This window comes from Deinococcus piscis (assembly GCF_014653275.1).
Lineage (GTDB): Bacteria > Deinococcota > Deinococci > Deinococcales > Deinococcaceae > Deinococcus > Deinococcus piscis.
Window position 1 is genome coordinate 1 of the sequence record NZ_BNAL01000027.1, and the last position, 40,668, is coordinate 40,668.

Consider the following 40,668-nt stretch of genomic DNA (forward strand, 5'->3'; position numbering starts at 1 on the left):
CGGTGGTTGTGGAGCCACTATGCTGTTCTGGACAGAGAAAAAGTAAAGTTGTCGGGTACTGAGCAACGTGAGGCTCTGGAAGTTAATACCTTCATAAATGTTCCCAAGAATTGTTGATGACACCGAAATACAGTCAAAGGTTTCTTACAGTAAAACGATATAAATTAACATTAGATAAAACTAATAAACATTTATCCTTTCGAGTATTTCTCGCTCCCTATAGGAGTTCCAGGCGATCCTTTCGGGACGCTCTCTGAACTCCGAATACCCATATCTAACACATAAATTATTCAAAAAACTTACCCATTCTTGATCAGGATAGTCAGCCCCGACCCAGTTATCTCTCGCCTGTACTTGATCAAACCAAGGGGAAAGGGGATATTTCTCGAATCCTTCGGAAGTATCCCCCCAATCAGGATTGGAGTCAGAATAGGGTACTATTTTTGAGGACCTATAGTAAGTAGATGTCAAAGGAATTGCTATTACAAAATCCTTTTTGCTCCAAATAATTCGCTCTTTGCCTCTGATCTTTATAGGTATGCCTACATCAAATTCATAATAATACCCGTTCTCAGCGACAATATCTAATATTATTACTTCAGTATCATCTGGAGTCAATGAGAAGAATTCAAATTCTCGCCTTTTCGCATTAGGTAGACTAGGGACTTGCCCCTCATCTAAATATAGCGTGAATTCGCTATCAATATAGCTAGCGCACACAATCTGCTGGGATTTTCCAGAAAGACTCCCGTAAAAGTATCTAGGCAGCCCGCCCCCACCTATGCCATCTTTTGGCGATACATAAGATATAGTGTTATCAGGAAGCTTAAAGCGAGATTTCAGTCTTATAAATGCAAATGGGGCTATCTTTATAGAGCCTTTGTCGGCCATATTCTCAAAGCTAATATGTATTGATTTATTACTTTTTAGTATCCTACCATTGTCCTGATAATCTTCGAGTGTTCTCTCTGGAGAAAAGTCCAGCAATACACCATCTCCAAATCCGTAGGAGTCAAAGTCAACCTTTATAAATTTATGCAAAAGCATTCCTGATAGTAAATTCCCAATTATAGGGATAGAGAATAAGCTAAGCAGAATAGAAGCTAACTCCATATTGTCACCCCTCCAACGCCAGCTTATCCACGTCATTCAGCAACGGCACGCCCGCCGGGTACTCGCCCGTAAAGCACGCCCCGCACAGGCCCTGGCCCCCGATGGCTTCACGCAGCCCACCTTCGCTGATAAAGGCGAGGGTGTCGGCCCCGATCAGGTCGCGGATTTCGTCCACGCTGTGCGTACTGGCAACCAGTTCTTTGCGGGCGGCGGTGTCGATGCCGTAAAAGCACGGGTGGGTAATGGGCGGGCTGCTGACGCGGAAGTGAACTTCGGTGGCCCCGGCCTCGCGCAGCAGGTTCACGATCTGGCGGCTGGTGGTGCCGCGCACGATGGAGTCGTCCACCAGCACCACGCGCTTACCGCGAATGGCCGAGGTGGGCGACAGCTTCATCTTGACCTTCAGTTCGCGGGCTTCCTGGGTGGGCGCGATAAAGGTGCGGCCCGCGTAGGGGTTCTTGTACAGGCCGTAGTCGAAGGGAATGCCGCTCTCGCGGGCGTAGCCGATGGCGGCCCCGATGCCGGAGTCGGGCACCGGCACGACCACGTCGGCGTCCACCGGCTTTTCGCGGGCCAGCTGCTCGCCCATGCGCAGGCGGCTTTCGTGGACATCCACCCCGTCCAGCTGGCTGTCCGAGCGGGCAAAGTAAATCCACTCGAACGAGCAGGGCGTGGGCTGAGCAGGCTCCACCATCAGCGAATGCAGGCCCTGGTCGTCAATGCTGACCAGCTCGCCAGGCTGCACGTCGCGCAGCAACCGGGCACCCACCGCGTACAGGGCGCATGGCTCAGAGGCCAGCACATAGGCCCCGTCCTCGCGCTGCCCCAGCACCAGCGGACGCACACCGTTGGGGTCGCGGAAACCGATCAGCTGGCTGCGGCTCATCAGCACGCAGGCGTAGCCGCCCTGAAGGCGCTGCATGGCGTGGGCCGCCGCTTCCACCAGGTCCTTGCTGCTCTCGCGGGCAATCAGGTTCAGCATCACTTCGGAGTCGTTGGTGGTCTGAAAGAGTGCGCCTTCTTCCAGCATCTCGGCGCGGACTTCCAGCGCGTTCACAAAGTTGCCGTTGTGCGCAAAGCCCAGAATGCCCTTGTTGGTGCGGGTGTTCAGCGGCTGAGCGTTGAAGCGCAGGTTGGAGCCGGTGGTGGAGTAGCGCACGTGCCCGATGCCCACGCGGGCGTCCGGCAAGCTGAACGACGCCATCCGCTCCGGGGTGAACACCTGCGTGACCAGACCCAGGTCCTTTTCTATGTGCAGCTTTTCGCCGTTGCTCACGCAGATTCCGGCGGCTTCCTGGCCCCGGTGTTGTAGGGCGAACAGGCCCAGGTAGGTGATCCAGGCCAGGTCCTGCGGCTGGGGCGAATAGATGCCGAATACGCCGCACTCGTCTTGAGGTTTGTCGGTGGTGGAATCAAAAATCATGCTGAAGCTCCTGCTGGGGGCGCGGGGGACCGCTGGGGCGCGGAGTGGAGAACCTGAAAGGGAGAGCGTGGGGCGGGCAGGCACTCAGGCCAGAATGTCGCGCAGGGGCTGGCTGTGCGCCTGCTTGAGGGCCGCCGTGCTGACGCTGAAGTTTAGGCTGTGCTGCGGCAGGGCAAAGGTGAGGCGCTCGCCGCTCTCCTCGCTGACCGTGCCCAGCAAACGGCAAGGCACGCCCAGTTCGCTCAGGCGGGCTTCGGCGGCAGTTTCCCGGCCCAGCGGCACGGCCACCAGCACGCTGGAATGGGTTTCCCCGAACAGCAGCGCGTCCGCGCGGGTCTCGGCGGGTGCGTCGAGGGTGATGCCCGCGCCCTGGGTGCCGCCCAGCAGCATCTCGGCCACGGCCACGCCCAGCCCACCTTCGGCGGTGTCGTGGGCGGCGGCGGCGAGACCCTCGCGAATCAGGGCCAGGGTGCCGTCAATGACTTTGCGGTGCAGCTCCAGGTCCAGCGCGGGCACCTGACCCGCTTCCAAGCCATGCACCGTTCCCAGGTACTGGCTGGCCCCGATGCCCTGGCCCAGTTCGCCCAGCAGGTAGAGGCTATGCGGGCCAGCGGGGATGTGCTGGCCCACATGCCGGGTCACGTCCGGCAGCACGCCCACCATGCCAATGGTCGGGGTGGGGTGAATCGCCACTTTCTGGTCACCTTCTACGTACTGGTTGTACAGGCTCACGTTGCCGCCGGTCACGGGAGTATTCAGGGCGCGGCAGGCGTCGGCAATGCCCTGCACCGACTGCTGAAGCTGGTAGTACACGCCCAGGTCGTGCGGGTTGCCGAAGTTGAGGTTGTCGGTGATCGCCAGTGGAGTCGCGCCCACGCAGGCCAGGTTGCGGGCCGCTTCGGCCACGGCGGCAGCGGCCCCGGTGTAGGGGTCCAGATACACGAAGCGGGGATTGCAGTCGCTGGTGGCTGCCACGCCGATTTGCGTGCCACGCACGCGCATCACGGCGGCGTCGGCGGCTCCGGGCACCACCACGGTGTTGGTCATGACTTGGTGGTCGTAGCGCTCGAAGATGGGTTTCTTGCTGGCAATGGTGGGGTGAGAGAGCAGCGTGGTCAGCACTGCGCCCAGGTCGGCGGGCATCTCTACACCGCTGAGGTCCATTTCGCGCTTGGCGATGATGTCAGGGTTCTCCACGCCTTCGCGGGTGTACTTGGGGGCTTCGTTCAGCAGGTCTACGGGGAGGTCACACACCACTTCGCCGTCCCAGACCAGGCGGTAGTTCTGATGGTCTTCCACCTGCCCGATGTTCACCACGTCCAACTCCCACTTGGCAAGCAGGTCATACAGCTCCTGCTCCTTGCCGGGCACGGGCACCAGAATCATGCGCTCCTGCGACTCGCTCAGGCACAGCTCCATTGGCACCATGCCGGTTTCGCGGGTAGGCACGTCGTTCAGGTTCATGCTGATGCCCAGGCCCGCGCGGTAGGCCATCTCACAGGTACTGGACACCAGACCCGCCGCGCCCATGTCCTGCACGCCCGCCACCAGCCCGGCCTGAATCGCTTCCAGGGTGGCTTCCAGCAGCAGTTTTTCCATGAAGGGGTCGCCTACCTGCACGGCGGGGCGGTCCGCCTGAGACGCGGCGCTCAGGTCGGCGCTGGAGAACACGGCCCCGCCCAGCCCGTCGCGGCCCGTCTTGGAACCGACGTAGATAATCTGGTTGCCCACTTCGCCCATCGTGCCAGTGGCAAGGTCTTCGTGCCGCAGCAGGCCCAGCGCCATCACGTTGACCAGAGGGTTTTCCTGATAGCTGGGGTGGAAAATGGTTTCGCCGCCCACTGTGGGCACGCCAATCGCATTGCCGTAGTGCGAGATGCCGTCCACCACGCCGTTCAGCAGAAAGCGGGTGCGGGGGCTTTCGGGGTCGCCAAAGCGCAGGCTGTCCAGCACCGCAAAGGGCCGCGCCCCCATCGCAAAGATGTCGCGCAGAATACCGCCTACGCCCGTCGCCGCGCCCTGCACAGGTTCCACGGCGGAGGGGTGGTTGTGTGATTCCATCTTGAAGGCCACGCCGTAGCCCCCCCCAATATCAATCACACCCGCGTTTTCGCCGGGGCCTTGCAGCACCTGGGGACCTTCGGTGGGAAACGCCTTGAAGAGGGGACGGCTGTTCTTGTAGCCGCAGTGCTCAGACCACATCGCGCCCACGATGGCGGCTTCCAGCGCGTTGGGCTCGCGTCCGATACGCTCTACGAGGATGTCGAATTCTTCGGTGGAAAGGCCGAAGGTGGCGGCTTGGTCACGTAAGTGTTGGGTGGGTTGGGTCATGGGGTTTGCTCCTAAACGGGATGAACAGGATGAGGAAACTGTGCCGAGATTCGACTGCGAGTAAAGGCCATTAGGTCAATAAGCTCCACAATTCCAGATGCTGCGCTTTCGTCTGATTTGCGGGTAAGCTGGGCATTGTCGTAGGGAAGTGACAAACGGATGTCAGAAGTCATCAAAATCTTGGCTTTCAGTCCTTCAAAAGCCAGTTCCATAAAATCTAGAATTGCCTTTTTAGGATCGTTGGGCAAACAGGAATTCCACTCAAGAGAATTGAATTTTTCCTGGATTTCCTTTCCCTTCTTGCCTTTAAGGTCCAATCCAATATTCACAAAGTAGTTAGCAACGCCCTCAAAATAGACGGCATACCACGCGGGGGATTTGCCCCAAACATCTGCTACGCGAAATTTTTCTTCCGGAATAAGACTGAGGAGTCTGTAAAGTTCCGCAAATTCAAGCCAAATCTGCTCAATCAACATCTTCTTTATGGGAAGAGGACGGCTATTTGGCCTGTCAAGGCTAGAGCTCACGCTGCCGCCTCCAGTATCAGCTTGACCGCCGTTTCCACCAGCTTTGCGTCAAAGGTGACGAAGCGTAAGCTAATGCTTTGGCGTAGGGCGAGGGTATCAACGTAAGAAGGCTGCATCTTCATCCCCTCTCCCCTTCGCTTACTTCGCCTTGAGCGACTCGAACACACCCCGTCCGTCCTCACTGCCCAGCAGCAGTTCCACGGCCCGCTCGGGGTGGGGCATCATGCCCAGCACGTTGCCACCTTCGTTCACGATGCCCGCAATGTCGTTGAGGCTGCCGTTGGGGTTGTCCTTGTAGCGGAATACCACGCGGCCCTCGGTTTCCAGGCGACCAATGGTTTCGGCGTCGGCGTAGTAGTTGCCCTCACCGTGCGCGATGGGAATCTCAATCACTTGACCCTTGTCGTAGGCGCGGCTGAAGGCGGTGTCGGCATTTTCCACCACCAGATGCACGGGAGCGCAGTGGAAGTGCAGGTCACGGTTGCGGCTGAGCGCTCCTGGCAGCAGGCCCGCTTCGGTCAGCACCTGAAAACCATTGCACACGCCCAGCACGTAGCCGCCCGCTTCAGCGTGGGCGCCCACCGCCTTCATGATGGGGCTACGAGCGGCAATTGCACCGCTGCGCAGGTGGTCGCCGTAGGAAAAGCCGCCGGGAATGAACACCAGCTCGGTGCCTTCCGGCAGCTCGGTTTCGGTGTGCCAGACGAACTGCGCGTCCCCGTCCAGCAGCAACTTGGCGGCTTCCAGCGCGTCGGTGTCGCAGTTGGAGCCGGGAAATTGGATAACGGCGGTTTTCATGCCTCGGTGAGCTCCCAGCGGGCGTCTTCCATGATGGGGTTGCTCAGCACGTTTTCCACGATGTCCTTGAGTTGCGCTTCGACTTCGGCCTTCTCGCCGCTGAGGTTCAGTTCGATGTACTTACCGATGCGCACGCTGCCCACGTTCTCGTGGTTCAGGTGGCTCAGGGCGCGTTCGACGGTGCGGCCCTGTGGGTCGAGGATGGAAGGCTTGAGGGTCACGTACACTTTGGCGTTGTATTGAGGCATTGAGGACTCCTTCGGAAGTTGTCTGAGGGTCAAAAGGTCTAAGGGTCTAAGCTGCTGGGGCGGTCATTTGGTCTGGTCTTGAAATGAGCCAAGGGTCTAAACATTCGGTTTGCCCGACTTAGACCCTTTGACTCCTAGACCCTTAGACCTGCGCAGTCACGCGCCGCAGCATCTCGGCATACGCCTCGGCCTCGCCGCCCAGGTCGCGGCGGAAGCGGTCTTTGTCCAGCCGCTCGCCGGTCTGGGCGTCCCAGAAGCGGCAAGTGTCGGGGCTGATTTCGTCGGCTAGGACGATCTCGCCACTCGGCAGCTTGCCGAATTCCAGCTTAAAATCAATCAGGCGCACGCCGCGCTGCTCGAAATAGGGCGTCAGAAAGTCGCGCACCTTCAGGGCCAGTTCGCGGATGCGGGCCAGGTCTTCTTCACTGGCCCAGCCCAGGGCCACGGCGGTGTCAGTGTTGATCAGCGGATCGCCCAGGGCGTCAGACTTGTAGCAGTACTCCACCACCGGGCGGGCTAGAGGCTCCCCTTCTTCCAGGCCCAGGCGCTTGCAAAAGCTGCCAGCGGCGACATTGCGCACAATCACTTCCACCGGCACGATGGTCACGGCCTTGACACGCTGCTCGGTATCCGACAGCTGCTCGATAAAGTGGGTGGGCACGCCGGCCTGCTCCAGCAGGGGAAAGAGGTGTGCGGTCATCGCATTGTTGACAGCACCCTTGCCCGCCCAGCTGCCGCGCTTCTGGGCATTAAACGCAGTGGCGTCGTCCTTGTACTGCACGCGGTATTCGGCAGGGTTCGCAGTGGCAAAGACCTTTTTGGCCTTGCCTTCGTACAAGGGCGCACTGGTGTTCGGGGACGCGGTATTCATAGGGCCTCCATCGCCGTCTCTCGGACGGGCTTACCGCCGCAGGCTCCTGGTGGGGTGCCGGGCGGGGCATCTCGCAGGATGCGGACAGAATTCGGGGTCTGGCTGCTTCCCTCTTTGGGGGTTGCACATCAGATTAACGCAAACCGGGAGCGCAAAGAGGGCGCGGCGTCCCTTGCCCGCAGGCCACCGTGCGCCGCACCCCTGCACTTCTGCCATGCTGAGCGGCATGATTGACACCCACTGTCACCTGGACTATTTGGACGACCCGGCGGGCGCACGCGGCGAGCTGGGCCTGAGCGGCATGGTCTGCATCGGTGCGGGCGTCCAACATGCCCACAATGCCGTCGCCCTGGCCGAGCAGTTCCCGGACGTCTGGGCCACCGTGGGCATTCATCCCACCGGCACCGAAGACGACACCCCAGAGAACCGCGCCGAGCTGGAGCGGCTGGCCCGCCACGAGCGGGTGGTGGGCATCGGGGAAAGCGGGCTGGATGACTACTGGGACGCCGGACAGCGACCGCAGCAGCTGGCCGCGCTGGAGTGGCAACTGGACCTGGCCGCCCGGCTAGGCAAGCCGCTGGTGATCCACGTGCGCGACAAAAAGGGCGAGGGCAGCGCGGCGCGGGGCCTGCTGGACGTGCTTCCGAGCTGGCCGCAGGTGCAGCTGATTCTGCACTGCTTTTCGGGACACCGGGACCTGCTGGCGTACGGCATAGAGCGGGGCTGTTACTTCGGGTTTGCGGGCAACGTGACCTACAAGAACGCCCCAGAGATCCAGGCGGCGACCCGCGAGGTGCCGCTGGACCGGCTGCTGCTCGAAACCGACGCCCCTTTTCTGGCCCCGGTGCCCAAGCGCGGCAAACCCAACCGGCCCGGCTATGTCCGGCACACGCTGGATGTCGTCGCCGGCCTGCGCGGGCTGGATGCCGCCGAGCTGGAGAAGCAGACCGACCAGAACGCGCAGCGGGTCTATAGGCTGACTCCGCCTTCCAACTGACCTTGCGCCTCACCTGGCCCTGTCCCTCAATCGCTCAGGGGCTGCCACAGCCGAGGTCAAAGGCGGTCAACTCAAGTTTGGAAAAGATTGGAATGGACCGCCATCTATGTACCTCACACTACAAAAATCCAGCATAATTATGAGTATTCTTCAAGCAGCATTAAGTAATTCAGGTGCTACGCGCAAGCGGGCCAACCCAGGGGGGGTGATGTTGTGGAAAGGTTCCACAGCTGGGCCAAAGACCAAACATTCTTAAATTCGACTTTGAGGTTGTATATGACCCTAGCTGGTACTTTCCACAATCAGGATTTCTCACAGGCACTCAGTAGCGTCAAAGCCCAGACCGGCATCCTGGCGCTCAAAAATTTGGCGAGTGAAGCCCGCATGTGTCTGCACCTCAGCAATGCGCGGGTGCAGGCCGTCTTCGTCAATGGCCGGCCCCTGCGCTGTAGCGACGAGGCCCGGCGTTTGTTGCTGCGCCAGTTCAGTGAGCCCGCCAGCAGCATTCAGTTTGAGCAGGCGCTGCCCGAAGACCTCCGCAAGGGCCTGGACATTTCTCTAGAAGGCCTGCTGGCCGACGCCCCTGAGCCCTGCACCGGTGCATCTACAGGACTCCTGCAGAGAATGCGTCAGCGATTTGCTCGCGTGACCAGCCCAAGCTGAGCATTACCAGCAGCAGGATGCGCGCCTTGTGGGCGTTGAGGAAGCTGGCGGGAATGGCCCCGGCGTCCTGCAAGGTGGCCCCACCGCCAGCGTAGCCATACGCCGGAATCACGGCCCCGGCGTCGGTGCGGGTAGCCAGGACCACCGGCTTGCCGCTTTCCTGCACCCCGGCCACCAGCGGGAGCAGTTCGGCAGGCAGGTTGCCCGCACCCAGCGCGGCAATGACCAGCCCATCGGCGCGGGCCAGGGCTTCGGCAAAGCCTTCGCCTTCCCAGCCCGCATAGGCATACAGGATTTCCACGCGGGCATTCAGGGCTGCTGGCCGGTACACTGGGCGCTCCTCAGGCCGGGCGAAATAACGCACATGGTTGCGGCCTTCAAGCCGGTCTATCCGTCCGATGGGGCCAGGGTAGCCGCCAAATGCGTCAATGGCCGTGGAGTGAACTTTGGTCACGGTGCGGGCGTCAAAAATGTCACCGCCGAACACCACCAGCGGACCCCGCCCCCGCGTCTCGGGGTCCAGGGCCACGCCCGCCGCGTCCAGCAGGTTGCCGGGGCCGTCCCAGGACGCTTCGGCCTGGTGACGCATGGAGCCGGTCAGCACCACCGGCACCGGGGTGTCCACCAGCAGGTGCAGCGCGTAGGCGGTTTCTTCGAGCGTATCGGTGCCGTGCGTGACCACGATGCCGTCCGATTCGGGGGCCACCTCTTCTATCAGCCGCGCCAGCTCCAGCATGTGCCGGGGTTTGATGTGAGGACTGGGCAGGGTAAACGGCATCCGGTCCTGTATCTCGACCCCGGCCAGTTCCGGCAGGCCCGGTGCGCCCTGCGGCGTCACCCCGTGCCCTCCTCCCGCCTGCGGGCGACTGGCGATGGTCCCGCCTGTATGAATCACCGTCAGGCGTGGCTTTTGGGCCGAGTGGGCAGCATGCGAACTGGAAAGCAGCGACATGGCCAAAGTGTAACGGGGCAGGCGACTGCTCTGGCCTGCCCCGTCCCCGCTCTCACCACGCGACTTTATTCTTCTCGGGCGTTCTCAATCAGTTGCAGGGCCCCCTGGCTCAGCATGTCTTCGGCCAGCTCAGCGCCCAGGTCAGCGCACTCACTGGCGTCGCCGCTGGTGGTGGCCTTGATCACCTCGGAACCGTCCACGGCCCCCACCCAGCCTTCCAGGGTCAGCAGGTCGCCCTTGACCGTGGCAAACGCACCCACCGGGGCCAGGCAGCCAGCGCCCAGGCCCGCCAGGAACTCGCGCTCGGCGGTGATGCGGTCATCGGTCACGGCGTCGTTGATGGCGTAGGCCACCTCCGCGATCAGGTCGTCATCGGCGCGGACTTCCAGCGCCAGGGCACCCTGACCGGGGGCCGGCAACAAGATGTCGGTGGGCACGAACTCGTCGGCGCGGTGGCGCTGGTCGGTGCGAATCAGCCCGGCTCCGGCCAAAATCACGGCGTCGTAGTCGTCCGTTGCCACAGCCGCCATCCGGGTCTCGATATTGCCGCGCACCGGAATCACTTGCAGGTCTGGCCGGAACGCCTTGAGGAAGGCCCGCCGCCGCACCGAGCTGGTGCCGATGCGGGCTCCTTCGGGCAGTGCGGCCAGCGACTTGAAGCCTTCGGCGCCGACCAGCACGTCACGGGCGTCGGCCCGCTTGGGAATAGAGGCAATCTCTAGGCCCTCGGTTTGCTCGGTGGGCAAGTCCTTGAGCGAATGGACGGCAATGTCAATGCTTTTGGCCAGCAGGGCGTCCTGAATCTCCTTGATCCAGAAGCCTTTGTCGCCAGCCTTTGCCATGCTCTGCAAACTGGCGCGGTTCTTGTCACCTTTGGTGGTGATGGTCTGGATTCTGAATTCGGTCTCGGGCCACTGCTCCTTGAGTCTTTCGACCACCCAGCGGGTCTGGGAAAGGGCGAGCGTGCTGCCACGGGTGCCGACGGTTACGGTACGCACAGGCCGCAGTATAGAGGGCACCCGCAGCCGGTGCGAACCTACACCACATCCACCTATTCCCGCCAGATGGCCCACATGGGCGAATCGAGCTGGTCCATCTGTTCCGCGCTGCGCCCACCTTGCCGCAGCAAGCTCATGATCTGGCCCCGGTGGTGGCTGTCATGAACGATGATGTGCTGCAGAAAGTGGGCAGGGTGGGCCTGATAGGTGCCTTCGCCGTGCGGGTCGGGAAAGGTGCGGCCTTCCGCCACCGCCAACTGCACCGCCCGCAGCGCGGCTTCGTCGCCCAGGCGAAAAGCCTCAGCCAACGTAGGCAGGTCAGCCGACAGCTCAAAGTGCTGCCAGTCGCCGCTGACGACTTCGGGGAGCCCCTCCGCGTCGGCGGGCGAAATCACCGACAGCCAACCGGGGCGAAAGTAGGCGAGGTGGCCCAGGTGCTGCCCCACGGTCCAGCCGCCGCGCCCGTCCGAGAGGCCGAGGTCATCCGGGGTCAGGGCGGCGAGCAGCGCCGCATTGACGCGGCCATTGCGGCGGAAGGACTCCAGTGTCAGGTCGGGAATGGTCATGTTCGTTCTCCTGGTCGTTGATATGGAATAGGGCCGATTTGGAAAGGGCGGAGCTTTACTGCCGCAGGAGGGTCCAGAGTTCTTCCAACTCGGTCATCCGCTCCTTGCTGCGGCCATTCATTCGCAGCAGCGCCATGATCTGCCCCCAGTGGTGACTGTCGTGGATGACAATGTAGGACAGAAACTGGGCTGGGTTGGATGGAAAGGCAGTTGCGGCGTAGGGGTCGGCGAACGGCTTGCCCGCCTGAACGTGGGCCTGTACGGCCTTCAGCACGGCCCGGTCACCCGCCGTGAGCATGGCCCGCACCTCTGCCGGGCCCCTGGCTTGCCACTCCCACAGGTTCACACCGCCCGCCAAGTTTTGAAGCTCAGAGGCATGTTCAGGCGATAGACCTATGTCCAGCAGCCAACCTCCACGCGCCGAAGCCATGTGGCTCAGCAGTTGCAGGGCAGTGTCACCGCCCCGCCCATCCGAAAGCGTCAGGTCGGCGTCAGTCAGGTGATCCAGCAGGAAGTCGTTCACGCGCGCGTTGCGGGCAAAGGTTTCGAGGAGTTGGTCAGGAATGAGATTGGTCATCGTCAGCCTCCTTTGAATCCAAGGCTAGAGCCGATTTATGACAGAACGCGTCGCAATTTGTGCGGAGTCGTGCGGCTAGGCTCTGCGTTTGCTGGCCCCGACAAAGCTGGCCGCCGCCTGAGCCAGCGCTGGAAAATGCTCGGCGTGGATGCCCGGCACCGTGACCCACTCGCGCAGCACGCGCCGCCCGGATGGGTTGGCCTGCCTCGTGCCCGGCAGCCCCATGGCCTGGGCGTGGGCTTCTGGCGACAGTTTGAAGGTCACATCGTCAGTGTGAACAATCAAAAAGACCTTGCCGCGTACCTTCAGGCACGCAGAGCCAAAGATGCGGCCCGGCTGCACATCGGGGTCGGCAGCAAAGGGAGCGGCAATGCGGTCAAGAAGCGTGTCAGTCATGGTTTTTCCTGCCGCCCATTCACAAAAGCCGCTGAGCTGCGCCCCGAGTCCACGGCGTTCAGGTAAAACAGCAAATCCAGTTGCGGGGGCCTGATGCCCTGCACCCGCAGCAGTGCGGCAATCTGCGCGGTGTGCCTGACTTCGAGGAGCAGCACATGCCACAGCAGCCCGCCCTGCCGGAAGTGCTGGTGGCCCGGCGGCCAGTCCTCGACGGTCACCACGCGCTCTGGGTCGGCAGCCAGCGCGGGCAGGTGCCTCAGCGTGTCTCCCTCCACCGCCTGCCAGTAGGCCAGCAGCTTTGCCAGCGGCACATCGGCGTAAAAGTCGCGGCCCCGCAAGTCAGTAGAGCCGTCCTGCACGGGCGGCACGCGCAACAGGTCGCCGTGAATCCAGCCGTCCTCGACTTCAGCGATGTGAAACACGAGGTCTTTGATGCAGCGGAAGCGTTCGCCGTCCAGCAGGTTGTTGCTCAGCGCGTCGTCTGGCGCGGCTTCCAGTGTGGCCCAGAGGTCGCGGCGAGTCTCGGTCAGGTAGACGTACAGGTCGGGAATGTTCATATTGACCTCTGAAAAATGAGTTCGAGTACGAGCTAGACGGCAGCGAGGTGCTGCATAGCGCTCTTTTCCACCACCGAGAGTTCTCTTAACCTTTCGGCAGCTTGCAGAATGTCCTGACGTTCACCTGTCTGCGCCACCTGCTCGAACAGAGCACTGATTTCAGACCAATTCTGGGCAATAGCTACAAATTCTGCGTGCGCCGCCCCGATGGGTTCTGCGCCCGTCAGTTCGGCGGCTTCCAGCAGAAAATCCCGGTACAGATTCCTGAACAGTGCGCCGCCCGTGCCCGCCCGCTCCATCAGCGTGGCGGCTGCCGCAAATTCGGTTCTGTCATCTGTGCGGTCAAACCACTTCACGATTTCACGGCTGGCTTTTTCAATGCCCTGGTAGCCCAGGTTTTTGATGGGTGGCTGAAGATATTCCGCTGCATTTGACCGGATGGCTGCCCTGACTGCCCGCTCAAGCGCCTGGGCCGTATGGCCCTCCGGGGCGCATTTTTCCAGGGTGTACCACAGGTTTCTGGACGACATCGGCCCCCGTTCGTTGCGGGCGCGCTCCAGACTCTGCAGCGAGGTGACGACCTGCGACCCCTGCTGCACGGTGTCTACCAGAAAGGCGCTCTGTTCGTTGTAGCCGAGAATGGCGACATAATGCCCGGCGAAGTGAATGGGGTCGGTGAAGTAGTCCAGGTGAAAACAATCGAGTTTCAGGCCCACCGCTTTTCCTGCATCAAGCAGACTTTTCACGCCCTCCCAGGCCTTCGTTCTGGATGACGTTTCCTGCACCCTGAGCTCCATCCCCAGATGGTGAGCGATGTTGGCCGTCAGGAGGTCAGGCTTGATGCGTCCGCCGATGAACGGAAAAGGCATGGTTTTCATGTTCCAGAACACGAATCCTAACCCCTGACCCAGACCGAATAGCATGGGTTCACTCAGGTGGGTGCCGAGTTGCCCCAGGAGGGTGCCCGTGGCCGTGGTTTCGCAGTGCTGGCCGATGAAGGGACTGGCATTCACGCGCACAGGGTTCACTTTCACAGGGCGTTACTCCGAAAGGTCGTAGCTCAGCGTGTACTGATGCACCCCGCTTGCAATGTCTAGGTGCAGCGTGCCGCTGATGCCCGCCAGTTCGCCCGTGCCGGACGCCGGAACCATCTCGTAGCGCAGCGTGGTCTGGCCCGCGTGCATGGTGCCATACTGGTGAAAGGCAAAACTGCCGCGCCTGCCCGCCAGTTCGCCCTCAAAGACTTCCAGCACGGTATAGGCCGCCGTGCCGCTTTTCGGGTCGCCCACCGAGAGCAGTTCGCCCGTGCCTGTGCCGCTCAGGTCGCCCTCCCAGATTTTGGAAAACGACATGCGGCCCAGTTGCGGGCTGGTGGTTTCTTCGGGCTGCATCCTGATTTGACAGGTGCCTTTGGCGGTGTGGGTCATGGGTTCTCCAGAGTGAAAGGGGGCGATTTACTGGGTCAATTCCATCAGCCGGGCGTAGGCTTCAGGGTCTTGCCGGGTGTGCAGGGTCAGCCAGGCTTCGCCCACCTCAGGCGTCATCACATCCATCATCTGCATGGTCGCTGCTGCGAAATGCACCGGGGCCGTGCCCGAAGCCGTGACCAACTTGCCGCTTTGCACAGCGGGCTGCGCCTGGTAGTGCCGCTCGCCCTGGTAATGGGGAGCCAGGTACTTCAGCGCCCCCAGGTCGTTGCTGGTATGTGGGCAATTATCCAGAAATCTCGCTTCAGCCAGGGCAATCGTCGCGCCGCAAATGGCGGCCACTGGAACACCCGCCGCCAGAAATTCAGCCGTCAGGTCAAGGATGGCGGAGTGCCGTTCTTCCGCCCAGGTGTCTGCACCGGGCAAGATCAGTAAGCTGCTGTTCTCCGGGCGTAGTTGCTGAACACTCAGGTCGGCACTCACCCGTAGGCCACCCATGCTCTCAACGGCCTCGCCACTGACACTGACAGCCTGCACATCAAATTGTTGATGGCCCTTCAGATACCTGCCCGTGCGGAGCTCAGCGAGCAAGTAGCCGGGCTCCCAGTCGGCGAATGTGTTCTGGATATAGAGGTGAACGGGTTTCATCTTGGTTTCGGCAATCTGAGTCATGGGCTCTCCTCTATCAGTACAAGTACGGTGCTACACCGCCGTGCGTTGGACGTGGTCTGGAGGACGCACGGCAGCGTCAGCCTCCCCCAAATTCACATCAAACTTATTCCTGCGTTACGTCGGCCCGTTCGTAAAAGCCAGGCGGCGTCACACCCAGTTCGCGCAGGTACACAAAGCCCTGAGCGCGGTGGTGAATCTCGTTTTCAATCAGGTATTCCACGCTCTTAAAGGGCGACATCTTGCCGAAGGGCGTGTCCACCGGAGTCAGCCACGTTTCGGCGCTGACTTTGGGGAATTCGGCGGCCAGTTCGCCGGTCTGCTCGTCCCAGCGTTTCAGAATTTCAGCGCGGCTGGGCAGGTTTTTTGTCTGCTCCTCGCCCTCTTCCGTCTGCGGCTTGCCTGTCCGCAGCCAGTTCAGCTGGTAGTCCACCATGTGAGACAGTTCCAGCGTCATCTTGCGAAAGGGGCGCATACCGGGCGCGGCGTGCTGTTCAAAGGCTTCCTCCGGGAAGGCCTCGATGGTGCGGCGGGTCAGGTCACGGTGGCCTTGCCAGTGGGCGAGAAGGGTAGCGGGGGTTTGCAGGGTGATTTCGCTCATTTCTTTTGCCTCCTTATGCCCACAGCGTAAGCGGCATTCCCGTCAGGACGTGACGTATTTGGGCGCTAGACTGAACGCATGTCTGACCTGAAAGTGGTGCTCCATGTCTCCGAAGCTGACCGCTGGCACGCTGCGCTGGGCAACCTCGCCAACCTGACCGCGCTGGATGACCAGCCAGCAGTGCGCGTGGTGGTCAACGGCTCGGCGGTGTACGTCCTGCAAGGCCAGCACGACTGGCTGGGCCACATGGCAAAAGCGGCAGCAAAAGGCGTGACATTTCAGGTCTGCCAGAACTCGCTGAAGGCCCACGACATCGAGCCGGGCACCCTGCCCGAGTGGGCCACCACTGTCCCTAACGGCGTCCTGGCCCTGGCGGAAGCGCAGCAGGGAGGCTTTGCCTACATCAAACCCTGAGGCCTGCAAAGGGCGCGGGCTGTCCAAGAGGCTGAGCGTGATCCCTTAGACACTTAGACACTTAGACTCTTAGACTCTTGGACATTTAGACCCTTGGACATCCCATGACCTATGACCCCTCCCTCCGTGTCCTGACCGTGCTGGAACTGCTCCAGGCGCGCGAGGAAGTCACGGGCGCGGAACTCGCGCGGCGGCTGGAAGTCAGCCCGCGCACGGTGCAGCGGTACGTGATGAAGTTGCAGGATCTGGGCATTCCAGTCGAGGGCAAGCGCGGCGTGGGCGGGGCATACCGCCTGAAACCGGGGTTCCGGTTGCCCCCACTGATGTTCACGGGCGAGGAAGCCCTGAGCCTGGCGCTGGGCCTGCGGGCGCTGAGGCAACTGGGCCTGCACACGCTGGCACCCGCCGCTGAGGCCGCCAGTGCCAAGCTGACGCGCACACTGCCGCACAGCCTGCGCGAAGAGGTGCAGGCGCTGGAGAAGGCCGTGCAGCTTGACGATTCGCCCTGGGTGGTCAGCACCGACGCGGCCACCCTCGCCACACTGCTGCGGGCGGTGCGGGCCAGTCAGGTGGCCGAATTCGCCTACACCTCCAACAAGGGGGCAGCCACGCGCCGCCAGGTGAATGTCTACCGCGTGATGCACGTAGACGGGCGCTGGTACGCGGTGGGCTGGTGCCAGTTGCGGCAGGAAGTGCGCTCTTTCCGCCTGGACCGCATTCGGGAACTGGCCGTGCTGGAGGGAACCTTTACCCCGCCGCAGAACTTTGATGCGCTGGCGTATGTGCGCTCTCATCCCTACGGCCCGCCCATCTACGACATCAGCGTATGGCTGGCCCTGCCTCCGGAACAGCTGCACGGCTACCTGAGCGTGTGGAACACCGAAATCCGCCCCGAAGCAGGCGGCACTCGCATCTGCTGTCAGCGCGAACGGCTGGACTTTTTCGCGTCCTTTTTGCTGACCGTGCCGTGCGATTTCCGCATAGACAGCCCACCGGAACTGCTGAGCGAATTCCGGCGGCTGGGCGAGCGCTGCGCGGCTATGCTCAGGTCAGACCAGGCGCTCCACCGCTGAGCAGCGGCGAGAGTACCCGCGCCACATCCTCTACCGTGTCCACCTTGACCAGTTCGTCCCTGAGTTCGGGATGGTCAGGCAGATATTTGGGCAGCACTTTACGCAGGGGCTTCACCGAGCGCACCCCAAAGCGGTCCTCGCCGTAGAATTCGGCCTGCAATTCGGCGTGGCGCAGCGCGGTGCGGGCACGGGTCTGGGCGCTGGGGTACTGGTCACTGCCGGTGGTGAGTGCCTGAAAGAGCCACGGGTTGCCCACCGCGCCGCGCCCAATCATCACGGCAGCCACGCCGCTGCGCTGACGCTGCCGGGCGAGGTCCAGCGTGGTCACATCACCTGAGCCGATGACTGGAATGCTGACGCTCTCAGCCACCCGCGCAATCGCGTCCCAGTCGGCCTCGCCGGTGTAGCGCTGCTTGGAGGTGCGGCCATGCACGGTGATGATGGCTGCGCCCGCCGCTTCCAGGCCCTGCGCCACTTCCACGGCGCGGTTCTCATCCCAGCCGAGGCGGATTTTGGCGCTCACATCCAGCGCGGTGGCCGACTTCATGGCCCGAATCAGGCCATAAGCGACTTCGGGCGTTTGCAGCAGACAGGCCCCACCCTTGCCGTGGACTTTGGGCACCGGGCAGCCCATGTTCAGGTCAATGGCCGCTGGGGCAAACCACTCTTCAGTGCGCTGCACAGCTGCCGCGAGGTACTCCGGAATCGCCCCGAACAGCTGGACCACCCGCGCCGATTCGCCGGGATAGGGCCGGCCCAGTGTCAGGTCTGGGCCGTCGTGCTCCATCAGGCCACGGGCGCTGATCATTTCACTGACGGTCCACAGCGCCCCCTGCTCGGCGGCCAGCTGACGCATGGGCGCGTCACTGTAACCCGCCATTGGGGCCAGGACTGCACCGGGGCGACTCAAACGGGAAGCGTAAAACCCACTCACAGCTTATACCCTAGTGCATCGTGCTGCGCTGCGGCAGGGCCGAGCCTGCATTTGTACGCGGCAGCCCAGCGCAGTCCTTTGTGTGGAAGGGTTGAAAGAAATGCCAGTCTCCGTCAGGAGTTTGTAGGAAAGGTGGGGGGTATGCTGGGCCTGTTCCTGTCCTGGTCTCCCCCAGCACTAGGCGCGCAAGCGGCGCTCGCTGGCAAACCGGACCGGGGCCAAGGAGGCTCATTTTGAAGACCAAAACGGCCCACCTGGGTGACGCGCAGGCCCTGTACCGGGTTTACCGCGACTCGCCAGACTATTTCCAAATGTTGGGCACCGAAATCCCCACCGCCGCCGAAGTCGAGCTGGAGTTAGGGCTGGCGCTGATGGACCCGCGCCGCCACGTTGAGCTGATTGAGCACGGTGGACAGGTGGTTGGCGTGCTTGACTGGAAGGAAGCCTATCCAGAGCCGCAGGACGTGACCGTCAACCTGCTGCTGCTTACCCCAGGGCAGCGCGGGACCGGCCTGGGCAGCCGGGTGATGTGGGACCTGGAAAGTCGGCTGCCGCCCAGCACCGCCCGGCTGATGGCCTCGGTGCTAGGGGAGAACCCAGCCGGGGCCCGCTTCTGGGAGCGCCTGGGCTACCGCTTTGCAGTGGACGCCCGCCCGGTCATGACGTGGTACGCCAAACCACTGGACCCGCCCACTGGAGAGCATCCGGGCAGTGGCCCCAGAACCAAGGAAGCCACCGACCAGGCCACCAGTGCCCTGCGGGGCAGCGCAGGCGAACGCCCGCTGGGCCTGAGTCCGCAGGCCCTCCCCCTGCGGGTGCCCTAGAAACGTCTACCCACAAGGGAAACACCGTAGTACCAGACGAATAAAAAACACTGAGCAAAGCGGAATGGAGTGATGCGGGAAGAGGTGTCCGCATCATTCCATTCCAACTTTCAAGGCTACACAGTCAAGTGCAAAACAGCAGAGAAGCAGACAGGGCCGCGTAAAAGGAACATCCCTTACGCGGCCCTGTCGGCTAAACCTCACTTGGCTTGCTGCGGTCTTCTGCCCGCTCCTTTTGCCGGTTAATCAGTCGGCTTGGTTGCCCGGCAACTGGCCCACCGTTTCGGACGGCGCGGCGTGAACACCGGTCCGCAGCGATTCGTGGACGCCTTTGGCAATGCCCAGCGCCACGCGGTCAATGTAGTTCTGGTCGGTCAGGTTGATCGAATCCACAGGATGGCTCACGAAACCGATTTCGACCAGGGCGGCGGGCACCCGGTTGCTCCGCAGGACCGCCAGCGACTGCTGGTTCTTGATACCGCGTGAGAAAGCGCCGCTGGTGTCCACCATGTTCTTTTGCAGGATGCTGGCGAACGCGGGCGAGAGACGGTGGTTGGGGTTGTACCAGGTTTCTATCCCGTACCCTTTGAGGGCACTTTGGGAAGGCAGGGCATTGGCGTGAATGCTGACGAAGGTGTAGCCCGCTGAGCCCATGTTGGCCCGCATCCGCAGGTCGGTGGCCTTGTTGGCATTCAGAGCAACGTCGCGGTCACGGGTCATGACCACATCAATGCCAGCGGCGTTGAGGAATTGCCGGGTCCGCAGGGCCACGTCCAGCACGACCTTTTTCTCCTGCACGCTACCAACCGCGCCAGGGTCATTGCCGCCGTGTCCAGGGTCCAGCACCACTTTGGGTTTCAGGGCGCTGGCATAGGTCAGGCCACCCGCTGCCGGGAGGGCCGACATGGCCGTCAGTTGCCGCTCCTGAGACGGCACCGGACGCAGGTTGGCCAGCGCCGGGGCCACGTCAATCGCCAGGCGGTAGCGGTCCGTGCTGCCATTGACCGGCGGCAGGAAAAAGGCGCGCCAGCCCCGTGCCACCGTCGTCGGGCTGCCGGTCCGCAGGTTCAGGGTCACGCTGTTGCCTGCAGGACGGTAACTCCAGCTGACCAGCTCCGAGCTTTGATCCGAAGCGCCGCCGCTCTGGGCCCGCACGCCGCTGATCACCACATTCAGGCCCGAGCCCAGCGGGTCAATGCGGTACGAAGCGCCCGGCGGCAGGTCCACCACCACGCGGGTCATCCCGGGGCTGCGGCCCACACGCGGCGCAGACAGGGCGGTATTGCCGCTTGAACCTGGCACACGTCCGCTCATATCGCTGCTGGAGGTGTAGCCCGGTGCGTCGGCCAGCTCAGGAGGCAGGGCCTGAGGCTTGACGGTGCCCACCGTGTCGCCGGGAGCATCTTCACCGGCGGATGCAGAAGGCGCAGGCGCAGCCGGACGGACTGGGGCGGCGCTGGGCGTGACCACCAGCGGTTCGCCACGCTGAGCCGCCAAGGGCCGCGCGGGCAGCTGATACGGGTTGTTGCTGCGGTCAAGCGAGTTGGCCCGCGCCATAGAGGACGCCAGGCCCGTGCCCGCTGCGCCACTGCCCCCCGCACTGGCATAGACCGGCGCAGCGGAGCCAGGCTGCATGGCCCGCAGACTCTCGCTGCCCGCGCCGCCCTGCACCGATTCCCCGAATTCCAAGATCAGGACCCGGCTGCCTGAGGCGATGGTGGCTTCACTGGCTTTCCAACCTCCAGCGGCACCCAGCGGATGGGCCGTGCCCAGAAACACCTGATTGCCACCCGCCTGATAATGGGTCACGGTGCCGCCCAGAGCCCCACGGTTCTCGGCCTGGACGGGCGCGCCGTCGACACGTACCGTCAGGCCACTGTAGGCCGGGCTCAGGACATAGCGGGCTCCAGCGGGCAGGTCAAAAACCACTTTGGTCACTTCACGTCCACTGATACGCGGTGCGCCAAAGCTGAAGGCAGCGGCGCGCCCCTGGGCGACCTCTGCAGGGACATCGGCACTGCTCGAAAGTGCCGGAAGCGCTGTGGTCGGCGGGATGCGCTGGAAGGGATCGGACTGTGCCGAAGCCCAGCCAGCACAGCTGACCAGCATCGAAAGGGAGAGGGCGCGCGACTTCATATTTCCTATAGTGTCCCCTCTTCCTATGAGAAAACCAAACGGCGAGCCGGGTTCCGGGCACCAATCCTCTAAAAAAATACTTTTGTATGACACGAGTAAGGGATAAAATCACCTTTCAGACAACATGGATGGGCTTGGAACATTTCCAAGAACTTTATGAGAAAATGAAAACCCAGGCCCAATATGGTGCTCTATGGCCGCTGGGTGGGAGTCAAGGCGGAAAGTTAACTCTGCCCGGCTGCGCCCCGCCCGCCCGATTTGGAACAGCGTTCCATAAACGGTGGCCCGTCCCGACTCAGCGAACTGACGGAAGAGGCCGCCAGTTGCACTAAACTGACGGGCAATGAGTGAGCCCGCGCAGCCACGATTCCCGTCCCCGGTGCCGGTGGCAGTGGTTATTCCTGCTTTCAACGAGGAAACCACTGTGGCCGAGGTGGCCCGTGTGGCCCTGGACTTTACGCCTGAAGTGGTGGTGGCCTCGGACGGCAGCTCAGATCTGACCGTAGCGGCAGCGCAGGCGACGGGCGCAAAGGTGCTGGACCTGCAACCCAACGGCGGCAAGGGCGCGGCCCTGTACGCTGGGCTGCAAGCGGCTCAGGCCGAATGGGTGGTTATGCTGGACGCCGACCTGACTGGCCTGACGCCCGAGCACCTGCACAAGCTGACCCGCCCGGTTTTAAGCGGTGAGCTGGACATGACCATCGGGGTGTTCGAGGGCGGCAAGTTTATGTCGGAGTGGGGCAACCGCCTGACTCCGCAGCTGAGCGGACAGCGGGCCTGCCGCCGCGAGTGGCTGCTGAGCGTGCCCCGACTGGCACAGGAGCGCTGGCCGGAGCCAGCCATTACCGAGCACCTGGAACGCACCGGCCTGCGCTGGGATTACGTGGAGCTGCCCGATATGGGCCAGGTGCTCAAGGAAAAAAAGCGTGGGCTGGTCAAGGGCGTGGTGTACCGCACGCGCATGTACGCCGACCTGCTGACCTACCGGGTGCGGCGGCGGCGTGACAAGCCTGAGCGCTGACAAACCTGAGCGCTGAGGTCCAGCATCGCCAGAGCAGGTCAGCGTAGAGCCAGCGAAGCACAGGTCAAGAAACTGTGCAGGTCCCGGCTGGCAGAGCATGCGGCACAATGTGGCCATGACGAATTTCGATTCTGACACTGCGGCGCAGCGGGGCAGCCCATCTGAGCTGCGTCCCGACGCCCGCCTGATCGCCCTACACAGCGAGCGCGGCGACGCCCATAGCCGTCTGGAAAGTGCCCTGGCTGCACTGGAAGGTGCCGACTGGGGCATGACCCTGGCCGGCGAAGCCGCGCTGGCCCAGCAGCTCCGCGCGCTCCTGGGAGCTGGCGTGCTGCGTCTGGACCCCCGCTTGCCGCTACGACGTGACCTGCTGGCAGAAGCCGGGCTGGCGGCCGCTGGCCTGGAAGGCGACTGGCGCGGCGCAGTGGCGCTCTGGCTGCTCGAACCAGGCGAGGACGACTTGCAGCGGGCCGAGCGGGCGGGTGTGCCGGTGATTGTGGACGCGGCCCTGGCTCCGGGGGCCCACTGGCTGGCAGCAGGCGCGCAGTACGTGACCTACCACCACGGCGCGGCCCTCACTGGCTTTGCCGACGGCGAGCTGGCCCTACTGTTCGGCAGTGGCCGCCGCCCAGTGCCTGCTGCGCCCGCCGCCGCCGACCTGACAGCCGCCCTGGCCCTGCGTGACGTGGCGACCCTGCCGCTGCGCCTGGCGCGGGCCGCGCAGACCGCCGCCAGCCTAGCGAGCCAGTTGGCGGGCCGGGCGCTGCCAGTTGGCCCGACGGCGCTGCTGCTGCCTCCCGAAGCCGCAGCCGCGACGGCGGCACCGCTCGGCGGAGTGCTTCCCGCGGCGCGGCCCGTGCAGGGCGGCGTGATCCTGACTCCTGGCCTGGCGGACACGCGCCAGGTGCGCTCCCTGCTGCGCGGCGAACAAGAACGCCTCCCGGCTCAGGCCACAGAGAGACAAACGGCGAGGGCCATAGAGAGAACGGACGAGAGGCCGCAGGGAAGCGGGGCCGAGCGGGTGGCCGAACACAGGGCGCAAGACCACAGAACTCCGGCAGCGGCAGAGCTGCCCACGCCCTCCGGTCAGGAACGCGGCCCGTCCTCACAGGCCGCAGAGCGTCCAGAAACCACAGAGCGTGCGGAAAGCAGGCAAGGCAGCCGACACTTTCAGCGCACTGAGCGGGTGCGAGAGGACCGCGTCCACCCCGACCAGGGCAAGCGTCACCAACCGCAAAGGCCGCAGAGCTCAGAGCGCCCCCAAAGCACCGCCCAGGGACCGCAGCACCCCGAGACGCCAGCGGGCCGCAGTGGTGGCCTGGAGCGTGTCGTCTTTGAAGCGCCGCGCACCACAACCAGCGGCGACAACCCCAACACGGAAAACCTCGGCGAGCTGCCAGCCAGCAACAAAGGTCACGGCGACAAGAGTCATAGCGACAGGGGCCGCCCTGAACCTCGCCAGCCCTCAGATCACCGGCAGGACCGCCGCAACCGTAACGGGTCACAGGAATCGGCAGAACGGGCCGAGGCCCATCAAGGCTCCGCTGAACCGAGACCAGAGCAGCCGCAGCAACCCACGCAGACTGCAGCTGCCCCCTCTTCCCCGGTAACCGAACCGCTGCAACCTGACCTGCCCACGGCAGCGCAGCCCGGCGGAGCCAAGCCCGACCCCGCTGCCGACCTGACTGAGGAGCAAAGCGCCGTGTTCGCCCGCCTGCGCGACTGGCGCAACGCCGAAGCCAGCCGCCAGGAGATCAGCCGCTTTATTGTGGCCAGCAACGCCACCCTGGCCGAAATTGCCCGCCGGGTGCCCTACACCGTCGAAGACCTTCAGACCATCAAGGGCATGGGCCCAGCGCGCCTGAGCAAGTACGGTGAAGCCATCGTGCAGGTGGTGCGCGGCACTCGCGGCTAAGTCCTCTACTACAGCAGCAACCACCCCGCCCCCGCACAGGCCAGCACCACGGCCCAGGCGGGGGCTTTGCCAGCACTGAGAAGCGCGTAGGCCAGCAGCGCCAGCGCAAGGTGCAGCGGGCCGGTCACGCCTGCCCTGAACACTGGGTCGTACAGCGCGGCCAGCAGCAAGCCCACCACGCCAGCATTGAGCCCCAGCAGTGCCCGGCGGGCCCAGTCCTGCGCCGCCAGATGGCTCCAGAACGGCAGCGCTCCCAGCATCAGCAGTGCGCCCGGCAGAAAAATGCCCAGAGTGGCGATAAGCACTCCCTCCAGGGCCGGCAGCCGGTGCTGCGCCGCACCCAGATAACTGGCAAAAGTAAACAGCGGCCCCGGCACCGCATTGGCCGCGCCGTAGCCTGCCACGAAGCGTCCATGATCCACCCACGCGGGCACCAACCCCGCTTCCAGCAGCGGCAGCACCACATGCCCACCGCCAAAGACCAGCGCACCAGCGCGGTAGGTCTGGTCGAGCAGCTCCCAGGCCGGTCCCAGCGGCCTCAGCAGGGGCAGCAGCACCAGCAGCCCAGCGGCCAACAGCAGCAACCCGGCTCCCGTTCGCGGCGCTGGCCCCAGCTGGAGCGGCTGTGCGGGGGCGGCGGGCGCAGCGAGCGTGGCCCAACCCACTCCCGCGCACAGCAGCAGGGCCAACACCTGCATGCCTGCGCCCAGACCTGTCCCGCCGAACTGTGCCCCGGCCAGCAGCAGCGTGGCTGTGCCCAGCGCCAGCCCTGCTTGCACCGCGCCCTGTATCAGGCTGCGCCACATGCTGACCGCCGCGTGCGCCACCACTGCAGCGGCGGCCACCTTGAGCCCCGCCAGCCAGCCCGCCTCCGGGTCTGGCCACTCCCCCATCCACAGGGCCAAGGCGACCAGCAGCAGCACGCTAGGCAGCGTAAAGCCCGCCCAGGCCAGCAGCGCGCCGGGCAGCCCAGCCCGCAGATACCCGATGCTGAGGTTCACCTGCGAGCTGGACGGCCCCGGCAGGAACTGTGCCAGCGCGACCAGATCGGCAAACTGCGCTGCACTCAACCAGCGGCGACGCTCCACGAACTCGGTCTGAAAGTAGCCAAGGTGAGCCGCTGGCCCCCCGAAACTGGTCAGGCCCAGGCGCAAGAAGACGGTCAGCAGTTCCCGCATCTGGCCCTCAGCTTAGAGCAGTTCTCTGCGGCGCAGCTTTGCACAGCCGGATACCCAGAACGATGTCTCACGGTGGGGCTCAATTTAGGGAGAGTGGCCCGGTAAGCATGTGCTTGAATGGCGGGTGTGATTGTCTCCCCTCAGGCCTTGTTGAACCAGACCGCCCCCGACTTCACGCTGAACGCCGTGCAGCCGGGTGGGACATGGCAGCCAGTCACCTTGAGCAGTTATGCGGCAGCTGGGCGCTGGACAGTGCTGGTGTTTTATCCGCTGGATTTCAGCCCTGGCTGCACCGCTCACGTGCCCGACTACAGCCGCCACGCTGCCGAGTTTGACGCTGCTGGCGCTGACGTGCTGTGCATCAGCCGCGACTCGGTGTATACCCACCGCGCCTGGACGCGTGAGCTGCGCTTGCAGGTGCCGCTGCTCGCCGACATGAATCTGGCTGTGGCCGCTCAGTATGGCGTGGCGTTGCCAGAAAAGGGCTACGCTGGGCGCGCCGCCTTCGTGGTGGCCCCGGATGGCCGCGTCCGCTGGCTGCATGTAGAAGAAGACCCCACCGGCCTGACCCTCAGCGCCCGTGAAGTGCTGGCTCAGCTGCCGGGCTGAGGCGCGGGATTCTAGGGAGCGCCAAACCAGATTTTTCCGGTTCCAGACGAGGCAAGCCCACAGCTGCGGGCGGTTCACTGTAACCCCGCCCCTTGCCAGCCCTGTGAAAACTGCGCTAGAGAGAGCCTTATGCAAGATGCCGTTATGGCCGCCCTATCGACTGTCAACGACCCCGAGCTGCACCAAGACCTGGTCAGCCTGGGCATGATTGAACGCGTGGTGGTCGAAGGGAGCGTGGCCGCTGTCCAGGTGCAGCTGACCACCCCTGCCTGCCCACTCAAAGGCACCATCGAAAATGATGTGCGCCGGGCCGTACTCGCCGTGCCGGGCATCGAAGAAGTGCAAGTCAGCTTTAGCGCCCAGGTGCGGACCCCGCAGCAGCCCCCACTGCCGGGCGTCAAGCATGTGATTCTGGTCGGCAGCGGCAAGGGCGGCGTGGGCAAGAGCAACGTGGCCGTGAATGTGGCGGCGGCCCTGGCGCGGGACGGTGCGCGGGTGGGCCTGCTCGACGCCGACGTCTACGGCCCCAGCGTGGCGCACATGCTGGGACAGGGCGACACGCGCATCACCGCCAACGAGCAGCGCCAGATGATGCCAATTGAGGCCCACGGCCTGCGGTTTATCTCGATGGCCAACCTCACGCGCGCGGGTCAGGCGCTGGTCTGGCGCGGCCCGATGCTGCACTCGGCGGTGCAGCAGTTTCTTGGGGACGCGGCCTGGGGCAACCTGGACTACCTGATTATTGACCTGCCGCCAGGCACCGGCGACGTGCAGCTGTCGATTACTCAGTCGGTCAAAGTGACGGGGGCGCTGATCGTGACCACCCCGCAGGACGTGGCCCTGATTGACGCCACCCGCGCCGTAGATATGTTCCGCAAAGCCAGCGTGCCGGTGCTGGGCGTGGTGGAAAACATGAGCTACTTCGTGGCTCCCGACACCGGGCATGTCTACGACATTTTCGGGCGCGGCGGCGCACGCAAGCTGGGCGGGCTCACCGTGCTGGGCGAAGTGCCGCTGGACCCCGAAGTGCGCCAGGATGCCGACAGCGGCGTGCCTGCCGTGCTGGCCCACCCGGACTCGGCGGCGGCCCAGGCCCTGCGTGAAGTGGCCCGCGCCCTCGCCGGCAGGGTCAGCGTGGAAACCCTGAGCGACTTCTCGGCGGACAACCTTGAGCCGCTGCCGGTGATTTGACGTTGCCACTCGTCAGCCACCAGAGCGCCCAGCAAAGCGAGCGCACCCGGGACCGCCTGCTGCTGCTGCTCAAGGAACGGGGCATGCAGTGCGCGGCGCAGCTCAGCGAGCAACTGGGCCTGACCCAGCAGGGCGTGCGCCGGCACCTGCTCCGGCTGACCGAGGACGGCCTGATCGAAGCGAGTCCAGGCAAGCCGCTGGGCCGTGGGCGGGTGCAGCAGGTGTACCGCCTGACCGAGCAGGGCGAGGCGCGCTTTCCCAAGAGCTACCCCAGCCTATGTGTGGACATCCTGGAGCATCTGCAAGCCGAATACGGCTCAGACGCTGTCGAACGGGTAATCAGTGCGCGCGCGCAGACCGCAGCGCAGCGAATGCAGACTGAATGGGCACCGGGGCTGTCGCTGGCTGAGCGGATAGAGGCTGTGGCTCATGGCTTCCGGGAAGCTGGCTACGACTCATACACCGAGGAGAGTGGTGAGTTCTACTACTTGACCCACCGCAACTGCCCCCATCTGACCGTGGCCCGGCAGTTTATGGAGCTGTGCCAGAGTGAGCGGGCAATGATCGAGCATCTGCTAGGCACCGAAGTCCGCAGCGAGACCCGCGCCGCCACCGGAGCTTGCGACTGCCGCTACCGCATCCGCAAAGACGGAGCAGCGCCCGCCCCTATGGGCCGCATGCCACACTGAGGTGCCTGAAATGCTGCCCCCCTGCGACCCCACTTCCCCTGTTCCAGCCGCCGAGCCTGACCGCCGTGCTGGCGACCCGGCCCACACAGAAACGGGGACCAAAAGCCCCGCGTCGGCGGACCCCATCAGCTCAGGGGTCATGGATGGCGCTTATAGCCTGGTGGCCTGGCCTCCGCCCCGGCTGGACGGCTGGCTGCGCAAGCTGCAAGACCAGTTGGGTGTCAGCGGTTTTGGCGTGCCGCACATCAATCTGCGCGCACCTTTTCAGACCGAGCTGAGCCGCCGCGAACTGATTGAGCGCTTCCGCGATGTGCTGGATGGAGCCAGCTCCTTTGAAGTGAGCATCAAAGGCTTCAAGCGCTACAAGGGCGTCATCTTTCTGGAATGCGAAACCAGCGCCCGGATGCTGTACCTGCATCTGATGGCACTCAGCGTGGGCCCCTCCACCCGCAGTCCTTACGACGGCGAGTCTTATGCACCGCACCTCACGCTGGCGCTGGGCGTCCTGCCCTGGGCCGAAGACGACCTGTGGGAACGGGTCACGACGCTGGAGTTGCCGCTGACCCATTTTCAGGTGTCGGCCCTCAGCCTCACCATCGAGGAAAAGGGCGAATTTCTGGAGTTGCATACCTTTCCGCTGACCGACCCTGCAGCCGGTACGCCACCGCCGCATCAAGCAGATCAGCCGGAGGCAGATCCCCCCGGCTGACCCCAACTCTGTACTTGCTGCTCCTCAGCCCGTTCTGACTCCGGCGCGGGAGACTCTGGCAGTAGCGGACTGCGCTTCATTCCGTAACAGTGCGCAAAAAGTGCCCACTGCGACTTCAGGCCGCGCAGACCGTCGCCTTATCAGAGGTTCAGGCCCGTCACGAACTCCCGGAATTCAGCGAAGTCCAGCTGCTGCTCGTTGTCGCTCATGGCGGTGGCTGGCTGCGGGTGAACCTCGACATGAATGCCGTCGGCTCCGACGGCCAGCGCTGCTTTTGCCAGTGGCAGCAGCAGGTCACGGCGTCCGGCGGCGTGGGTCACGTCCACCACCACCGGCAAGTGGCTTTCCTGCTTGACCAGGGCCACGGCGCTCAGGTCCAGGGTGTTGCGGGTCCACTTCTCGAAAGTGCGGATGCCGCGCTCACACATGATCACATCCTCGTTGCCGCCCGAAAGAATGTACTCGGCTGCGTAGAGCCACTCTTCCATGGTGGCGCTCAGGCCACGCTTGAGAAGTGCAGGCTTGCGGACCGCGCCGACCTCGCGCAGCAGGCTGAAGTTGTGCATGTTACGCGCCCCAATTTGCAGGATATCGGCGTACTCGCTCACCACTTCCACGTCGCGGGTGTCCATCACCTCGGTCATGAACTGCAGGCCGTAGCGGTCCGCCACCTGCCGTCCCAACTTCAGACCTTCTACGCCCATCCCCTGAAAGCCGTAGGGGCTGGTCCGGGGCTTGTAGGCGCCGCCACGCAGAATCTTGCCGCCCAGCTCGGCCACCAGTTGTGCGGCGCTGTCCATCTGCTTTTCGGACTCGATGGCGCAGGGTCCGGCAATCAGCACCGGCGCTTCAGGCCCGCCAATCCTCACATCACCGATGGTCAGCACGGTGTCTTCAGGGTGCTTCTTGCGGCTGACCAGCAACTTGCGCTGCTCGCGGGTTTCTTCCAGGTCCAGGCTGGCCTTGAAAATTTCCTTGAAAATGGCGCTGACGGCTGCGTCGGTGAAAGGTCCTTTGTTGGCCTGGCGCACCAGCCGCAGCTGGTCTTCTTCGCGCTTGGGATCGTAGAACTTGGTACCGCCCTCACTGGACTTGAGGCGCCCGATCTGCGCGACCAGCTCGCCGCGCCGTGAAAGCAGTTCCACCAGCTGATTGTTCAGCTGATCCACCTGCTGGCGCAACTCTTCGAGGGTGCTTTCGGTGTGCTGAGTCGTACCTTTGCCGCCATTGAGGTCTGTCATGCCGCAGCCTAGCGAACAGCGGGACTTCTGTAAACCTCAGCGCGAAACCTCAGGGCACCGAGGCTTCTCTCTGCCTCTCTCCACAGCGCCTCTCTCCTCAGCCCAGCCACAGCACTTCTACCTCATCGCCGGCGGCCACCAGCTGAGCAGGGTCCACCCGCACCAGCACCTGCGCGTCACTCAGCGAGCGCAGCACACCGCTGCTCTGCTTGGGGTACGGCACCACTTCGCCGCCGCGCAGTTCGCCGCGCCAAAAGGCCGTCTTCTGGCCCGCGTGACCAAACGGTGCCCCAGCCCGCAACCGGGCGGTCCGCAGGCCCTCGCCAGTCAGCGCCGGGCGCACCAGCAGCTCAAACACCACCAGGCTGCTGACTGGGTTGCCCGGCAGCCCCAGCACGCTCAGGCCGTTCCAGCGTCCCAATAGGGTCGGGCCGCCGGGCCGCAGCCGAATCTTCCAGAAGGTGACTTCGCCGCGCTCCAGCAGCAGGTCACGCATAAAGTCGTAGCGCCCCATACTGACCCCGCCGCTGGTCAGCAGCAGGTCTGCGCCGCCCACCGCGTCCAGACGGGCGGCCAGCTCTGCCACATCGTCTGGAGCGCGGCCCAGGTCCAGCACCTCCGCGCCGCAGTCCAGCAATAACCCGCGCAGACCGTAGCGGTTGGAATCGTACACTTCGCCGGGGGCCAGCGGGGAGCCGGGAGCCTTGAGCTCGTCTCCAGTGCTGAGCAGGGCCACCCGCCAGCGCCGCAGCACCGGTAGCTGGGCGTGCCCACCCGCCACGGCCAGCGCCACCCGCGCCGGGGTCAGGCGCGTGCCTGCCGCCAGCAGCTCATCGCCAGGCGCGAAATCATCGCCCAAATGGCGCACGTCTGTGGTTCTGGCCGGAGTCAGCAAGCTCACCTCGCCTTCACCGCGAAACTCCAGTTGCTCGACAGGGCAAATGGCATCTGCGCCCGGTGGCAGGGGCGCGCCCGTATAGATACGCACGCACTCGCCGGGGCCCACCTCTCCAGCAAAAGGCTGCCCAGCGCGGCTCTCACCCACGATTCGGAGCGTAACCGGAGCCTGTGCGCTGGCGGCCTGTGTATCGGCAGCGCGGGCAGCAATGCCATCCAGAGCGCTTTCGGTAGCGCTGGGGTGGGCCACCTTCGCCTGAAGCGGTGCAGCCAGCCTACGGCCAAACGCCTCTTCGGGAGCGACCCACTCGGTGCCGGGGCCGGGCAGAGCCGCCCGCACAGCAGCCTGGGCTTCTTCCAGCGTGACGAACTGCGCAAAGTCTGCGGGCAGCGGAACAGAATCAGCAGGAACAGGGGTCATGAATGCCAGGCTAACCCTCCGCGTGGCCTCCGGGGCCAGACCGCCCGTTAGACTGAGACAGCTGCATTCCCGCAGCGCACCCGCGAACTTCCCTTACACGTTTAGTGCCGCCCGCAGCTGGGGGCCAAAAGGAGCATCACATGCATATTGCCAAAGACAAAGTGGCCGAAATCGATTACATTCTGCGCGTGGAGGGTGAAATCGTCGACCGCAGCGAAGAGGGCGAACCGCTGACCTACCTGCACGGCCACGGCAACATCATCCCCGGCCTGGAAAAAGCGCTGGAAGGCAAGTCGGCTGGCGATCAGGTCAAGGCCACCGTGACCCCCGAAGAGGGCTACGGCGTGTACGACGAGGAAAACACCGACCAGCTGGACCTGGCCGACTTTGACGACGATGTCGAAGTCGGGGCCACCTACTTCGGTGAGACCGACGGCGGCGAACTGGTGCCCTTTACCGTGCTTGGTCTGAGCGGCGACAAGGTCGAAGTGGACTACAACCACATGCTGGCTGGCGAGACCCTGGACTTTGAAGTGACCGTGCGCAGCGTGCGCGACGCCACCCCCGAGGAACTGGAACACGGCCATGCCCACTTTGACGGCATGGACGACGACATCGACGAAGACGAATAAGCTGCTCCGGCATTTCAGCCGCCCACGCCCCTGTCTCCCCGTACGGAGACGGGGGTTTGTATTGGCGGGGGCCTCAGTGGAGCAGCTGTGGCCGGCACCCGCCCTGCGCACAACTGCTCTAGACTGCGGCCCATGAAGCTCGCCGCCCTGGCCGCCGACGTTCTCAGGCTCCCCACCCCCGCACAGAATCCGGACGTGACCGGCGTGACTCACAATGCCGCTTGGGCCGAGCCGGGCAGCCTGTTCGTGGCAGTGCGCGGCGCACGGGCCGACGGCCACAGCTTTATGGCGCAGGCACAGGAGCGCGGTGCAGTGGGCGTGGTCGGCGAGGGGTTGCCGCAGGGCATGCAGACGACCCTGCCCTACTTACAAGTGCCCGACGCCCGCGCGGCCCTGGCCGACCTGGCAGCGGCGCTGCATGGCTGGCCCAGCCGTGACCTGAAAGTGGTTGGCGTGACTGGCACCGACGGCAAGACCACCACTTCCTGGATGACCCGGCACCTGCTGCGGGCGGCGGGCCTGCCCACCGGGCTGCTCAGCACCGCCGGCTACGAACTGCCAGACGGCCAGCTGCGGCAGTTCCCGGCCCACTTCACCACACCCGAAGCGCCGCAGCTACAGGGCATCTTGCGTGAAATGGTAAAGGACGGCGCACAGGCCGCCGTGCTGGAAGCCAGCAGCCACGCCCTGGCACTGCACCGGGTGCGCGGCGTGGAGTGGGACGCGGCCATCTGGACCCACCTCACCCGCGAACATCTGGACTTTCACGGCACCGTAGAAGGCTACTTTGCCGACAAGCGCAGGCTAATTGAAGCGGCTCCCTTCGCTGTGCTGAACGCCGACGACCCCTGGACCGAGCGCTTGCGCGGCGTGGCCCCCCAGGAAGTGACCTACTCCGCCGAAGGCCAACCCGCCGACTGGCAGGCGGCAGCTGTGCAGCAGAGCGGGCGCGGCCTCCAGTTCAGGATCCACTCCCCACTGGGCGAATTCAGCGCCGAGCTGCCCATGATCGGCGCATTCAATGTCGCCAACGCGCTGGCCGCCATGGCCGCTGCTGCCCACCTGGGTGCTACGGCCCAGCAGCTTCAGGCCGGGCTGGCGTCCTTTGATGGTGTGCCGGGCCGGATGCAGCTGGTGCGCGGACCAGGCGGGGAGCCGCAGCCACGGGTCATCGTAGACTTTGCTCATACTCCGCCCAGCCTGGAAAAAGCCCTCCAGACTCTGCGCGCCACCACCGAGGGGCAGCTGTGGGTGGTGATTGGCTCGGCGGGCGGCAACCGTGACCCCCGCAAGCGTGCACCGCTGGGCGAGGTGGCTGGGCGCTGCGCCGACCAGGCGATTTTTACCGAAGAGGACTACCGCGACACCCCTTTGCAGGACATCCTGGCGGAAATGGAACGTGGGGCGCGTGAGGGCGCACACCACAACTTCAGGTCCATCGAGGACCGGCGCGAGGCGATTCGCTTTGCCATTACTCAGGCCCAGCCTGGAGACACTGTCCTGCTGGCCGGCAAGGGCCCAGAAGACACCCTTGAGCGGGGGACGGAGTCACTGCCCTGGAACGAAACCCAGGAAGCTGCCGACGCCCTGGCCCAACGCAGCCACTGACAGAGACCGGGTTGTAAGTCAAATTACATAAACTTCAGAAGTCCATGTTATCTTTGTTTTCGCTGTTTTATGGCTGTGCCTTTGAGGTAACGCCGCAGAGCAGGGGTTGTTAGCTCAGTTGGCAGAGCAGCTGACTTTTAATCAGCGGGTCGTAGGTTCGAGCCCTACACAACCCACCAAAGACCGCCTCCGGGCGGTTTTTTTGTCGTTTCTGTCCGGCAAATCAGGGCTTTTGCCAACTGATGCTGAACTTGCTATACTCCCTGACGCACTTGCGCCAACTTGCCTGTACGGCGGGGGGAGGTGCCAGAGTGGTTGAATGGGGCGGTCTCGAAAACCGTTGTACGGTCCTGCCGTACCGTGGGTTCGAATCCCACCCTCTCCGCCAAAGAAGTGCGCAAGCATGCAGGAGTCGCCCAGCCGGGCGGCTTTTTTTGCGGCCCCGGGCCCGGAGCGATCAGCGCAAGCATGGACACTGCCCCAACCCGTTGCTCACGTTCTTTGCCGCTCTGCGACCGATACTGAAAGCCGGTGTCGTCAAATTGTTTTTTCTGAACGGATGTGTGTTGGGCGTTTAGGCCAGCAGACAGAGTATTCACTGAGAAATCAAGGAAGAAGGTAGCGAACTATTACCAAAGTACATGGAAACACTGCCGGCCTGAAAAAAGCCCAGCTGAAGTCGCTAGAGAACCTTTATCGCCGCCGCATCGAGCCGGGGCGTGTAGGTTCACCTGAGCTGGCCCGCAACCTGGCCGAGCTGTCGGCTGACGTGCGCCGCGAAGTCAGCGTGCTGATTGACCGCCGTGGCCGTGTGATGAGTGTCAGCGTGGCTGACGCCAAAGGCACCGAACTGCCGGAGAGCCGTCAAGGCGAAACGCGGCTTTCGGGCTATCACCTGCTGCACACCCACCCACGCGGCGGGGAGCTGAGCAAAGGCGACCTCTCCACCCTCTTTATGAAACGGCTGGACGCGGTGAGCGCCATTGAGGTCGAGAGCGATGGTCGGCCTGGGCGCGTGCATACCGCTCACCTGACCCCACCAGGCAGCGCCGCTGAGGAAGAGGATTGGCGCATCCTGCCTTCAGTACCCAGCTACGAGATTGACGAATTTGACCTGGGTGCCCAGGTGTCGGCACTCGAAGAGGAAATCGCCCGCGCCGCCCGCACACGCGAGGCCCAGAAAGACCGCGAGCAGGCCATTTTGGTGCAGATTGACACGGGCGAAGTGGACGCCGAAGAGCGTCTGGCCGAACTGGGCGAGTTGGCGCGCACCGCCGGGGCCGCCGTGGTGTACCGCGAACTGGTGTACCGCCGCAACCTGAAAGCAGGCACGCTGGTTGGGGCCGGCAAACTGGAAGAACTGACCTCCCGCGCCTACCACCTGGACGCCGACCTCCTGATTTTCGGTCAGGAACTGGGCCCGGCCCAGGCCCGTGAAATCGAAGCGGCCACTGGCCTGAAGGTGGTGGACCGCACCCAGCTGATTCTGGATATCTTCGCGCAGCACGCGCAGGGTCAGGAATCGCGCCTACAAGTCGAACTGGCGCAGCTGCGCTACATGAAGCCGCGGCTGCTGGGCGCGGGCGCGCAACTCTCGCGCATCGGCGCTTCGGGCGGCAGTGCGGCCAGCGGAGCCATCGGAACTCGTGGCCCCGGTGAAACCAAGCTGGAGCTGGACCGCCGGCGCATCAATGACCGCATCGCCTTTTTGGAAGGGCAGCTGCGTGAAGTGGCCGTGCGGCGTGAGCAGCGCCGCAAGAGCCGCGCCCGCAACGACGTGCCGGTGGTGGGCATTGTGGGCTACACCAACGCGGGCAAGTCCACCCTGCTCAACGCCCTGACCCACGCTGCCGAGGAACCCCAGCGCGTACTGGCCGAGAACAAGCTGTTTGCTACGCTGCGTCCCACCAGCCGCCAGGGCTATCTGAGCGGTGTCGGGCAAGTCGTGCTGACCGACACGGTAGGCTTTATCCGCGACCTGCCCGCCGACCTGAGCCGCGCCTTCCGCGCCACGCTGGAAGAAATCGGCGACTCGGATGTGCTGGTGCATGTGCTGGACGCCAGCAGCGACGCGGCTGAGCTGCACTTCGAGGCCGTGACCCGCATTCTGGATGACCTGGAGCTGGCAAACCTACCGGCTGTGGTGGCGCTGAACAAGGCTGACCAGGCCCGTCCCGCCGAGCTGGCCCGCTTGCAAGAGCGACTGGAACAGGCTGGCGTGCAAACTGTGGTCATCAGTGCCTTCAGGCGCCAGGGCCTAGACGACCTGCGCAGCGCAGTTGCCGCTGTGCTGCACCGTCAGGGATATGCCCAACCGGGCTACGCCGAGCTACAAGCCGAGCTGGCTCACGGCGCTGACTAGAGGCAGGCAAGAGCAGGCAAAAAGCAGGATGCGGAAACCCTATTCGCATCCTGCTTTTTGCCTTTTTCCTTTACAGCAGGTTCAGAAACAAGCGGTGCATCCCGTCGTCACCGCTCAGCTCGGGGTGAAAGGTCGTTGCCAACAGCCGCCCCTCACGTACCGCCACCGGCTGCCCGCCGTACTGGGCCAGGACCTCTACCCCTGCACCAACCCGCGTAATGGCAGGAGCGCGGATAAAGAAGGCCTCAAACGGCGCTTGCAGCTCCTGCACCGTCAGCGGCGTGGTAAAAGAATCCACCTGCCGCCCATAGGCGTTGCGCTGTACAGCCATATCCAGCAGGCCCAGGGCAGGTGGTAGCCCTGGTACGTCCGAATCGCCCGCAATGTCGCGCGCCAGCAGGATGGCTCCGGCGCAGGTGCCCCACAGCGCCCCACCAGCAGCGTGAAAGTCGCACAGGGCTGTATCCAGGCCCCTGGTCGCCAGCAGACGGCGCATGGTGGTGCTTTCGCCGCCTGGCATCACCACGCCGCTGAGACCTGCCAGATCGGCGGGCAGGCGCACTTCCTGTATTTCGGCTCCCAACCGCCTCAGTGCCTGAGCATGCTCCCGAAAAGCCCCTTGCAGGGCCAGGACACCGACGGCCCGACTCACCAGCCGCGGGACGCCAAACGTTCTTCAGGCAGCAGCGCGTCAATGTTGATGCCGGTCATGGGCGCACCCAGGTCTTCGCTCAGCTCGGCCAGCAGCTCAGGGTTCTGGTAGTGGGTCACGGCCTGCACAATCGCTTTGGCACGGCGCTCGGGGTGATCACTCTTGAAAATCCCGCTGCCCACGAACACCCCGTCAAGCCCCAGCTGCATCATCAGCGCGGCGTCGGCGGGAGTCGCCACTCCACCCGCGGCAAAATTCACCACTGGCAGCTGCCCATGCTCATGCACGTAGCGCACCAGGTCATAGGGCGCACTGAGGTCACGGGCCACAGTCATCAGTTCTTCGGCAGGGCGGGCCTGAATCTGGCGAATTTCGCCCAGTACGGTGCGGGCATGGCGCACCGCTTCAATGATGTTGCCGGTGCCCGCCTCGCCTTTGGTCCGAATCATGGCGGCTCCTTCACCCACGCGGCGCAGCGCTTCGCCCAGATTCTTGGCCCCACACACAAACGGCACCCGGAAGGCCTGCTTGTCAATGTGGAACTGGTCGTCGGCGGGCGTCAGCACTTCCGACTCGTCAATAAAATCCACACCGATGGCTTCCAGAATCTGCGCCTCCACGACATGTCCAATGCGCACTTTCGCCATCACTGGAATGCTGACCGCCCCGATAATCTCTTTGATCATCTTGGGGTCGCTCATCCGCGCCACGCCGCCGTCCTTACGAATATCGGCAGGCACACGCTCCAGCGCCATCACCGCAGTCGCGCCAGCCTCTTCGGCAATGCGGGCCTGGTCAGCCGTCACCACATCCATGATGACGCCCCCCTTAAACATCTCGGCAAAGCCACGCTGCACTTTTTGCACGTCTGCCCTTCCGCCCACTCCATCTGATTTGGTCATGGCTGACATCATGCGCGGCGGATTGGTCTAATACCAGAGCCAATTGCAGCACATTAGAGTAGACCAATGAATGCCCTAGAGCGGGATCTCCACCTAGACCGCACTTCCGATACGCCACTGACCCGGCAATTGGCTGCGGCCCTCCGCACTCAGGTTGCCAGCGGCCAGCTGCCAGCAGGCACCCGCCTCTCGCCCACCCGCCAATTGGCCGACTTGCTCAAGGTCTCCCGTGGCACCGTGACCGAGGTCTTTGAAACCCTGTGCGCTGAGGGCTATCTGGAAGCGCGGGTAGGATCGGGCACGTTTGTCCGCGCCCTACCAGAAGCGGGTCAGTCTCTCAGTCAGCCCTCGGCCCGCGCACGGGCCCTGAGCGGGCTGCGTGCGCTGCCCGGCCCCGGCGCAGGCCACTCGCTCCGACCTTTCCGGCATTCACGGCCTGATCCCAGGCTCTTTCCCTGGAAAAGCTGGGCACGGCTCGAAGCCCGGGCCGACTGGTCCCCGGCCCAGCGCTCTTCAGCGGCGGGCTGGCCTCCGTTACGGGAGCAGGTGGCAGCCTACTTACGCCAGGAACGTGGTCTGGACTGCCAGGCTGAACAGATCATCATCACCACCGGCACCCAGCAGGCCCTGGACCTGGCGGCCCGCACCCTGCTGGACCACGGCGAGCGGGCCGCGCTGGAGTCGCCCGGCTATCCCGGCACCCGTGCGGCGCTGCTGGGCGCGGGGCTGGTTCCTGTCCCCTTACCCGTGGACCGTGAAGGACTGGACCCTGCTCCTTTGTGGCGGCAGCGTGACCTGCGCTTGGCCTGCGTGACGCCAGCTCACCAGTTTCCCACTGGAGTACCTCTTAGTGCTGAGCGGAGGCTGGAACTACTGCGCTGGGCCTCCGAACGCGGTGGCTGGATTCTGGAAGATGACTACGATTCCGAGTACCGTTACACCGGCCCGCCACTCACCCCGCTGCAAGCCCTGAGTGACCGCGTTATTCATCTGGGCACTTTCTCCGCTTTCCTGTTCTCTGGACTGCGCCTGGGCTTTTTGGTGGTGCCGCCGCACTTGGTCCACACATTCACTGCTGTCAAGCAAGCGATGGATGGTGGCTCCTCGGTGCGTGACAGCGCCACCCTGGCCCGCTTTATGGCGGAAGGCCACTTTACGCGCCATCTGGGGCGTACGCGGCGTATCTATGCGGCACGGCACGACGTACTGGTCCATGAGCTGCAAAACCTGACTTGTGAGCTGCTTTCCTCTGGCCGGGGTCTGCATCTCACAGCCCACTGGCCTGGAACACAGGAGAGCCAACTGCTCCGGCAGGCAGAGGCCCTGGGGCTGGACCTGACGCCCGTGCAGGCCTTTCAATGGGGGCGCAGCGCCAAAGTGCCCGGTTTGCTGCTGGGCTTCGCCGCCTTCACCCCCCAAGAGATTGCACACGCTACAGCACAGCTCGTCCAAGTCCTTTAGGCTCACAGTTCAGGTCAATTCGTTGATCTCTGGCCTGAAGCCCACCTCGCGGATGTAATGCAGATATTCCTGAGGTGTGAGGGCTTCACGCTTGCCACTGAGAGTCACGAAAAAGGCTTCCAGAACATTGGTGGCAAAGTTGCGTGATCCCATGCGCGGCGTGGTGGTGATCAGCCGGGTCACGCCCCGGTCCTGCATCCACTGCCGGTCTGCGGCAGTGATGGTCTGGGTCAAGACAGTCTTGCCGCGCAGGTCCTGTGGCGCGTAGCGCTTGACGAAATGAGTGTCTCCAGCGATGACATCAGCCCAGGCATAGTAGCGGGTGCCTTTTCCTTCTACGCTGGTGTCCTGCTTGTCGCCGGTAGGATAAAACCACTCCTGAGGTAAGGTGGTCAGCGGCGGCAACAGCACGCGGGCAGCGCGGCGCAAAGCAGATAGGCTTCGTAGCGGCAGATCCAGATTCAGCCCAAAAATAAGATCGCCGTACACGACATCAGCCCCTACCTGTGCCAACGCTTCAGCCATCCCAAAGCGGTCCACAGCGCTCACCATCAGCACACGCTGAGTCTGCCAATTCAGTTCTGGATCCAGCTGAGCAATGGCCTCTCGCTCTAGCGTATTTTTCAGACCGGAGCCGTCCAAGACCGGAGTTTGCCGGGCATGGGACACCAATTTACGGATGTTCTGAAAGGTGTAGCGCCGACCATCAGCCAGCACATACAGGTCAGCGCCGCCCAAACCAAACGCGTCCACCCGCCCGTCCAGTTCACGGAACAATTGTGCCGCTTTCTTGGTATCACCATCCGTGCCCAAGCGCTCCAAGACAAATGGCTGCCCCAGAACCTCTATCTCTTCGCGGGCATTCCGCTTACTGCTTCCCAGCGAGATACTTACCACATGCTTGTATCCAGGTGGCGCAGGCTTCCAGGAATGCAACAAGTCACTCATGAAACCGATTGTACGCCCCCTCTACTGGAAGGCTGTCATAACAAAGCCCCTGCACTTCATCGTGCAGGGGCCAGTGGTGCCGAGAACGGGACTTGAACCCGTACACCCTTGCGGGTGGCAGATTTTAAGTCTGCTGCGTCTACCGATTCCGCCATCCCGGCAGGAATGGAAGGGCAGTATAGCGCAAGAAAAACCACCCCGGAGGGCGGTCAGGTGGTGGAGGTGGGCGGAGTCGAACCGCCGTCCAAAGGTCCATCCAGCGTGCGTCTACGTGCGTAGTCTGCTCTTAGATTGTCGGGCCTGGGCTGCCAGCAAACAGGCTGCCTTCCGCCTTAGTCCTATTTATTTTCGCCGTCAGCTATAGAACATCGCTTGGGCTAGCCTTCTTTTGTCTCAGTTCGCACGTCGCCAAAGGCCGGGCTTCGTGGTCACTGTCTCACTTAAGCAGCGAGAGCGTAGTTATTTTCGCCAGTTAATGGCTTTGCCGTTTGTTTACGAGGCCAACGGCTCCTCGGCACGCAGCAGCGCTTTCCGTTCCTCTGTCGAAACCGGAGCACCCCCAGCAGAAGAAAAGTATAAAACAAAAGCCCCTCCATGTCTAAGGGAGGGACGTTCATCATGTTGGAGCGGGAGACGAGATTCGAACTCGCGACATCTACCTTGGCAAGGTAGTGCTCTACCAGCTGAGCTACTCCCGCGCGGCCATTACTTTACTCGAAGGCGTGCCTGTTTGCAAGCGTTCCGAGGTGGGTCCACACACTGTCATGAAAAGAAAAACCCCCGCACTGACCGACTTTTCCAGGACCCTGCGGTCCAAGTATCATAGGCGCTGCCACGTTTCACGACCCAGTTCGGCATGGAGTGGGGTGGTTCCGAGGCGCTAAAGGCACGGGGGTATCCGGTGTTGTGGTGGTACAAAACAAGCGTAGTGCAAAACACAGCGGACATGAAGAGTCAATGCGAGGGGAACAAGCGCGGGTACTGTTGGGCGAAGCCCAACAGCGGTAATAGGGCATGTTGATGGTCAAGACCTCGTCTGATGAGCACCAGTCCGCTGAGTACATTGCTGCACTTGCACGCCTGGCCTCTCAACCCGGTGGTCTTCCGGGAGACTTACCTGATAAACAGTGGGATATC

The 40,668-nt window shown here is 63.5% G+C and carries 40 protein-coding genes, 4 tRNA genes, 2 rRNA genes and 1 other RNA gene; 17 read left to right on the top strand and 30 right to left on the bottom strand.

Features of this window, described 5'->3' with window-relative positions:
- Window positions 1-180: 180 nt before the first annotated feature.
- The 7 genes from IE158_RS09990 to purC form a co-directional block, all read right to left on the bottom strand.
- Complete coding sequence (locus IE158_RS09990) at window positions 181-1,113, bottom strand: hypothetical protein (protein ID WP_189643564.1); 933 nt, start codon at window positions 1,111-1,113, stop codon at window positions 181-183.
- 4 nt (window positions 1,114-1,117) lie between these two features.
- Entirely contained in the window at window positions 1,118-2,536 is a 1,419-nt protein-coding gene (gene purF / locus IE158_RS09995; protein WP_189643566.1) for an amidophosphoribosyltransferase, read from the bottom strand.
- A gap of 84 nt (window positions 2,537-2,620) precedes the next feature.
- Complete coding sequence (gene purL, locus IE158_RS10000) at window positions 2,621-4,867, bottom strand: phosphoribosylformylglycinamidine synthase subunit PurL (RefSeq protein WP_189643568.1); 2,247 nt, start codon at window positions 4,865-4,867, stop codon at window positions 2,621-2,623.
- Between the two features lie 11 nt (window positions 4,868-4,878).
- Complete coding sequence (locus IE158_RS10005; RefSeq protein ID WP_189643570.1) at window positions 4,879-5,343, bottom strand: hypothetical protein; 465 nt, start codon at window positions 5,341-5,343, stop codon at window positions 4,879-4,881.
- Window positions 5,344-5,532: 189 nt separating this feature from the next.
- The gene (gene purQ, locus IE158_RS10010) at window positions 5,533-6,192 is read right to left on the bottom strand and encodes a phosphoribosylformylglycinamidine synthase subunit PurQ (protein ID WP_189643571.1); all 660 of its coding nucleotides are present in this window, start codon (window positions 6,190-6,192) and stop codon (window positions 5,533-5,535) included.
- A complete protein-coding gene (gene purS / locus IE158_RS10015) occupies window positions 6,189-6,440 on the bottom strand; it encodes a phosphoribosylformylglycinamidine synthase subunit PurS (RefSeq protein ID WP_189643573.1) in 252 nt (83 codons plus the stop codon). Before purS ends, purQ begins: the two co-directional genes overlap by 4 nt.
- A 142-nt stretch (window positions 6,441-6,582) precedes the next feature.
- Complete coding sequence (purC, locus tag IE158_RS10020) at window positions 6,583-7,311, bottom strand: phosphoribosylaminoimidazolesuccinocarboxamide synthase (RefSeq protein WP_189643575.1); 729 nt, start codon at window positions 7,309-7,311, stop codon at window positions 6,583-6,585.
- A gap of 226 nt (window positions 7,312-7,537) precedes the next feature.
- Here purC and IE158_RS10025 point away from each other — a divergent pair, with 226 nt between their 5' ends.
- On the top strand, window positions 7,538-8,308 hold the full coding sequence (locus tag IE158_RS10025; RefSeq protein WP_189643576.1) for a TatD family hydrolase: 771 nt from the start codon (window positions 7,538-7,540) through the stop codon (window positions 8,306-8,308).
- 276 nt (window positions 8,309-8,584) lie between these two features.
- Window positions 8,585-8,971 carry a hypothetical protein gene (locus tag IE158_RS10030; protein ID WP_189643578.1) on the top strand — a complete coding sequence of 129 codons (387 nt, stop codon included), beginning with the start codon at window positions 8,585-8,587 and terminating at the stop codon, window positions 8,969-8,971.
- Here the strand turns inward: IE158_RS10030 and IE158_RS10035 are convergent.
- From IE158_RS10035 to IE158_RS10080, 10 genes are all read right to left on the bottom strand, one after another.
- Window positions 8,913-9,923, bottom strand: coding sequence for an asparaginase (locus tag IE158_RS10035; RefSeq protein ID WP_189643579.1), 1,011 nt, complete (start codon window positions 9,921-9,923; stop codon window positions 8,913-8,915). The genes IE158_RS10030 and IE158_RS10035 overlap by 59 nt on opposite strands.
- A gap of 65 nt (window positions 9,924-9,988) precedes the next feature.
- A complete protein-coding gene (hemC, locus tag IE158_RS10040; RefSeq protein ID WP_189643580.1) occupies window positions 9,989-10,921 on the bottom strand; it encodes a hydroxymethylbilane synthase in 933 nt (310 codons plus the stop codon).
- Between the two features lie 53 nt (window positions 10,922-10,974).
- A complete protein-coding gene (locus IE158_RS10045) occupies window positions 10,975-11,487 on the bottom strand; it encodes a DinB family protein (RefSeq protein ID WP_189643581.1) in 513 nt (170 codons plus the stop codon).
- 55 nt (window positions 11,488-11,542) lie between these two features.
- Complete coding sequence (locus tag IE158_RS10050; RefSeq protein WP_189643582.1) at window positions 11,543-12,064, bottom strand: DinB family protein; 522 nt, start codon at window positions 12,062-12,064, stop codon at window positions 11,543-11,545.
- A gap of 75 nt (window positions 12,065-12,139) precedes the next feature.
- Complete coding sequence (locus tag IE158_RS10055) at window positions 12,140-12,460, bottom strand: MmcQ/YjbR family DNA-binding protein (RefSeq protein WP_189643583.1); 321 nt, start codon at window positions 12,458-12,460, stop codon at window positions 12,140-12,142.
- The gene (locus IE158_RS10060) at window positions 12,457-13,017 is read right to left on the bottom strand and encodes a DinB family protein (protein ID WP_189643584.1); all 561 of its coding nucleotides are present in this window, start codon (window positions 13,015-13,017) and stop codon (window positions 12,457-12,459) included. Before IE158_RS10060 ends, IE158_RS10055 begins: the two co-directional genes overlap by 4 nt.
- Before the next feature lie 32 nt (window positions 13,018-13,049).
- On the bottom strand, window positions 13,050-14,051 hold the full coding sequence (locus tag IE158_RS10065) for a BtrH N-terminal domain-containing protein (RefSeq protein ID WP_229839051.1): 1,002 nt from the start codon (window positions 14,049-14,051) through the stop codon (window positions 13,050-13,052).
- A gap of 6 nt (window positions 14,052-14,057) precedes the next feature.
- Window positions 14,058-14,444: a DUF3224 domain-containing protein gene (locus IE158_RS10070; RefSeq protein WP_189643585.1), complete on the bottom strand. Its 387-nt coding sequence runs from the start codon at window positions 14,442-14,444 to the stop codon at window positions 14,058-14,060.
- Between the two features lie 27 nt (window positions 14,445-14,471).
- A complete protein-coding gene (locus IE158_RS10075) occupies window positions 14,472-15,116 on the bottom strand; it encodes a type 1 glutamine amidotransferase family protein (RefSeq protein ID WP_189643586.1) in 645 nt (214 codons plus the stop codon).
- A gap of 103 nt (window positions 15,117-15,219) precedes the next feature.
- Window positions 15,220-15,714 carry a DinB family protein gene (locus tag IE158_RS10080; RefSeq protein ID WP_189643587.1) on the bottom strand — a complete coding sequence of 165 codons (495 nt, stop codon included), beginning with the start codon at window positions 15,712-15,714 and terminating at the stop codon, window positions 15,220-15,222.
- Window positions 15,715-15,792: 78 nt separating this feature from the next.
- Between IE158_RS10080 and IE158_RS10085 the strand changes: the two genes are divergently transcribed.
- Together IE158_RS10085 and IE158_RS10090 are read left to right on the top strand one after the other, a co-directional pair.
- Complete coding sequence (locus IE158_RS10085) at window positions 15,793-16,128, top strand: DsrE family protein (protein ID WP_189643588.1); 336 nt, start codon at window positions 15,793-15,795, stop codon at window positions 16,126-16,128.
- A 104-nt stretch (window positions 16,129-16,232) separates the two neighbouring features.
- Window positions 16,233-17,201, top strand: coding sequence for a helix-turn-helix transcriptional regulator (locus IE158_RS10090; RefSeq protein WP_189643589.1), 969 nt, complete (start codon window positions 16,233-16,235; stop codon window positions 17,199-17,201).
- On the opposite strand, the gene IE158_RS10095 is transcribed toward IE158_RS10090, so the two are convergent.
- The gene (locus IE158_RS10095; RefSeq protein WP_229839058.1) at window positions 17,173-18,081 is read right to left on the bottom strand and encodes a tRNA dihydrouridine synthase; all 909 of its coding nucleotides are present in this window, start codon (window positions 18,079-18,081) and stop codon (window positions 17,173-17,175) included. The two genes, IE158_RS10090 and IE158_RS10095, sit on opposite strands and share 29 nt — an antisense overlap.
- A 287-nt stretch (window positions 18,082-18,368) precedes the next feature.
- Between IE158_RS10095 and IE158_RS10100 the strand changes: the two genes are divergently transcribed.
- Window positions 18,369-18,959: a GNAT family N-acetyltransferase gene (locus tag IE158_RS10100; RefSeq protein WP_189643591.1), complete on the top strand. Its 591-nt coding sequence runs from the start codon at window positions 18,369-18,371 to the stop codon at window positions 18,957-18,959.
- Between the two features lie 246 nt (window positions 18,960-19,205).
- Here the strand turns inward: IE158_RS10100 and IE158_RS10105 are convergent, their stop codons facing one another.
- The gene (locus tag IE158_RS10105) at window positions 19,206-21,095 is read right to left on the bottom strand and encodes an N-acetylmuramoyl-L-alanine amidase family protein (protein ID WP_189643592.1); all 1,890 of its coding nucleotides are present in this window, start codon (window positions 21,093-21,095) and stop codon (window positions 19,206-19,208) included.
- 343 nt (window positions 21,096-21,438) lie between these two features.
- On the opposite strand from IE158_RS10105, the gene IE158_RS10110 reads away from it, so the two are divergent.
- Both IE158_RS10110 and IE158_RS10115 read left to right on the top strand, forming a co-directional pair.
- On the top strand, window positions 21,439-22,116 hold the full coding sequence (locus IE158_RS10110) for a glycosyltransferase family 2 protein (protein ID WP_189643593.1): 678 nt from the start codon (window positions 21,439-21,441) through the stop codon (window positions 22,114-22,116).
- 115 nt (window positions 22,117-22,231) lie between these two features.
- Window positions 22,232-24,031: an HRDC domain-containing protein gene (locus IE158_RS10115; protein WP_229839052.1), complete on the top strand. Its 1,800-nt coding sequence runs from the start codon at window positions 22,232-22,234 to the stop codon at window positions 24,029-24,031.
- Between the two features lie 8 nt (window positions 24,032-24,039).
- Here IE158_RS10115 and chrA read toward each other — a convergent pair whose 3' ends face one another.
- The gene (chrA, locus tag IE158_RS10120; protein WP_189643595.1) at window positions 24,040-25,209 is read right to left on the bottom strand and encodes a chromate efflux transporter; all 1,170 of its coding nucleotides are present in this window, start codon (window positions 25,207-25,209) and stop codon (window positions 24,040-24,042) included.
- A gap of 126 nt (window positions 25,210-25,335) precedes the next feature.
- Between chrA and IE158_RS10125 the strand changes: the two genes are divergently transcribed.
- From IE158_RS10125 to IE158_RS10140, 4 genes are all read left to right on the top strand, one after another.
- Window positions 25,336-25,818, top strand: a complete 483-nt coding sequence (locus tag IE158_RS10125; protein ID WP_229839053.1) for a redoxin domain-containing protein — start codon at window positions 25,336-25,338, stop codon at window positions 25,816-25,818.
- Window positions 25,819-25,947: 129 nt separating this feature from the next.
- On the top strand, window positions 25,948-27,009 hold the full coding sequence (locus tag IE158_RS10130) for an Mrp/NBP35 family ATP-binding protein (protein ID WP_189643597.1): 1,062 nt from the start codon (window positions 25,948-25,950) through the stop codon (window positions 27,007-27,009).
- Window positions 27,006-27,698 carry a helix-turn-helix transcriptional regulator gene (locus tag IE158_RS10135; protein ID WP_229839054.1) on the top strand — a complete coding sequence of 231 codons (693 nt, stop codon included), beginning with the start codon at window positions 27,006-27,008 and terminating at the stop codon, window positions 27,696-27,698. The genes IE158_RS10130 and IE158_RS10135 overlap by 4 nt, the downstream gene beginning before the upstream one ends.
- A 10-nt stretch (window positions 27,699-27,708) precedes the next feature.
- Window positions 27,709-28,407 carry a 2'-5' RNA ligase family protein gene (locus IE158_RS10140; protein WP_229839055.1) on the top strand — a complete coding sequence of 233 codons (699 nt, stop codon included), beginning with the start codon at window positions 27,709-27,711 and terminating at the stop codon, window positions 28,405-28,407.
- A 140-nt stretch (window positions 28,408-28,547) separates the two neighbouring features.
- On the opposite strand, the gene IE158_RS10145 is transcribed toward IE158_RS10140, so the two are convergent.
- Both IE158_RS10145 and IE158_RS10150 read right to left on the bottom strand, forming a co-directional pair.
- Window positions 28,548-29,648, bottom strand: coding sequence for a bifunctional 3-deoxy-7-phosphoheptulonate synthase/chorismate mutase (locus IE158_RS10145; protein WP_189643598.1), 1,101 nt, complete (start codon window positions 29,646-29,648; stop codon window positions 28,548-28,550).
- A gap of 97 nt (window positions 29,649-29,745) precedes the next feature.
- Window positions 29,746-30,966 (bottom strand): molybdopterin molybdotransferase MoeA, encoded by a 1,221-nt coding sequence (locus tag IE158_RS10150; RefSeq protein ID WP_189643599.1) that lies wholly within the window; start codon window positions 30,964-30,966, stop codon window positions 29,746-29,748.
- A gap of 140 nt (window positions 30,967-31,106) precedes the next feature.
- Here IE158_RS10150 and IE158_RS10155 point away from each other — a divergent pair, with 140 nt between their 5' ends.
- The 5 genes from IE158_RS10155 (at window position 31,107) to hflX (ending at window position 35,568) form a co-directional block, all read left to right on the top strand.
- A complete protein-coding gene (locus IE158_RS10155) occupies window positions 31,107-31,598 on the top strand; it encodes an FKBP-type peptidyl-prolyl cis-trans isomerase (protein ID WP_189643600.1) in 492 nt (163 codons plus the stop codon).
- Window positions 31,599-31,730: 132 nt separating this feature from the next.
- Entirely contained in the window at window positions 31,731-33,206 is a 1,476-nt protein-coding gene (locus tag IE158_RS10160; RefSeq protein WP_189643601.1) for a UDP-N-acetylmuramoyl-L-alanyl-D-glutamate--2,6-diaminopimelate ligase, read from the top strand.
- Window positions 33,207-33,309: 103 nt separating this feature from the next.
- A tRNA-Lys gene (locus IE158_RS10165) sits at window positions 33,310-33,385 on the top strand.
- Between the two features lie 118 nt (window positions 33,386-33,503).
- Window positions 33,504-33,594: transfer RNA gene (locus IE158_RS10170), tRNA-Ser, on the top strand.
- A 240-nt stretch (window positions 33,595-33,834) separates the two neighbouring features.
- On the top strand, window positions 33,835-35,568 hold the full coding sequence (gene hflX, locus IE158_RS10175) for a GTPase HflX (RefSeq protein ID WP_189643606.1): 1,734 nt from the start codon (window positions 33,835-33,837) through the stop codon (window positions 35,566-35,568).
- A gap of 70 nt (window positions 35,569-35,638) precedes the next feature.
- On the opposite strand, the gene pdxT is transcribed toward hflX, so the two are convergent.
- Window positions 35,639-36,223 carry a pyridoxal 5'-phosphate synthase glutaminase subunit PdxT gene (gene pdxT, locus IE158_RS10180; protein ID WP_189643607.1) on the bottom strand — a complete coding sequence of 195 codons (585 nt, stop codon included), beginning with the start codon at window positions 36,221-36,223 and terminating at the stop codon, window positions 35,639-35,641.
- On the bottom strand, window positions 36,217-37,122 hold the full coding sequence (pdxS, locus tag IE158_RS10185; protein WP_229839057.1) for a pyridoxal 5'-phosphate synthase lyase subunit PdxS: 906 nt from the start codon (window positions 37,120-37,122) through the stop codon (window positions 36,217-36,219). The genes pdxT and pdxS overlap by 7 nt, the downstream gene beginning before the upstream one ends.
- Window positions 37,123-37,188: 66 nt before the next feature.
- Here pdxS and pdxR point away from each other — a divergent pair, with 66 nt between their 5' ends.
- Window positions 37,189-38,583: a MocR-like pyridoxine biosynthesis transcription factor PdxR gene (gene pdxR, locus IE158_RS10190; RefSeq protein ID WP_189643602.1), complete on the top strand. Its 1,395-nt coding sequence runs from the start codon at window positions 37,189-37,191 to the stop codon at window positions 38,581-38,583.
- 9 nt (window positions 38,584-38,592) lie between these two features.
- On the opposite strand, the gene IE158_RS10195 is transcribed toward pdxR, so the two are convergent.
- The 6 genes from IE158_RS10195 to IE158_RS10220 form a co-directional block, all read right to left on the bottom strand.
- Window positions 38,593-39,531: a DUF8754 domain-containing protein gene (locus IE158_RS10195; RefSeq protein ID WP_189643603.1), complete on the bottom strand. Its 939-nt coding sequence runs from the start codon at window positions 39,529-39,531 to the stop codon at window positions 38,593-38,595.
- Window positions 39,532-39,605: 74 nt separating this feature from the next.
- A tRNA-Leu gene (locus tag IE158_RS10200) sits at window positions 39,606-39,692 on the bottom strand.
- Between the two features lie 53 nt (window positions 39,693-39,745).
- Window positions 39,746-40,092, bottom strand: a transfer-messenger RNA (tmRNA) gene (ssrA, locus tag IE158_RS10205).
- 61 nt (window positions 40,093-40,153) lie between these two features.
- Window positions 40,154-40,229, bottom strand: a tRNA-Gly gene (locus IE158_RS10210).
- A 79-nt stretch (window positions 40,230-40,308) separates the two neighbouring features.
- Window positions 40,309-40,425: ribosomal RNA gene (rrf, locus tag IE158_RS10215) — 5S ribosomal RNA — on the bottom strand.
- 126 nt (window positions 40,426-40,551) lie between these two features.
- A 23S ribosomal RNA gene (locus IE158_RS10220) occupies window positions 40,552-40,668 on the bottom strand; the annotation flags it as partial.

Excerpts from the sequence above, each read along its gene's own strand:
- IE158_RS09990 (WP_189643564.1), bottom strand. The coding sequence starts at position 1,113 with ATGGAGTTAGCTTCTATTCTGCTTAGCTTATTCTCTATCCCTATAATT.
- purF (WP_189643566.1), bottom strand. The coding sequence starts at position 2,536 with ATGATTTTTGATTCCACCACCGACAAACCTCAAGACGAGTGCGGCGTA.
- purL (WP_189643568.1), bottom strand. The coding sequence starts at position 4,867 with ATGACCCAACCCACCCAACACTTACGTGACCAAGCCGCCACCTTCGGC.
- IE158_RS10005 (WP_189643570.1), bottom strand. The coding sequence starts at position 5,343 with ATGTTGATTGAGCAGATTTGGCTTGAATTTGCGGAACTTTACAGACTC.
- purQ (WP_189643571.1), bottom strand. The coding sequence starts at position 6,192 with ATGAAAACCGCCGTTATCCAATTTCCCGGCTCCAACTGCGACACCGAC.
- purS (WP_189643573.1), bottom strand. The coding sequence starts at position 6,440 with ATGCCTCAATACAACGCCAAAGTGTACGTGACCCTCAAGCCTTCCATC.
- purC (WP_189643575.1), bottom strand. The coding sequence starts at position 7,311 with ATGAATACCGCGTCCCCGAACACCAGTGCGCCCTTGTACGAAGGCAAG.
- IE158_RS10025 (WP_189643576.1), top strand. The coding sequence starts at position 7,538 with ATGATTGACACCCACTGTCACCTGGACTATTTGGACGACCCGGCGGGC.
- IE158_RS10030 (WP_189643578.1), top strand. The coding sequence starts at position 8,585 with ATGACCCTAGCTGGTACTTTCCACAATCAGGATTTCTCACAGGCACTC.
- IE158_RS10035 (WP_189643579.1), bottom strand. The coding sequence starts at position 9,923 with ATGTCGCTGCTTTCCAGTTCGCATGCTGCCCACTCGGCCCAAAAGCCA.
- IE158_RS10045 (WP_189643581.1), bottom strand. The coding sequence starts at position 11,487 with ATGACCATTCCCGACCTGACACTGGAGTCCTTCCGCCGCAATGGCCGC.
- IE158_RS10050 (WP_189643582.1), bottom strand. The coding sequence starts at position 12,064 with ATGACCAATCTCATTCCTGACCAACTCCTCGAAACCTTTGCCCGCAAC.
- IE158_RS10055 (WP_189643583.1), bottom strand. The coding sequence starts at position 12,460 with ATGACTGACACGCTTCTTGACCGCATTGCCGCTCCCTTTGCTGCCGAC.
- IE158_RS10060 (WP_189643584.1), bottom strand. The coding sequence starts at position 13,017 with ATGAACATTCCCGACCTGTACGTCTACCTGACCGAGACTCGCCGCGAC.
- IE158_RS10070 (WP_189643585.1), bottom strand. The coding sequence starts at position 14,444 with ATGACCCACACCGCCAAAGGCACCTGTCAAATCAGGATGCAGCCCGAA.
- IE158_RS10075 (WP_189643586.1), bottom strand. The coding sequence starts at position 15,116 with ATGACTCAGATTGCCGAAACCAAGATGAAACCCGTTCACCTCTATATC.
- IE158_RS10080 (WP_189643587.1), bottom strand. The coding sequence starts at position 15,714 with ATGAGCGAAATCACCCTGCAAACCCCCGCTACCCTTCTCGCCCACTGG.
- IE158_RS10085 (WP_189643588.1), top strand. The coding sequence starts at position 15,793 with ATGTCTGACCTGAAAGTGGTGCTCCATGTCTCCGAAGCTGACCGCTGG.
- IE158_RS10090 (WP_189643589.1), top strand. The coding sequence starts at position 16,233 with ATGACCTATGACCCCTCCCTCCGTGTCCTGACCGTGCTGGAACTGCTC.
- IE158_RS10095 (WP_229839058.1), bottom strand. The coding sequence starts at position 18,081 with ATGGCGGGTTACAGTGACGCGCCCATGCGTCAGCTGGCCGCCGAGCAG.
- IE158_RS10105 (WP_189643592.1), bottom strand. The coding sequence starts at position 21,095 with ATGAAGTCGCGCGCCCTCTCCCTTTCGATGCTGGTCAGCTGTGCTGGC.
- IE158_RS10110 (WP_189643593.1), top strand. The coding sequence starts at position 21,439 with ATGAGTGAGCCCGCGCAGCCACGATTCCCGTCCCCGGTGCCGGTGGCA.
- IE158_RS10115 (WP_229839052.1), top strand. The coding sequence starts at position 22,232 with ATGACGAATTTCGATTCTGACACTGCGGCGCAGCGGGGCAGCCCATCT.
- chrA (WP_189643595.1), bottom strand. The coding sequence starts at position 25,209 with ATGCGGGAACTGCTGACCGTCTTCTTGCGCCTGGGCCTGACCAGTTTC.
- IE158_RS10130 (WP_189643597.1), top strand. The coding sequence starts at position 25,948 with ATGCAAGATGCCGTTATGGCCGCCCTATCGACTGTCAACGACCCCGAG.
- IE158_RS10140 (WP_229839055.1), top strand. The coding sequence starts at position 27,709 with ATGCTGCCCCCCTGCGACCCCACTTCCCCTGTTCCAGCCGCCGAGCCT.
- IE158_RS10145 (WP_189643598.1), bottom strand. The coding sequence starts at position 29,648 with ATGACAGACCTCAATGGCGGCAAAGGTACGACTCAGCACACCGAAAGC.
- IE158_RS10150 (WP_189643599.1), bottom strand. The coding sequence starts at position 30,966 with ATGACCCCTGTTCCTGCTGATTCTGTTCCGCTGCCCGCAGACTTTGCG.
- IE158_RS10155 (WP_189643600.1), top strand. The coding sequence starts at position 31,107 with ATGCATATTGCCAAAGACAAAGTGGCCGAAATCGATTACATTCTGCGC.
- IE158_RS10160 (WP_189643601.1), top strand. The coding sequence starts at position 31,731 with ATGAAGCTCGCCGCCCTGGCCGCCGACGTTCTCAGGCTCCCCACCCCC.
- pdxS (WP_229839057.1), bottom strand. The coding sequence starts at position 37,122 with ATGACCAAATCAGATGGAGTGGGCGGAAGGGCAGACGTGCAAAAAGTG.
- pdxR (WP_189643602.1), top strand. The coding sequence starts at position 37,189 with ATGAATGCCCTAGAGCGGGATCTCCACCTAGACCGCACTTCCGATACG.
- IE158_RS10195 (WP_189643603.1), bottom strand. The coding sequence starts at position 39,531 with ATGAGTGACTTGTTGCATTCCTGGAAGCCTGCGCCACCTGGATACAAG.